General features: G+C 66.8%; 37 protein-coding genes, 1 tRNA gene and 1 pseudogene (1 of these 39 running past the window's edge). 31 read left to right on the forward strand and 8 right to left on the reverse strand.

Translation table 11 applies throughout. The features are described from left to right. Nucleotides 1-261 carry the start of a hypothetical protein gene (locus ACP7A5_RS04305; RefSeq protein ID WP_426040751.1) on the reverse strand. It extends 363 nt beyond the left edge of the window, so 261 of the gene's 624 nt are visible here — the first part of the coding sequence; it begins with the start codon at nucleotides 259-261; the stop codon falls past the left edge of the window. A 149-nt stretch (nucleotides 262-410) separates the two neighbouring features. Here ACP7A5_RS04305 and ACP7A5_RS04310 point away from each other — a divergent pair, with 149 nt between their 5' ends. The 5 genes from ACP7A5_RS04310 to ACP7A5_RS04330 all read left to right on the forward strand — a co-directional run bounded on the left by ACP7A5_RS04310 (nucleotide 411) and on the right by ACP7A5_RS04330 (nucleotide 5,369). After that, nucleotides 411-641, forward strand: a complete 231-nt coding sequence (locus ACP7A5_RS04310) for a helix-turn-helix transcriptional regulator (protein ID WP_426040752.1) — start codon at nucleotides 411-413, stop codon at nucleotides 639-641. 270 nt (nucleotides 642-911) lie between these two features. Further along, a complete protein-coding gene (locus tag ACP7A5_RS04315; protein ID WP_426040753.1) occupies nucleotides 912-1,232 on the forward strand; it encodes a hypothetical protein in 321 nt (106 codons plus the stop codon). Between the two features lie 376 nt (nucleotides 1,233-1,608). After that, nucleotides 1,609-2,166, forward strand: coding sequence for a hypothetical protein (locus tag ACP7A5_RS04320; RefSeq protein ID WP_426040754.1), 558 nt, complete (start codon nucleotides 1,609-1,611; stop codon nucleotides 2,164-2,166). A 102-nt stretch (nucleotides 2,167-2,268) separates the two neighbouring features. Next, the gene (locus ACP7A5_RS04325; RefSeq protein ID WP_426040755.1) at nucleotides 2,269-2,766 is read left to right on the forward strand and encodes a hypothetical protein; all 498 of its coding nucleotides are present in this window, start codon (nucleotides 2,269-2,271) and stop codon (nucleotides 2,764-2,766) included. 89 nt (nucleotides 2,767-2,855) lie between these two features. After that, nucleotides 2,856-5,369, forward strand: coding sequence for a glycosyl hydrolase 108 family protein (locus ACP7A5_RS04330; protein WP_426040756.1), 2,514 nt, complete (start codon nucleotides 2,856-2,858; stop codon nucleotides 5,367-5,369). 11 nt (nucleotides 5,370-5,380) lie between these two features. Here ACP7A5_RS04330 and ACP7A5_RS04335 read toward each other — a convergent pair whose 3' ends face one another. Continuing rightward, nucleotides 5,381-5,662: a hypothetical protein gene (locus ACP7A5_RS04335; protein WP_426040757.1), complete on the reverse strand. Its 282-nt coding sequence runs from the start codon at nucleotides 5,660-5,662 to the stop codon at nucleotides 5,381-5,383. A gap of 72 nt (nucleotides 5,663-5,734) precedes the next feature. On the opposite strand from ACP7A5_RS04335, the gene ACP7A5_RS04340 reads away from it, so the two are divergent. The 4 genes from ACP7A5_RS04340 (at nucleotide 5,735) to ACP7A5_RS04355 (ending at nucleotide 13,700) form a co-directional block, all read left to right on the forward strand. Further along, a complete protein-coding gene (locus ACP7A5_RS04340) occupies nucleotides 5,735-8,338 on the forward strand; it encodes a hypothetical protein (protein WP_426040758.1) in 2,604 nt (867 codons plus the stop codon). A 3-nt stretch (nucleotides 8,339-8,341) separates the two neighbouring features. After that, nucleotides 8,342-11,044 (forward strand): hypothetical protein, encoded by a 2,703-nt coding sequence (locus tag ACP7A5_RS04345; RefSeq protein WP_426040759.1) that lies wholly within the window; start codon nucleotides 8,342-8,344, stop codon nucleotides 11,042-11,044. A 233-nt stretch (nucleotides 11,045-11,277) separates the two neighbouring features. Then, the gene (locus ACP7A5_RS04350; RefSeq protein WP_426040760.1) at nucleotides 11,278-11,844 is read left to right on the forward strand and encodes a heme NO-binding domain-containing protein; all 567 of its coding nucleotides are present in this window, start codon (nucleotides 11,278-11,280) and stop codon (nucleotides 11,842-11,844) included. Beyond that, entirely contained in the window at nucleotides 11,841-13,700 is a 1,860-nt protein-coding gene (locus ACP7A5_RS04355; RefSeq protein ID WP_426040761.1) for a response regulator, read from the forward strand. The genes ACP7A5_RS04350 and ACP7A5_RS04355 overlap by 4 nt, the downstream gene beginning before the upstream one ends. A gap of 34 nt (nucleotides 13,701-13,734) precedes the next feature. Here ACP7A5_RS04355 and ACP7A5_RS04360 read toward each other — a convergent pair whose 3' ends face one another. Beyond that, the gene (locus tag ACP7A5_RS04360; protein WP_426040762.1) at nucleotides 13,735-13,998 is read right to left on the reverse strand and encodes a hypothetical protein; all 264 of its coding nucleotides are present in this window, start codon (nucleotides 13,996-13,998) and stop codon (nucleotides 13,735-13,737) included. A 228-nt stretch (nucleotides 13,999-14,226) separates the two neighbouring features. Between ACP7A5_RS04360 and ACP7A5_RS04365 the strand changes: the two genes are divergently transcribed. After that, complete coding sequence (locus tag ACP7A5_RS04365; protein ID WP_426040763.1) at nucleotides 14,227-14,658, forward strand: BLUF domain-containing protein; 432 nt, start codon at nucleotides 14,227-14,229, stop codon at nucleotides 14,656-14,658. A 271-nt stretch (nucleotides 14,659-14,929) separates the two neighbouring features. On the opposite strand, the gene ACP7A5_RS04370 is transcribed toward ACP7A5_RS04365, so the two are convergent. Both ACP7A5_RS04370 and ACP7A5_RS04375 read right to left on the reverse strand, forming a co-directional pair. Then, nucleotides 14,930-15,005 (reverse strand) — tRNA-Thr (locus tag ACP7A5_RS04370). Nucleotides 15,006-15,036: 31 nt separating this feature from the next. Continuing rightward, complete coding sequence (locus ACP7A5_RS04375; RefSeq protein WP_426040764.1) at nucleotides 15,037-15,474, reverse strand: HIT family protein; 438 nt, start codon at nucleotides 15,472-15,474, stop codon at nucleotides 15,037-15,039. Nucleotides 15,475-15,726: 252 nt separating this feature from the next. Between ACP7A5_RS04375 and serS the strand changes: the two genes are divergently transcribed. The 12 genes and pseudogenes from serS to ACP7A5_RS04435 all read left to right on the forward strand — a co-directional run bounded on the left by serS (nucleotide 15,727) and on the right by ACP7A5_RS04435 (nucleotide 26,886). Continuing rightward, the gene (serS, locus tag ACP7A5_RS04380) at nucleotides 15,727-17,232 is read left to right on the forward strand and encodes a serine--tRNA ligase (protein WP_426040765.1); all 1,506 of its coding nucleotides are present in this window, start codon (nucleotides 15,727-15,729) and stop codon (nucleotides 17,230-17,232) included. Nucleotides 17,233-17,358: 126 nt separating this feature from the next. Beyond that, nucleotides 17,359-17,427: pseudogene (locus ACP7A5_RS04385) on the forward strand (hypothetical protein); the annotation flags it as partial. A gap of 23 nt (nucleotides 17,428-17,450) precedes the next feature. Next, nucleotides 17,451-17,822, forward strand: coding sequence for a hypothetical protein (locus tag ACP7A5_RS04390; protein ID WP_426040766.1), 372 nt, complete (start codon nucleotides 17,451-17,453; stop codon nucleotides 17,820-17,822). A gap of 66 nt (nucleotides 17,823-17,888) precedes the next feature. After that, on the forward strand, nucleotides 17,889-18,677 hold the full coding sequence (surE, locus tag ACP7A5_RS04395) for a 5'/3'-nucleotidase SurE (protein ID WP_426040767.1): 789 nt from the start codon (nucleotides 17,889-17,891) through the stop codon (nucleotides 18,675-18,677). 136 nt (nucleotides 18,678-18,813) lie between these two features. Beyond that, nucleotides 18,814-19,458 carry a protein-L-isoaspartate(D-aspartate) O-methyltransferase gene (locus ACP7A5_RS04400; protein WP_303695449.1) on the forward strand — a complete coding sequence of 215 codons (645 nt, stop codon included), beginning with the start codon at nucleotides 18,814-18,816 and terminating at the stop codon, nucleotides 19,456-19,458. A gap of 264 nt (nucleotides 19,459-19,722) precedes the next feature. Beyond that, on the forward strand, nucleotides 19,723-20,802 hold the full coding sequence (locus ACP7A5_RS04405) for a peptidoglycan DD-metalloendopeptidase family protein (protein ID WP_426040768.1): 1,080 nt from the start codon (nucleotides 19,723-19,725) through the stop codon (nucleotides 20,800-20,802). Nucleotides 20,803-20,915: 113 nt separating this feature from the next. After that, on the forward strand, nucleotides 20,916-21,233 hold the full coding sequence (gene yajC, locus ACP7A5_RS04410; RefSeq protein ID WP_303695452.1) for a preprotein translocase subunit YajC: 318 nt from the start codon (nucleotides 20,916-20,918) through the stop codon (nucleotides 21,231-21,233). A gap of 31 nt (nucleotides 21,234-21,264) precedes the next feature. Next, complete coding sequence (gene secD, locus ACP7A5_RS04415) at nucleotides 21,265-22,869, forward strand: protein translocase subunit SecD (protein ID WP_426040769.1); 1,605 nt, start codon at nucleotides 21,265-21,267, stop codon at nucleotides 22,867-22,869. Continuing rightward, complete coding sequence (secF, locus tag ACP7A5_RS04420) at nucleotides 22,866-23,849, forward strand: protein translocase subunit SecF (protein ID WP_426040770.1); 984 nt, start codon at nucleotides 22,866-22,868, stop codon at nucleotides 23,847-23,849. Before secD ends, secF begins: the two co-directional genes overlap by 4 nt. 196 nt (nucleotides 23,850-24,045) lie before the next feature. Next, a complete protein-coding gene (locus ACP7A5_RS04425; RefSeq protein WP_426040771.1) occupies nucleotides 24,046-24,663 on the forward strand; it encodes a hypothetical protein in 618 nt (205 codons plus the stop codon). Next, the gene (locus ACP7A5_RS04430; protein WP_426040772.1) at nucleotides 24,656-25,288 is read left to right on the forward strand and encodes a squalene/phytoene synthase family protein; all 633 of its coding nucleotides are present in this window, start codon (nucleotides 24,656-24,658) and stop codon (nucleotides 25,286-25,288) included. The genes ACP7A5_RS04425 and ACP7A5_RS04430 overlap by 8 nt, the downstream gene beginning before the upstream one ends. Continuing rightward, nucleotides 25,288-26,886 (forward strand): phytoene desaturase family protein, encoded by a 1,599-nt coding sequence (locus ACP7A5_RS04435; protein WP_426040773.1) that lies wholly within the window; start codon nucleotides 25,288-25,290, stop codon nucleotides 26,884-26,886. The genes ACP7A5_RS04430 and ACP7A5_RS04435 overlap by 1 nt, the downstream gene beginning before the upstream one ends. On the opposite strand, the gene ACP7A5_RS04440 is transcribed toward ACP7A5_RS04435, so the two are convergent. Both ACP7A5_RS04440 and ACP7A5_RS04445 read right to left on the reverse strand, forming a co-directional pair. Next, a complete protein-coding gene (locus tag ACP7A5_RS04440; RefSeq protein ID WP_303695458.1) occupies nucleotides 26,858-27,235 on the reverse strand; it encodes a response regulator in 378 nt (125 codons plus the stop codon). The two genes, ACP7A5_RS04435 and ACP7A5_RS04440, sit on opposite strands and share 29 nt — an antisense overlap. Before the next feature lie 4 nt (nucleotides 27,236-27,239). After that, nucleotides 27,240-28,739 carry an HWE histidine kinase domain-containing protein gene (locus tag ACP7A5_RS04445; RefSeq protein WP_426040774.1) on the reverse strand — a complete coding sequence of 500 codons (1,500 nt, stop codon included), beginning with the start codon at nucleotides 28,737-28,739 and terminating at the stop codon, nucleotides 27,240-27,242. Between the two features lie 98 nt (nucleotides 28,740-28,837). Between ACP7A5_RS04445 and ACP7A5_RS04450 the strand changes: the two genes are divergently transcribed. Then, nucleotides 28,838-30,364, forward strand: coding sequence for a carboxylesterase/lipase family protein (locus tag ACP7A5_RS04450; RefSeq protein WP_426040775.1), 1,527 nt, complete (start codon nucleotides 28,838-28,840; stop codon nucleotides 30,362-30,364). Between the two features lie 132 nt (nucleotides 30,365-30,496). On the opposite strand, the gene ACP7A5_RS04455 is transcribed toward ACP7A5_RS04450, so the two are convergent. Beyond that, complete coding sequence (locus ACP7A5_RS04455) at nucleotides 30,497-31,843, reverse strand: GH1 family beta-glucosidase (RefSeq protein ID WP_426040776.1); 1,347 nt, start codon at nucleotides 31,841-31,843, stop codon at nucleotides 30,497-30,499. 269 nt (nucleotides 31,844-32,112) lie between these two features. Here ACP7A5_RS04455 and ACP7A5_RS04460 point away from each other — a divergent pair, with 269 nt between their 5' ends. From ACP7A5_RS04460 to ACP7A5_RS04495, 8 genes are all read left to right on the forward strand, one after another. Then, nucleotides 32,113-33,153, forward strand: coding sequence for a LacI family DNA-binding transcriptional regulator (locus ACP7A5_RS04460; protein WP_426040777.1), 1,041 nt, complete (start codon nucleotides 32,113-32,115; stop codon nucleotides 33,151-33,153). Beyond that, nucleotides 33,150-36,155, forward strand: a complete 3,006-nt coding sequence (locus tag ACP7A5_RS04465) for a TonB-dependent receptor (RefSeq protein WP_426040778.1) — start codon at nucleotides 33,150-33,152, stop codon at nucleotides 36,153-36,155. Before ACP7A5_RS04460 ends, ACP7A5_RS04465 begins: the two co-directional genes overlap by 4 nt. Before the next feature lie 92 nt (nucleotides 36,156-36,247). After that, entirely contained in the window at nucleotides 36,248-37,684 is a 1,437-nt protein-coding gene (locus ACP7A5_RS04470; RefSeq protein WP_426040779.1) for a glucoamylase family protein, read from the forward strand. Further along, nucleotides 37,681-38,937 carry an extracellular solute-binding protein gene (locus ACP7A5_RS04475; protein ID WP_426040780.1) on the forward strand — a complete coding sequence of 419 codons (1,257 nt, stop codon included), beginning with the start codon at nucleotides 37,681-37,683 and terminating at the stop codon, nucleotides 38,935-38,937. Before ACP7A5_RS04470 ends, ACP7A5_RS04475 begins: the two co-directional genes overlap by 4 nt. Next, on the forward strand, nucleotides 38,934-39,824 hold the full coding sequence (locus ACP7A5_RS04480; RefSeq protein WP_426040781.1) for a carbohydrate ABC transporter permease: 891 nt from the start codon (nucleotides 38,934-38,936) through the stop codon (nucleotides 39,822-39,824). The genes ACP7A5_RS04475 and ACP7A5_RS04480 overlap by 4 nt, the downstream gene beginning before the upstream one ends. After that, nucleotides 39,821-40,636, forward strand: coding sequence for a carbohydrate ABC transporter permease (locus ACP7A5_RS04485; RefSeq protein ID WP_426040782.1), 816 nt, complete (start codon nucleotides 39,821-39,823; stop codon nucleotides 40,634-40,636). The genes ACP7A5_RS04480 and ACP7A5_RS04485 overlap by 4 nt, the downstream gene beginning before the upstream one ends. A 251-nt stretch (nucleotides 40,637-40,887) precedes the next feature. Next, nucleotides 40,888-43,971, forward strand: coding sequence for a discoidin domain-containing protein (locus ACP7A5_RS04490; RefSeq protein ID WP_426040783.1), 3,084 nt, complete (start codon nucleotides 40,888-40,890; stop codon nucleotides 43,969-43,971). Nucleotides 43,972-44,024: 53 nt separating this feature from the next. Continuing rightward, nucleotides 44,025-44,459, forward strand: a complete 435-nt coding sequence (locus ACP7A5_RS04495; RefSeq protein WP_426040784.1) for a hypothetical protein — start codon at nucleotides 44,025-44,027, stop codon at nucleotides 44,457-44,459. The last annotated feature ends 310 nt before the right edge of the window (nucleotides 44,460-44,769 follow it).

Below are 44,769 nucleotides of genomic sequence, written 5' to 3' on the forward strand. Positions count from 1 at the left end.
GTCGATATAGACCTGAGCGTGAATGCCCAGCCCTGCCCAATCGGGAGTGTAGGTATGGGCGAGGTCTTCGCGCGCATCGATCAGCGCACCAACGAGGGACGGGTTCTCGGGGTAGTCCTCACCCGCATCTGCCGATAGGTCGTGCAGCCTGCGTTCAGCTTCGAGCTGCGCCTTGATGGCGTGATAGTTGCGGACCATCTCAGCCCAGCTTGCCGCGCGTGTGGCGGCTTCGTCGAATGTGGTAGCAGTGTGGACGTTCATGGGGTTCTTTCCCTGAGCTAGAGACGGTGGCGGGGGCCTCGTAAACACCCGCTGCCGTCTCGACCATCGCGAGGCATGATTGCCAAGCTGATATAAAATCTATACGTCTATAGACCTCCCGGTCAACAGATGTGGTTAAAATATATCAGATGGCAGATCTTACCCCAGAGGCGTGCAAGGCGGCGCGTGCCCTTCTCCGGTGGTCAATGTCGGACCTGGCCGAGGCGGCGGGCGTGTCGCTTCCGACCATCCAGCGAACTGAGAAGGACGGCCGGTCGTATCCCTCGACGCAGGTCAAGCTGATCGCCACCTTCCGGGCGCACGGTGTCGATGTGCTTGGCCCACCGGCTGACGGTGCGCGCCGCATCCCTCGCGCCTGACACCACCCCCGTCAGATCACTGACCTCTGCACCGCCGCGACCTGCGCCCTCACCCGGTGCGGGTCTCTTCGTACATGATAGGGAGCGATCCCATGTCGCGGCCGACCCCCACCCCAGGGGGAAAATCCGCGCGCCGCTTCTTGCCACATGTATCAGCCCCGTAACTTCCGAGCCCGGAAGGTCGGGTCGCCAAAATTTTTGACTTCTCGCAACGCCGGTTTGCCAAATCTCGGCGCGTGCGTTTAGGGTCGTATCGACAAGGGAGCGCCGATGCCGAAGAAACACCTGCTATTCTGGGCGCTCGCATGCACGCTGCTCGCAACGGCGGCAGACAGCCGCTCCAGGCTTTATCCCGACGGCCGTTTCACCGGGGGGTATGGCAACCTCGATTGGGAGAGTGGCTGCTCCAAACCCTCGTTTTACGGCGATCACGACGAGGCATTTGCCGACTACCAGACATACACCTCGTGCCTGCGCCGCGCTTCACGCAACGACGCGGAGTATGCTTCGGAACGGGTTTTGGAGGAGGCTGCCTCCGAGCTTCGATCTGTGAACTCTGAAGGCCAGAGGGCTGGGATCTTGAGCTACTGACGGCCAGCTTGGCGCGCTGATCCTCTGGAGCAGTGCGCGCCAGCTCGTCCAGCACCACGCCCTTGTCGAGTTCGGTCCCGGCGACATCGTGCAGGAGGTCGGGGACGATGTTCTTGCCCCGGGCGAGGTCGCGGCGCACGGTGCGTTCATCCACGCCAAGGGTTTCAGCCGCCTGTTTGGCGTAGGATTTCAAATGGACATTTTGTCCGTTTGATTTGCGATCCCCTCCAGCAGTCTGGGCCAAGGGAGCGTTGAGCGCAAGAACGAACAGAGAACGACCGACGGCCTGAGGGCGCTTACCTTCCGCTTACTATCGTGGGGCACCGTGAGGTGTGGCGGGTCGATACTGACTCGCCCGCTACTTGGGAAAGCGAAGATGACGGATAGCACGGACCATGGCGGACCATTCCCTCCGTACACCTTCCCGCTGTCTAAGGTGCAGCAGCGGAAAGCCGATCGCTTGGGAGCAATCGACTGCTACCACAGCTTCGGACACCCGACCTACAACACCCGCCGCGAGGGCAGACTTCCGGCAGGGTGGCGCTACCTCGACACTCAAGAGCTCGTTGCAGACAGCCCCGGCCGGGCTTGCGCCGCCTGCAATCAGTTCAGAACGTCCGATGGGATGGACCCATGCCTGGGCAAGCTGCCGGGCGTATGGAGCGCATGCTGCGGCCACGGCTTCCCTGAGGTCGCTTTCGTGGTGTTCAACGACGACACAGAGTTCCGGGGTGTCGCCGACCTGCCGAAGCCTGAAGCGCTTCTGAAGATTCTTCGTCGGCTGGAAAAACAGGCTGCCCGAGCCCCGCTCCCTGAACCCGCCGAGTTGATCAAGCGACGAGCGACTGAATCCCTGTTGGCTCAGGGCTGGTCGCCGTCTGACATCGCCGGGCGCGTAACGGATGCCGGGCGTCCATGGCTAGCGGACGCCTGAACCGTGCGTCGCGGCCTTCGACCCATCTTCTATGGTCAGGGTCGGAGGACGCCACATGCAACGCTCACCCCAACTTTACGACCACTCCGCAGGGCTCACCTGATGGCCGCCGCTGCTGGCCCCGCACTGGCGGCCGTCTCATCCATCGTGTCCGGCCGCGCCCAGGCACGAGGCCTCGCGAACGAGGCTGCGCAGGCGGACATTCAGGCGCGTGGCGTCGACCTGCAGGCAACACAGACCAGCGAGCGACGTCGTGAGGATCGTCGCGCCGCCATCGCCGCCCTCGAAGCGGGACGCGCCGCCAAAGGCCTGTCCGCCGACACACCGTCCGCCATCGCTGCTGAATCTGAACTGCGCAGGCAGGGCGTGCGTGACGAGGGCGTGGAGGCGTTGGGCTTCACCAACCAGGCAAGCGCTCTGCGCCTGTCAGCGAGGGCCAAGCGTCGCGGCGTCAGCAACGCAATGACCGCAGGTTATCTCGGCGCGGCCGGGTCGCTGATGAGCGCAGCGGGCGACATCGCGGCCGCCGGGGCCACGGGTGGCGCGAGCAAGATCGGTTCAGGCGGCAAGCCCGCTCAGAAGCACGGGTACAGCCTCTAATGGCTACTGGAGCAAACATTCAGCCGCGACGCGAAAACGGCGTCAGCGCGAACACACCATCTATCGACCTGCGAGACGGCTCTGCCGAGATGTGGCGCAGCGTCGGGCGACTGGCCGACCAGGTCACAGAGGTCGAAACCGCCAAGCTCACGCGCCGGGCCCGACAACGCGGTGCAGAAGACGGTGCAGCGGTCGCTGCTGGCACAATGGAAGCGCCCCGGTCTGGGCCGCTGGACTTGCTGTCGGGTAATCAGGTTTTCGAGGCCCGTCAGGCCGCGTTCGAGACGTCTTATCTGTCGGGCGTCGCTACCGATATCGACGGTCGCGAGGCCGAGATCCGCAACCGCTTCTCGCACGATGTCGATGGCTACTCGAACGAAATGGCGAACCTGCGTTCGAGCATCATCAAGAGCGCCGTGCCGGAGCATGCGGTCGCCGTCGAATCCTACATCAACCGTCGCTTGACCGTCGGCCGATCCTCGGTTGCGGATTCTGTCCAGGGCGTGGCACTGCGTGAGTCAGCGATCGAGATCGGCACCCGCCAGAACCTGCTTTCCACACGGCTGACCGCCATGCTTCGCGACGGTCAGGACCAGACTGAAGAATTCCAGTTCATGAAGGCGGAGCGGGACGCGCTGATCCAGCTTCGCCTTTCCAATCCCGCCATCCCGTATTCGCAGGCGGAAGCCGATGAGGACGATCGCGAGTTCGTGACGGCAGGCAAGGCCGCCGTCTATACCCGTGACGCCGTCGACACCCTTCGCACCGAAGGTCCAGACGCCGCCATCGCCACCCTGCAGGAGATCCTGACCGACCCGGACATCGGCGCGGGCGAACGGCAGACCGTGTTCGAGTCGGCCCGAGCGGCAATCAACCAGGAGATCGACCTAGCCAGCGACCGGGCCAATCTCTCAACCGCGTCTCGAACGCGGGCTGAGCAAGAGATTAACCGCCGGATCGACGACGACGCTGCGGCCTTCGAGATCGGCGCGCCCGGCACCGGGCTCACAGAAACCGAAGTCCAATCCGTTCTGGGCCCGTCGGGTGTGGCGGACTGGTATCGCAAACGCGCCGAGGCGATGGAGAGGAGCCGCGAGACGGGCGACCTCGCTGGTTTGGGTCCAGAGGAAGCCGCACGACGCATTGCCGACAGCCGGGAAGTTGCCGCAGCGGGGCAGGATTTCAACGGTCTCGTCGACTGGATCATTAATGACTCGGAAGGTTCCGCCCTCGTCCAGAACGACAACGGTGCTGGCCGCGCGCGCTTCGGAATCACCGAACGCTCCCACCCCGACGCTTGGCGGGACGGCGATGTCTCCCGACAGGAAGCCGAAGCGATTTACAAGCGAGACTACTGGGACGCCATCGGCGCGGACGCCCTCGCGCCCGCCCTGCGCATCGTGGCCTTTGACGCAGCCATCAACCACGGCGCGGGCAAAGCCCGACAGTGGATCAGGGAGTCGGGCGGCGACGCCGCTCGCTTCATTGAACTGCGTCGGGAGCATTATCAGTCGCTCGCCCGCCAAGATCCAGCCAAGTACGGCGACGACCTTCGCGGGTGGGAGAACCGCCTGGATGCGGTCGCCGGCCGTGTGCAGGCTATGGGCGCCGGTGACCTGTTGGCGGATCGCATCTCCAATGCACGCCAAGGATTCTCGTCGGACCCGCTGAACTTCGCTTCACAGCACCGCATCGCGGTTCTCCCCCCTCTGCCGGTTGATGCCGTCTTTGCCGGCGGGCAGAGCGGCACGACGTGGGCTGAAGGCCTTCGCGGGCGTCAGGCTCTGGGCGGCAATCTGGCCGATCAACATGGCGTTCCCCTTCGCTACCTGACGGACGGGGAAGTTACGGCCTACCGCGACCGTATCGAGCGCAACCCGGCCGACGCCGTCACGCTGGCCCGCGCCGCGACGCAAGCGATCGGTGCACGCGGCGCCCGCGACCTGCTAGCCGAGATCGGCCAGAACTCGACGGCCTCGACGGCCATACACGTGGCAGATCTTTCCTTGTCCGGAGACAACCGTTTCGCCGACCAAGCCGCACATGGTTTGACGCTGAGCGCTGGCGGCCAAACGCTCGCGAATGAGACGCGCGACGAGATCACGGCCGCGCTGCGCCCGCATCGCATCAGCCTCCGCAACTCGCCCTCGCTCATGACCGCCGTGACCAACGCTGCGCAGGCCGCCGCACTGGCGGACGACGCTGCAGGGCAGACGCGACCCGCCGAATACTATGCGCAGGCCGCGCTGGGCCGCACGACCTATCAGGGCCGCGACTATGGCGGCTCGGCTCCGGTGAACGGCGCGAACGTGGTCGTCCCGCGATGGCTGAACCCCGAGTATTTCGACGACGCTCTTGAAACCATGGGCGCGGATTGGGTCAGCCGGAACCGTGGCCCGGTCTATTCCAACGGCGAGCCGATCCCCGCTCGCGACATCGCACGCTTCCGCCCCGTCCTCATGCCAAACGGCAACTATCGCCTCGTCAACGAGCGCGGCGGCGTGGCCTACGGCCGCAACCGCAGCCCGTTCGAGGTGGATCTGGAGGCAGGCCGCCCCTTCATCGCTCGCCGTCTGGGCGCAACCGCCGTCAGGCCTGACTAATGCCCCAACAGTCAGGCCCCTTCGCCGCCGGCTCTATCGACCGCGCACCCGTCCGCACGGCCGGGGAGGCGCGTCCGATCGAGGCCCCGCGTCCGCTCATCGACCGCATCCTTTCCCGGCAGGAGAACGCGCCCCGAGAGCGCGAGGCCATGCGGCTGGAAGCCGTGCAGCAGTCCGCCATGTGGGAGCGCCACCGGGCCGCCGAACGCGCCATAGGCCGCGCCATCCCCGTCTCGCTGGGCCTCACCGGCCAGGGTCAGGGCGACGGCAAGGGGGCGCTGACGGATACCCAATACGAGTCGCGCCTTGACGAACTGCGCCGCGAGTTTCCCGACGCCATGTCGAGCATCGAGACGCGCCAGCAAATGCTGGCCCGCATCGCTACCCAAGCCGAAGCAGACAGCCCGCTGGACCGGAGCATGTGGGACCGCCTGCGCGAGAACCTGGCCGATGCCTATGCCAACTCGGGTGCCGGTCAGTTTGAGCGCGGCTCTGACCCGGACCTTGACGGCTTCCAACTCGCCGACCTGCTCCAAGTGAACATTCTCGCCGACGGGCGCACCGACCGCGCTCTCGACGCCCTGTTCGGCGATGACCGGTCCTACTGGCGCACGAGTGATCCGGCTGCTGCACCCGCGGCCCGGCGCGAACGTGCTCGCGCCGAAGCCTACGACGCGCGCGGCATGCTGGACCCGATCGAGAACGCGGGCGACGCAGCAGCCTTCTTCGCGGGGCAGGCCGCAGGCTCGGCCGTATCGGCCGAAAACTGGATCGCGCCGGGCCGCACTGTCGTGGGTCGCGCCGTGGCCGGCGGTCTGGTGGCTGCCGGCGCTGATGCCATCATTCAGGCCGACCGAGTTACCGACGATGTGCAGGACGAGTACCGCCCGGAACAGACCGCCCTCGCTGGCGTGCTAGGCTCCGGCTTCTCGCTCGCAGGTGATGCCGGCTCCGCCATCGCTCGCCGTGCCCAGAGCGGCCCGAACGCGGCCGTTCGCGCCCTTGCCGGGGAGATTGACGCATCGTCCCGCGCCTATATTGGACAGGAGCCGCCGGCCCCCGCCGCGCGTGCCGCCCAAGCTCGCGTGGAGATTGACGCCCTCGACCGGCAGGCGATCGGCCCGACCAACGGTCGAACCTACGAGTCGGACCTTGATGCCCTCCTGGACTTCGAACCGGCCCCCCAACCGACCGTCGAACGCGAGCTTGACGCTCTGTTCGAGTGGCGTGGGCAAAGCGACCAAAGTTCGGTAGCCTCGCCCGATGGATCGGCCGCCGCTCAACCCCCTGGATCTGCCGATGGATCGGCCATTGACCTGGGCGGAACGGGTGATGCTGGGCGCGTCTTTGACAACGCTGAAAGTCCGCCGCCTCGCGACCCCGCCGACTTTGACCATCTCGACCAGAACCACGCCAACCTCTGGCGTTTAGGCGAGTCGGGCGATGCAGCCGCTGCCAATGACCTCTCGCGGCGAATGTCGCGGTTCATGGACTGGTCCGACGTCGCACTGAGCAGGGCCGACCGCGCGGCCGTTGATGCAGGCGAGCCCGTTTCGTCTCGCGCCATGATCGTGGCGGCGCGGGACTACCGGGAGACGGGCGGCGGCGGTTCGTTCTACGACCCCGAGGCGTACCCGGACGCCATGGTTGCCGGACGGTCTGCGGAACGGGACGCCGCGCCGCCAGCGCCCTCAGAACCCCGCCGCTCGACCGACTACCAAGGCAGGCAGATTATTGCCGACACCTTCGATCCCAAGCAGGTCGACGCGGATCCGGCCACCTTCCAATACAAGGCCAGCGGCGACGAGGGCCTGACCGACCGCCTTGCAGGGGTCACGCAATGGGACCGCACGGCCGCCGGGCGGTCTATCCTGTTCGAGGATGCGGCCGGTCGCGTCGTCGTCGCTGACGGCCACCAACGCCGGGGTCTCGCCCGTCGCCTTATCGAAAGCGGGCAGGACACGACCGCCTCACTCGACGGCTTCCTGTTCCGCGCCGCCGACGGCTGGACGCCTTCTGACGTTCGTGTGGTCGCGGCTCTCAAGAACATTCGCGAGGGCTCCGGCTCAATCCTCGACGCGGCCAAGGTGTTTCGCGAAGCGCCCGACCGCATCAACGACCGCTCGCTGCCGGTCACCGGGGATTTCATTGCCAGCGCGCGCGGTCTTGCCCGCCTGTCGGACGATGCGTTCGGCGCGGTTGCCGCTGGCGTGATCCCCGAACGCTATGCCGCCGTCATCGGCGAACTGGCCCCCGACCGCCCCGACCTGCATGCCTCCATCGTCGACGTGATCCGCCAGGGCGACCCGCGCTCGCTCGATGAGGCCCGCGCCTTCGTGCAGGAGGCCAAGCTTGCGGACTTCGTTGAGCGCCAAGGCGACACGCTGGATATGTTCGGCGGCCTGCCCAAGGAGTCGACCATCATCGCACGCGGTCGCCTCCGCGCCGCTGTCATGAAACAGCTCCGCGGCGATGCCCGCCTGTTCAGCGCCTTGGTTCGCAATGCCGACGTGATCGAGGCGGGCGGCAATGCGCTGGCCCGCGATACCAACGCTTCGCGCGTGGCCGCTGACCTCGCCGCATCCAGCGCCATCGACAAACTTGCCCTACGTGCCGGAACCATCGGCGACACGTTCGGAGAAGCAGCGGGCGCCATCGCTCGCGGCGACCTGACCGTGGCGCAGGGCGTCCGCAACATCGTGGCGGATCTCCGCGAGGCGACCCGGCGCGGTGCTGACGTGGATGCAGACCGCGCCGTGATCCTCACGCCTTCGGCCCCATCCGAGCCTGCCAGAGCCGCGCTCAAGCCCTTCGATGAGCCGGGCGGCCGAGGGCAGGTCGCACAGGCTCAACCCAAGCCAGAGGACGCCGGACGCGAAAGCGCGACCCTCTGGGACGACCTGCCAGCCATCGGCGACGAAGACCGCGCCCTTGATGTGCTCAGCATCTGCGCTCCGGGAGGGCGCTAACCCATGGCGGATTTCCGTTCCTGCATCGACGACCACGCCGGCAAGGGGGATATTTCCCCCGATGTCGCGGCCCGTGCACGCAAGACCTACGACGAGGCCCGCGCGACGGCGGATGAGTCGTTCGGCCCGGCAGACGCCGACAGGATGGCCGCCGATGCGGTCATGCGCCAGCTTGAGATCGATGCCATCGAGGCGAAGCGCCGCCGCGCGCTGATGATCCGGGCTCGAACCGACCTGCTGCAAGGTGTCGACGCCTACAAGAAGGCGCGCGGCTATATCGACCCGTCCAAGATCGGCCCCCGTCGCACCACGCGCGGCGTGATCGACCGCCTGCTGGGGCGCGACCCTCCGGCCCCTCCGGGCGGCTATGCCGACGGCGGGGTAACCCCTGCCGGGTATGAGCGCGGCGCGTTCGGTCGCGCCCTGGAGCTGATCGTCGAGAACCGCCCTGGTCTGTCGGGCGCGCCGTTCCCCAGCATCGAGGGGCGTTATCGCGCCATTCGCGGCAAGGCCGACGCGCTGATGGCTTCGGCAATCGAGCGGTTCGAGACGCGGACGGGGTTCGACACGCCGCATCGTGCGGACCTGGCCAACATGGTTCGCGAGGCCTTCGGCGAGAACACGGGCGACAAGGCCGCCAAGGCACTGGCCACCGCATGGGCGGAGACCGCCGAACACCTGCGCCTGCAGTTCAACGCGGCCGGCGGATCGATCGGCAAGCTGGACGGATGGGGAATGCCGCAGGCTCACGACGCCTACCGCGTGCGTCAGGCCGGGCGCGACGTGTGGGTGGCCTATGTTGCGCCGCGACTGGACCGCTCCAAAATGATCGACGAGGCCACCGGCCAGCCGTTGAGCGAGGGCCGGATTGCGGCTGCTCTGGGTGACGTGTGGGAATCCATCGCCTCGCTAGGCGCGAATGCCCGTCAGCCCGGCGATCATGTCGGGCAGGGCGCGCTCGCCAAGCGCCGTTCCGATAGCCGGTTTCTCGTGTTCAAGAGCGCGGATGACTGGATGGCCTACCAGTCTGCGTTCGGCGATGGCGACTCGTTCTCGACCATGATGGGCCACATCGACGAGTTGTCCCGCGACATCAGTCAGATGCAGATACTTGGCCCGAACCCCGCAGGGCAGTGGAAATGGCTCAAGGAAGCGGCGCAGCGCGAGGCTCTGCTGGAAGAGACTGCGGGCATCAAGGGCTCGTCGGACGCGGTCAAGGGCTACGTCCGCACGGCCGACGCCATGCTGGAGCATTTCACCGGCAGCCTGTCGACGCCGATCAATAGCCGCATCGCTTCGTTCGGCGTGGCCAGCCGAGCGTTGCTGACGTCCACTGCACTGGGTTCTGCAATCCTGTCCGACATTCCGTCGGCCCCCATGTTCGGTGCGCTGGCTCGATCCTTCGCCGGCCTGTCCAGGACGGGCGACATGGTGAGGCTCGCCCAACTTTTGAACCCGGCGGACGGGTCCGGGCGGGCGATGGCTCGCCGCTCGGGCTTCGTAAATGAAAATGCGACCGACGGCATGGTCCGCGCCACCCAAGACAACCTGCGTCTGCTGTCCGTCGGGGAGCGGCTGGACGGGGGCATGAACGCCTTTGCCCGCCGCCTGCCTGTCGCCGTCCTGCGCGCGCAGGGGCTGTCCGCATGGGACGCGGCCCGGAAGCGCTCTTTCCATTTCGAGTTCATGGGGGCCCTGCACGATCGTCGCGGCAAGACGCTGGCAGATCTCCGCGCCGGTGACGGCGAGGACAAGGCGTTCGCGACCTGGCTGAACGCGCGCGGGTTCACGGAGGCTGATTGGTCAACGATCCGCAGCGCCCCGGTCTGGGAGCCCGCCGAGGGCGCGCAGTTCCTTCGCCCGACCGATATTCCCGACGAGACCCTGGCCTTACGCATGGGCGAAGCCATCGACATTGAGACCCGGCTTGCCGTGCCCCAGACAACCCTCTGGACGCGCGCGAAGCTGATCGGGGTCGATCGGCCCGGCACAGTGGTCGGGGAGGCCCGGCGCTCGTGGGCAATGTTCCGCAGTTTCACGCTCACGGCGACCCACATGCTGGGTGAGGAAATCATGCTGCGCGGGCAGGCTCGCGGGCTTCCGCCCTTCGTCGCTGGCGCGGGCGGCGCGGCCGGTGTCCTGTTCTTTCTGACGCTGGCAGGCGGCATCTCGATCCAGCTTCGCGAGATCGCCAAGGGCAACGATCCCAAGCCAATGGCGGATCCCCGGTTCTGGGCGGCGGCTGCCATGCAGGGCGGTGGCCTAGGTATTCTGGGAGATTTCTTCTACGCGGCTGAGGCGAGGAACGGGAAGTCGGCCAGCCAGGTCGCGGCGTTCGGCCCGGTCGGCTCGGCAGTCGGCGACCTTTACAACGCTACGGTCGGCAATGTGGTTGAGGTGGCGGAAGGCCTGCGAACGGGCGATGACCTCGGCGAGGCCGTGGAAGGTGCGCGCATCGGTCGTGACGTCGTTCAGCTTGCCCGGACCTACACGCCCGGCGGCAATATCTGGTGGGCTCGTGCCGCCTATAACCGCGCCGTGCTGGACAACCTGCAGCGGATGCTGGATCCGGAAGCCGAAGAGGACTTCGCGCGGCGTCGGAAGCGCATGGAGCGGGACCATGGGCAGACGGCCTGGTGGCCACAGGGGGAGAGTGTGCCGGAGCGGGGGCCAGCCCCACAAGCGGACCCAATGGCAGTCAGCTAAGGGCGGAAAGCGGACCTACGCCTGGTACGGGACCGGGGCGGCTCAGCGCCAGACGCCGTTTTCGGCTGAGCGCCAGAAGCACGACATTCAAGCGCACCCTTTTCGGGGCCGGAAGGTCTTCCCGGCCGTTCGAACGCGTCGCGGTTCTTTGTTCACCTCAGACTTTTGTTGGCCGTTTATGATTCTTTCTTTTTCCATAACTATCGTTCGTACGAGATCAGCGGGGGATTGTAATGAAGGGTGTGATTTTCAACCTTCTCGAGGGCGCAGTATCACGCGCCTTCGGGGACGACACTTGGGACGCGCTCATAGACGCCGCCGGGGTCAGCGGGACCTATACGTCCCTCGGCAGCTACCCCGATTCAGACATGGAAGCGCTGGTCCATGCAGCAGGACAGGCACTCGACCTGGACCGGGATCAGGTCCTGCGCTGGTTCGGACAGAACGCCATTCCCCTGATGGCGGACATCTATCCCGACTTCTTCTCGGCCGCGCCTGACGCTCGCACCTTCGTCGAAGGGATTAACAGCCAGATCCATACGGAGGTGCGCAAACTCTACCCCGGCGCGGCATGCCCGCACTTCAACATGCGCTCGAACAGCTCGGGCGAACTGGTCATGGACTATCTCTCCACGCGTAACATGTGTGCACTGGCCCAGGGGTTCGTTGAAGGCACAGCCGTTTGGTACGGCGAAGCCGTAACCTTCGAACATGTCACGTGCACGTCTCATGGCGCACCGCACTGCACCTTTGCCATCTCCTGGTCTTCCGAAACGCTGGACAAAGTCGAAGCTGCGTGATCACCGTCCCCGTCCCGTCCGACAACCCTCGCGACCAGATCTACCGACTGGAGCGCCGCCTGGCGCGTGAACGGGAAGCCCGTCTGATGGCCGAGCGCATCGCAGAGCAGGGCACGCGGGATTTGTTTATCCAGAAGCAACGCCTGAAGCTGGTCGAGACCATAGCCAGCGCCGCGAACCTGCTCGATGATCCGTCAGACGCCTTCCGTGTCGCTCTGGACGAGATTTGCAACTACACCGGCTGGGCTACCGGTCATGTCTGGATCTTCGCCGAAGATCAGTCCGAGACCGTCGAGCTGATCTCGTCCGGGGTCTGGTCTTCGGACGCAAGCATCGAAGCCAAGGCCTTCCGCCGGGTTACTGAATCGATGACTTTTGGCCCCGGCCTGAGCTTGCCAGGACGGGTGCTGCAGAAACGACAGGCCGTCTGGATCCCGGACATCACCCTGGACGACCACTTTCAACGCACGCGGGTCGCTCGGGAATGCGGACTCCGTGCCGCCTTTGCCTTCCCCGCCCTGATCGGCACCGAGGTCGGGGCTGTTCTGGAGTTCTTTCAAGGCTGGCCAAGGGAACCCGAGGAAGAGCTGATGCGGACGGTCGAGCAGATCGGTGCGCAGCTGGGTCGGGTGGTCGAGCGCAAGCGTAACAGCGACCGCGCGGCCGTCGACAAGGCCGCGCTGGAAGCCGAGCACAGAGCGGCCGAGCAAGCCAGCAGGGCAAAGTCGGCCTTTCTCGCCGTCACCAGCCACGAGGTCCGCACACCCCTGAATGCTGTCCTGGGCCTGACTCAAACGCTCAAGCGTGAACCCCTGACGTCGGGGCAGCACGAACTGGTCGACGGGGTGCTGGCCTCCGGCGAGATGCTGCTGAGGCTCCTGAACGCTGTTCTCGACATGTCCAAGATTGAAGCCAACGAGGTGACGGCTCACCTTTCGGACTTCGATCCGGGAACCATGGTCGAGGCTATCGTCAGGATCTGGACACCCTACGCGCACGAGCAGGGGATCAACCTTTCACTGGACACGACCGGGCTTGGCTGTCGTCTGCTCCGGTCCGACGAGGGTCGCATCGAGCAGACCGTCGTCAACCTGGTCGCCAACGCCATCAAATTCACGCCCCAAGGCGAAAGGGTTGTCATCCGTGCGGCCTCTGAAGAAGGCTCGCTTCGAATCGAGGTTATTGATGGCGGCCCCGGCGTGGCCGACTGTGACCGTGAGCGGATATTCCAACCCTTCGAACAGACTGAAACAGGCCGTCAGGCCGGGGGCACCGGGCTGGGTCTGTCCATCTGCACCGGCAATGTCCACTTGCTCGGCGGCGAGATCGGCACCGACCTTACCGAGACAGGCCGGAGCCGGTTCTGGTTTCAATGTCCTGTCGATAGGAGCACGCAGCACCGTCTGGAGGAGCCTGAGGAGCCAGGCGAGATTCAGGGCGGGCTTCGGGTGCTTGCGGCAGAGGACAACCCGGCGAATCGTCGGGTCTTGCAGCTGCTCCTGGCCCCGGCCAATGTCGAACTCACGTTCGCCGAGGATGGGCAGCAGGCGCTGAATGCCCTGGCCACCGCCCGCTTCGACTTGGTGCTGATGGACGCCAACATGCCGGTGATGGACGGAGTGGAAGCGGTGAGACGAATTCGCTCGGGCGATCTCGCGCCGGGCGCCGCCATCTTTATGCTGACAGCAAACGCATTTGCCGACGACGTCAGTCTATACATGGCGGCCGGTGCCGATGGCGTTCTGACCAAACCGATCCATCTGCCATCTCTGTTCGCGGTGCTCTCTGACTGCGGGAAAGGGGTGGTTCTGTCACGGGAACTTTGCGATGGTGACAGGCTGACCGCGACAAGTTGAAAGCCGCTCTATCCCGCCTGAAATCAGGCAACGGCTACCGCTTGAACGGCCGCCGCTTCGGCTCCGAATAGCCGGGGATCGGTCTGCTGAAGAGATGCCGTTGGATGCCGAAGGTGTTATAGATCGCTGCATAGGTGGTGAAGAATTTCTGGGCTGAGGCTTTGAATCTGTGCCGCTGCTGGTGTCGCTTCTGTCGTCTGATCGGCAGACGGGAGTTCTCCGCCAGATTGTTCTTCCAAAGCCAGTCGGGTCGATGCCGGCACCTCACATCCAGGCGATCCTTGCCGGGAGCGGACATTCCTGACCGCCGCTATGGGTCGGGTTCGGCCATTAGCCTGACGCCAGATTGCGGACATTCGACGGATGCGCCGTAAGCGGACGTCGTGCAGGTCCGTTCGGGGTGGAAGGGGGACTTCTTTCGTTACTTTCGCACCGACGACGGTTCGCTCTTTGCCTGACGACCGGGATCATTTGAAACGGTGCGGCGTTTCCACAGGGTGGGATTTCAACCTCGGGGAATAAGCTGTTGCTGGGAAAGAACCTGATCCGGTTGGTTTACAGGAGCGATTCCTGCATCTCCCATGATGACGCGTCAGGGCTGGATGCAATCTTCAATGTGTCGATCCGCAACAATATGCGTGACGGAATCTCCGGTGCGCTTGCTCTACCTGATGGAAAGTTCGTCCAGGTTTACGAGGGGGAGAGGGGCAAGGTGGACATGCTCATGAAACGAGTGCGGGCCGACAACCGTCATGAAAACCTTACCGTTCTGGGGGAACGGGAGGTTCAAGCTCGGCTTTTCAGGGGATGGTCCATGGCTCGGCCCGATCCTACGCCGCTGAGCCAGCAGTCCTTCCGGATCGTCACCGAGAACGGGACGGGGGCACAGGTGACATCCATCCTGTTGGACCTGATGAGCAAGACTGAACACCATTATCTCGCCAGCCAGGTCTTCTGACCTTCGCGATTGTTGCCTCGTGCGCCGCATTAAGGGTCACTCGGTGGAAGGCCCCAGACGTCGCCTATGGGTCGGACCACGACATTGGCATCTGGCCCGAAATCGGACATCCGCCCCGATGCGCAGCGATACCTGCCTGATCGAGATGCAGGCGGAGCGAGTCAGCTATCTGCTAAGGCGAGGCAACTTCTGAGGGGTCTTCGCATTTTGCCCCCGGCGTGCCCCAGAAAGCACACGGCCCAAACGCGTCGAGGCTAAGTCATTGAAAAGATGGTGCCGGCTGCAGGAATCGAACCCGCGACATCCAGTTTACAAAACTGGCGCTCTACCAACTGAGCTAAGCCGGCCTTGCTCCGCCTTTAGCGGGGGAGGCGGAGATTAGTCCAGCGCCTCCGCGATCTTCGCCGCCGTCGCCTTGAGGTCCTCGACATCGGCCATGCCGGCCTGGCCGTGGCCCTTCAGGTCGCGGTCGGACCAGCGGGGGATGACGTGGACGTGCAGGTGGAAGACGGTCTGGCCGCCGGCCTCGCCGTTGAACTGCATGATCGACAGGCCGTCGGGCCTGAGGGCCTTCTCGACCGCGCGGGCGGTGCGTTGGGTCGCGGCGGCGAGGGCGGTCAGCACGTCGGGCTCGACCTCCAGCAGGGTGCGGGCGGTGGATGTTTTCGAGATCACAAGGACGTGGCCCTCGGACTGGGGGAAGACGTCCATGAAGGCAAGGACGGCGTCGTCCTCCCAGACTTTCACCGCGGGGATCTCGCCGCGCAGGATCCTGGCGAAGATGTTGGACGGGTCGTAGGGGGCGTGCAGGGTCATGGGGCGACGAATATCCCTTCTCCCCTTGCGGGAGAAGGTGGCAGCCGCAGGCTGACGGATGAGGGGTCACGCCGGCGGCTGGGGTGAGCGGATTGAGCGCTGACGTTCAGCTTCAGCATTACCCCTCATCCGACCTCGCTTCGCTCGGCCACCTTCTCCCGCAGGGGGAGAAGGAAGCGCGTGGCGTTTGCCCCATCCCGCGGCGCCCGCTAGAGCATCCGCTTCCCCAAAGCCTGCCCAAAAGACCGCGCCATGCACGATATCCGAGCCATTCGAGACACCCCCGGCCACTTCGTCGCCGGCTGGTCGTCGCGCGGCGTGGAGGATGCGCAGGCGCTGGTCGACCAGATCCTGAACCTCGACACCGAACTGCGCGCCGCCCAGACGGCGGGGCAGGAGGCGCTGGCGAAGCGCAATGCGGCCTCCAAACTGATCGGCGCCGCCATGGGCCGCAAGGACATGGAGGAGGCTGACCGGCTGAAGGCCGAGGTGGAGACGCTCAAGGGCGATATCGCCGGCCACGGCGAGATCGAGGCGGCCAAGGGCAAGGCGCTGCGCGACCTGCTGGCGGCGCAGAAGAACCTCGCGGCCGACGATGTGCCGGACGGCGAGGACGAGGCGGGCAATGTCGAGACCGCGCGCTGGGGGACGCCGCGTGTGGGTGGTCCGGCCAAGGATCACGCCGACCTCGGCGAGGCCATGGGGCTGCTGGACTTCGAGGCCGCGGCGCGAATGTCGGGCGCGCGGTTCGCGGTGCTGAAGGGCGGGCTGGCGCGGCTGGAACGCGCCGTCGGCCAGTTCATGCTCGACGTGCAGACGACCGAGCACGGCTATCTGGAGGTCAATCCGCCGTATCTGGTGCGTGACGAGGCGATGTTCGGGACGGGGCAGTTGCCGAAGTTCGAAGAAGACTTGTTCTCGACCAAGACATCGGATCGGGATGCAATCCGAGCGGATGCGAGCGCGACAGCAAAGATTTCTCGCCAGAAGCTTGTCGCCGAGGCGTCGGAGATCGTGGGTGCCTTACAGGCGACGATCTCTGATGAAGCGGACCTCCGTCTGGCGATACAAGGTGCCATCGAGCAGCTAACCGAGATCGCTCATGACGAGGAATATCCTAAGTTTCTCGCGAGGCTCGAAGCGGGCCAGTTCGACGTTAAACGCTACCTGATCCCAACGGCCGAAGTCTCCCTGACCAACCTCGTGCGCGAGCAGATCACGCCGGAGGAGGAACTGCCGCTGCGGCTCACCGCCCTGACGCCCTGCTTCCGGGCCGAGGCCGGGTCCGCCGGGCGGGATACGCGCGGGCTGATCCGCCAGCACCAGTTCCACAAGGTCGAGCTGGTCTCCATCACCACGCCGGACCAGTCCGACGCCGAACACGAGCGGATGACGACCTGCGCCGAGGCGGTCCTGCGGAAGCTGGAGCTGCCGTATCGCCGGATGCTGCTGTGCAAGGGCGACATGGGCTTTTCGGCGCGGAAGACCTTCGACCTGGAGGTCTGGCTGCCGTCGCAGGGGACCTATCGCGAGATCAGCTCGGTCTCGAACTGCGGGGACTTCCAGGCGCGGCGGATGGACGCGCGGTTCAAGCGCAAGGAAGGCAAGCCCGAGTTCGTGCACACGCTGAACGGCTCGGGCCTCGCCGTTGGTCGAACGCTGGTGGCGATCATGGAGAACTATCAGGACGAGAACGGGCGGATCGCCGTGCCGGCGGCCCTGCTGCCCTATATGAGCGGGACGACGCACGTCGGGTGAGGTTCAGTCTCCTTCTCCCCTTGCGGGAGAAGGTGGCTGAGCGAAGCGAGGTCGGATGAGGGGTGACACCGGGGCGTCGAATGAGCGGTCGGTGGCGGTCACCGGTGAGACCGGGAGCCACCCCTCATCCGCCCCTCCGGGGCACCTTCTCCCGCAAGGGGAGAAGGACTTGCGATGGATAGTCGGCTAATGTTGGCCTCTGAAACAGGAGACGCGGAATGAAGACGATCCTCGCAGCCTTGGCCCTGTCTCTGGCCGTCCCGGCCATCGCCGAGATCCAGCCCGCGCCGACGCCCATCGCCTTCGAAGGCTGGATCAATTTCTCGGGCGAGGAATTCCAGCTGATCGAGAGCGAGAACCGCTACGTCGCGGGCACGCGCCGTCCCTGCGTCTCGGGGGGCCTGCCGCGCGACGAACAGCGGATGGCGGCGGCCACGATCGGTCGCCAGAAGGTGCGGGTCACCGGCACGGCCCTGGCCTGGTCCGACGACCTGCCGGGCGACCGCTATGATTACGAGGGATCCAACATCCGCAACGAGTGCGATGGCGCCTTCGTGATCCTGGGCGCGGACATCGCCGTCATCCAGTAGGGTGTCGCAGGGTGCACGGAGAGAGAGGATCGGCTATTGCCTCCCGACTCACCGAAGGCTTCTGATTTGCGCATCCTGCTGACCAACGACGACGGCATCGAGGCCGAGGGCCTGGCCTGTCTGGAACGGATTGCGCGGACGCTGTCGGACGATGTCTGGATCGTCGCGCCGCACGAGGAACAGTCGGGCAAGGGCCGGGGGATCACCCTGACCGAGCCGCTGCGGGTGAACCGGTTCGGGGACAAGCGGTTCTCGGTCACGGGCACGCCGACCGACTGCGTCGTCCTGGCCGTCAACGACCTGATGGACGCCAGGCCGGACCTGGTGCTGTCGGGGGTCAATCGCGGGCATAATGTGGGCGAGGACTGCTCCTATTCCGGCACGGTGGCAGGCGCGCTGCAGGGCATGGCGTTCGGCATCCGCTCGATCGCGTTGAGCCAGTCGCTGGAGCGGTTCCACGACGACGTCACCGCCCATTGGGAGACGGCAGAGGCCTATGCCCCGCCGATCATCAGCCGTCTGCTGGCCGAAACCTGGCAGGATGGGGTGGTGATGAACCTGAACTTCCCGGCGCGACCGCCGGAGGCGGTCAAGGCGGTCGAGGTGACCGTGCAGGGCTTCCGCCAGGCCGGAGAGATGCATGCGGTCAAACGTACGGACCTGCGCGGCCGCGACTATTACTGGATGAGCTTCCGCGGCTCGAAACAGGACCACGCGCCGGGCACCGATCTGCGGGCCATGGACGACGGCAAGATCTCGGTCACGCCGCTGCACATCGACCTGACCCACAAGCCCAGCGTTCACGACCTGCGGGGCCTGCTGGGCGGGGCGCCGCCGAAGGGGATCGTCTCGTGATCCTCCCCCGTCGGGGGAGGGGGACCGCGTCTTCGCGGTGGAGGGGGCTCGCCCCAGGCGCCGCGTGCGCGGTTGGCCCCCTCTGTCACGTCGCGAAGGCGCGCCGCGCCACCTCCCCCCACGGGGGAGGAACAGGATGAACCTGAAGGACGACAGGGCGGGGCGGCTGATCCTGTCGCTGCGGCAACAGGGGGTCACCGATCCCCGGGTGCTGGCGGCGATGGAATCGATCGACCGCGCCGTGTTCGTGCACCAGAAATTCCTCGATCAGGCGTGGGAGGATCAGGCCCTGCCGATCGACTGCGCCCAGACCATCTCCCAGCCCTATATCGTCGGCCTGATGACCCAGGCGCTGGAGGTCGAGCCGCGCCATCGGGTGCTCGAGATCGGCACCGGCAGCGGCTACCAGTGCGCGGTGCTGTCGCGGCTGGCGCGCTATGTCTATTCGGTCGAACGCTATCGCAGCCTGCTGGTCGAGGCCGAGGGCAAGCTGCGGACTCTGGGCATCGACAACGTCATCACCAGACACTCCGACGGCGGCCTCGGCTGGCCCGAACAGGCGCCGTTCGATCGGATCATGGTCACGGCCGCCTCGCCGAACGAGCCGACCGAACTGCTGAAACAGCTGAAGCCCGGCGGGGTGCTGGTCGCGCCGGTGGGGCGGACGTCGGTGCAGATGCTGCATCGCTATACCGGCCAGGAGGACGGGTCCTTCCGCCGCGAGAGCCTGTGCGAGGTCCGGTTCGTGCCCTTGGTCGAGGGGACGGCCAAGGAGGGGTGAAGTCTTCTCCCCGTGCGCGCTTGCGCATGGGGAGGTGGCTCGGAGCGAAGCGGAGAGACGGAGGGGGTCTTGCCGCGCGCACGAAGAACCCCTCCGTCTGCTCGCGAAGGGCTCGCCTCCACCTCCCCATTCGCCAAGTGGCGAACAGGGAGGAGACGTCTCGCGCCCGCCCGTTAACCTCTCCGCCCCACTTTCGCGCGCTTTGGCGGGTTGGCTTACGGGCTCCGGCGGGGCATGTCGGGCAGGGTGAACGGGGAGCGGCGGATGCGTCTTTTCAATCGGGTCGGGGCGAACTGGATGAGGGCGGCGGCGATCGCCTTTGCCGGAATGGCGGCCACGGCCTGCGCCAGCTATCCGGAGGCGCCGCGCTATTCGACCCGACCGATGGAAGGCTATGGCGCGCCCGGCGTGCGCCCGGCCGATCCCTACGGCGCCCAGCCCCAGCCGCCGGTCTATGAGGCGCCGCCGCCGATGACCGCGCCGACCGAGCGGATCGAGGGCGGGGCGCTACCGCCGCCTTCATCCTCGTCGTCAGACAACTATCCGCCCCCGGCCTACAATCCCCCGACCTATACGCCGCCCGCGACCACGCCGTCCTATGTGACGCCCAGGGCGCCCATGAGCGTCAACGCAGGCGCGGCCTATGTCATCCAGCCGGGGGACACGATCTCCGGCGTCGGGCGGCGCTTCCAGACCCCGGTGCAGAACCTGATTGACCTGAACGGCCTGGGGCCGCGTGGCGCGATCACCGTGGGTCAGTCGATCATCCTGCCCGACAGCGCGCTCGACACCGGTCCTGATCCCTATGCGACCGGTCCAGCGCCCGTCGGTGTGATGGTGCCCGAGAACGGGGTGATTCCCCCGCCGCCGCCGCCGCCGTCCGGAAATCCGGCCGCGCCGCCGCCGCCGCGACAACCGGATGCGACCGGCTCGACCGGCGTCGCGCCCGCCGGAGCCACAAGCCTGCAATGGCCTGTGCGGGGCGAGGTCCTGCGCCGGTTCGGGCCGGTCGGTCTGGGCGAGCGCAACAACGGCATCAATATCGGTGCGGCGGCGGGCGCACCGGTGAACGCTGCGGCCGGCGGGCGCGTGGCCTATGTCGGCGACGACATCATCGGACAGGGCCTGACCGTGCTGATCATTCACCGCGACGGCTGGCGGACCGTCTATGGGCACCTCGGTTCGGCGACAGTCGACGACGGCGCGGACGTGCGGGCGGGCCAGCAGATCGGCACGGTCGGGCTGACCGCCGGCGACGGGCGTCCCTCGATCCACTTCGAGACCCGCCGTATGCAGGGCGACGAGCCGGTGGCGATCGATCCGTTGACTGTTTTGCCACGGTAGAGACGCCGAACCATCACGCCGCGTTGCAATCGCAGGGGCTCGGCCCTAGGTTCCGCGCCTTGTTTTAAACGGGCGCCCGGAAGCGGCTGCCTCATCCCCCGGGGAACGACCAAATGACGCCCACTGGTGAAGGCGGCCTGATGGCCATGATCGTGCAGTTCCTGCCGTTCGTCGCGATCTTCGTGCTGTTCTACTTCCTGCTGATCCGTCCGCAGCAGAAGCGGGCGAAGGAGCATCAGGCCCTGATCGCGGCCGTCAAGCGCGGCGACACCATCGTCCTGTCGTCGGGCCTGATCGGCAAGGTGACCCGCGTCGAAGAGGCCGAGGTCAATGTCGAGATCGCCCCCAGCGTCAATGTGCGGGTGGTCAAGGGCATGATCGCCGAGGTGCGCAACCGCACCGCCATCGCCGCCAACGACTCCAAGGCGTGAGCCTCCGCTCGCTGAACCGGAACCCCCGTCCATGATTCAGCTGTCGCGCTGGAAGATCATACTGGTCGTGCTTGCGCTCGTCTTCGGCGTGCTGCTGGCCTTCCCCAACGCCCTGTCTCCGGCGCAACGCGAGTCGTTGCCGGGCTGGCTGCCGAAGAACGCCCTCAACCTGGGTCTCGACCTGCAGGGCGGATCCTATCTGCTGCTGGAAGTCGATGTGGCCGCGATGCGGGCGAAGCGCGTCGACAACCTGATCGAGGACGTCCGGGTCTCGCTGCGCGAGGCGGGCATCGCCACCAACCAGATCTCGCGTGAAGCGGGTGGCGCGATCATCACCCTGTCTGATCCGAACCGCCAGGACGCCGGCTATACGGCGCTGCAGGCCCTGGTCGGCCCGACGAACGCCAGCGGCGTGGCTGAGCGTCAGGTGCAGCGTGTCGGCTCCGACCGCATTCGCCTGGCCTTCACCGAGGCGACGCTGAACAGCATGGGCGCTACGGCGGTGGACCAGTCCATCGAGGTCGTGCGTCGTCGTATCGACAGCCTGGGCACCCGCGAACCCTCCATCACCCGCCAGGGCGCCGAACGTATCGTCGTCCAGGCGCCGGGCGAGAGCGATCCCGCCGCCCTGGAACGGGTCATCGGCCAGACGGCGCAGCTGACCTTCCAGATGGTCGACACCGAGAACTCGGTTCAGGACGCGGTCGCCGGTCGGGTTCCGCCGGATTCGCAACTGCTGCTCGGTCCGGACGGCGTCACGCCTTATCTGGTCAAGAAGCGCGTGCTGGTCTCGGGCGAGAACCTGACTCGCGCCGGCGTCGGCGCCGACCAGTCGGGTCGCCCCGCAATCGACTTCCGTTTCGACGGCCAGGGCGCGCGCCGCTTCGGCGAGACGACGGCTGCCAATATCGGCAAACCCTTCGCCATCATCCTGGACGGCAAGGTCATCTCGGCGCCGACGATCCAGGGCGCGATCACGGGCGGTACCGGTCAGATCACCGGCAACTTCTCGATCCAGGAAGCGTCTGAGCTGGTGAACCTGCTGAACGGCGGCGCCCTTCCGGCCCCGCTGACGGTCGAGGAACGCCGGACCGTGACCGCCGAACTGGGAGCCGACGCCGTCAAGGCCGGCGCGTTGTCGACGATGATCGGCTTCATCATCATCGTGTCCTTCATGCTGCTGGCCTATGGCTTCCTGTTCGGCGGCATCTCGGTGCTGGGGCTGATCCTGAACGGCATATTGATCGTGGCGGCCATGTCGCTGACGCAGGCGACGCTGACGCTGCCGGGCATCGCCGGCCTGATCCTGACCTTCGCGGTGGCCGTTGACGCCAACGTGCTGATCTTTGAGCGGATGCGCGACGAAGCGCGGGCCGGGCGGTCGGTGATCGCTTCGATGGATGCCGGCTTCAACAAGGCCATGGGCACGATCATCGACGCCAACCTGACGACCCTGGTGGCGGCGATGATCATGTTCATCTTCGGCGCAGGTCCGGTGCGCGGCTTTGCCTGGACCCTGACCATCGGCGTGTTCACCTCGGTGTTCTCGTCGGTGCTGGTGGCGCAGATCCTGCTCGCCTACTGGCTGAAGATCGCCAAACCCAAGTCCCTTCCGATCGCGGAGTCCGCCCGATGACCTGGTGGCCCCTTATCAGGACCCTGCCGCAGAAGACGAACCTCCACTTCGTCAAATACGCGCGCTATGCGGCCGTGCTGTCGGTCGTATTGTGCACGGCGGCGATCGTGTCCTGCTTCTATCCCGGCCTGAACATGGGCATCGACTTCCGGGGCGGCGCCTCGCTTGAAGTCGCCAAGCCCGCCGGTCAGTCGATCGACCTTGAGGCCGTGCGCAGCTCGGTGGGCGAGCTGGAGCTCGGTGACGTGGGCGTGCAGGGCATCGCCCGGCGCGACACCAACGTCCAGGACGGCTCGACCGCCGTCCTGCGCTTCCAGATCCCCGAAGGTCGCGACCAGACGGCCGTCGTGAACCAGGTCGAGGGCGCCATCACCGGCGCCGTCGGCGAGGTGACCTACTCGGGAGTCAGCGTCGTGGGCTCCAAGGTCTCGGGCGAACTGTTCACCTCCGGCCTTCTGGCCCTGGGCTCGGCCATCGTGCTGATGTTCGCCTACATCTGGTTCCGGTTCGAGCCCCAGTTCGGCTTCGGCGCCGTGGCCGGCCTGTTGCACGACGTCATCCTGACGTTCGGCCTGATCGTGCTGTTCAAGCTGGAGTTCAGCCTGAACATGGTCGCCGCCATCCTGACCGTCATCGGCTATTCGATGAACGACACGGTCGTGGTGTTCGACCGCCTTCGCGAGAACTTGCGCAAGTACAAGACCATGCCGCTGCGCGAGGTGATCGACCTGTCGCTGAACGAGACCTTGTCGCGAACCATCATCACCGGCATCACGGCCGTCATGGTGCTGGCGGCCCTGGCCTTCTTCGGCGGCGAGGCCCTGTTCGGCTTCTCCATCGCCCTGATGTTCGGCATCGTCGTCGGCACCTATTCCTCGATCTACGTCGGGGCGCCGATCATCCTGCTGTGGGGCGTGAAGCGCGGCGAGATCGCCGAGGACGCCAAGCCGATCAAGCTGGGCATGGCGTCGCGGCCGTAGACATCGTCTCCTCCCTGTTCGCCGCCTGGCGAATGGGGAGGTGGCAGCGAGTTTTTGCGAGCTGACGGAGGGGTTCTTCGTGTGGCAAGAGCCCCTCCGCCTCTTCGCTTCGCTACGAGCCACCTCCCCATCGCTTCGCGACAGGGAGGAGACAGGGTAGGGTGGGCGTCAAACACCGACTCGGGGGAGCGAACACATGGCCAATCTGCTTTCGAATTTCAGGAACACGCTTCTGCTCAGCTTCGTGCTGGCGGGGGTGATGATCTTCGCCTTCTTCCGCATCGCTGAGGTGGACGCGGTTCAGTTCTGGCAGGCGGTGGCCCGCTGGTTCCACGTTGGCTTCGGCATCCTGTGGATCGGGCTGCTGTACTATTTCAACTTCGTCCAGATCCGCGTCATGCCGACCATCCCGGCCGAGCTGAAGCCGGCGATCTCGAAATATATCGCGCCTGAGGCCCTGTTCTGGTTCCGCTGGTCGGCGTTGTGCACGGTGCTGGCAGGTCTGGCCGTCATGGGCCTCAAGGGCCACGTCTATTCGATGGAAGTGTTGAGCTTCGGCTTCGTCGGCGGCCTCGTTCAGGGCGATCAGGGCTTCGCCCTGATGGGCGTCGGCGTCTGGCTGGCCATCGTCATGTTCCTGAACGTCTGGGGCATCATCTGGCCGAACCAGAAGCGTGCGCTGGGCATCGTGGTGGTCGATGATGAGAAGAAGGCGAAGGCTGCCCGCGTGGCCATGCTGGCCAGCCGCACCAACCTGCTGCTCAGCCTGCCCATGCTGACCTCCATGGCGATGTACCAGACCCTGTTTGGCTGACGCTCCCGACAGTCTCGACGATCAGGTCCGCAAGGCCGATCCCGACCGCTGGCTGTCGAGTCGGTTCGTCGGCGATCCGCAGTCGCGCGCGGACCTGATCGCCCTCTACGCCTTCGAGGCGGAGCTGATGAGCATCCCCACGCGGGTGACCCAGCCCCTGCTGGCCGAGATGCGCTACGCCTGGTGGCGCGAGCAGATGGACGGGGTGTTCTCGGGCGCGGCCAGACGGGGGCATCCGGTGCTGGAGGCCCTGACCGATCTGGTGGCGCGCCACAGTCTGGACCGCGCGCCGTTCGACGCCCTGATCGAGGCTCACATCGACCGGGTGCACGGCGAGCCGCACGACCTGGACGCCTTCTATGTCGGGCCGATGCAGACGGCCGTGCGCCTGCTGGCCGGGCCGGGGCATGACCTCGTCGTGGCCGACGCGGCGCGGGTCCGGGGTCTGTTGCAGGTGGGCCGCAGGGACGAGGCGGCGGCGCTGAGACCGGCCGCGAACCGTGCGCTGAAGACCTTGCCGCCGGTCGCCTTTCCTGCGGTGGCCCACGCGGCCCTGGCCATGGATGTGGCCGAGCCGATCAAGCGCCTGAGGCTCGTCTGGGCCACGCTGAGAGGCCGTATCTGATGGCCGTGACCCAAACCGACGTCGTCATCCTGGGTGGAGGTCACAACGGTCTGGTCTGCGCCTTCTATCTGGCGCGGGGGGGGCTGAAGGTCACGGTGCTGGAGCGGCGCGGCGTCGTCGGCGGGGCGGCGGTGACGGAGGAATTCCATCCCGGATTCCGCAACTCGACCGCCAGCTACACCGTCAGCCTGTTGAACCCGAGGGTCGTCGCCGAGATGGATCTGGCCCGGCACGGGCTGAAGATCGTCGAACGGCGGATGTCGAACTTCCTGCCGCTGGACGGCGACTACTTCACGGCGGGCGAGGGGCGGACCCAGGGACAGGTGGCAAGGGTCTCGGCGCGGGATGCGGAACGGCTGCCGGAGTACGAGGCGCGACTGGAGTCGGTGGCGGCGGTGCTGCGGGCGCTGGTGCTGGAGACTCCGCCCAATCTGCCGACCGGAGGCTGGCTGGAGGCCCTGCCGGAGATGCTGAAGTCGGCGTTGCTGGCGAAACGGCTGGGCGGACTCGATCTGACGGGGCGGCGTGACGTGCTGGACCTGTTCGCCAAGTCGGCCGGCGACTGGCTGGACGGCTGGTTCGAGAGCGATCCGATCAAGGCCCTGTTCGGCTTCGACAGCATCGTCGGCAACTACGCCAGCCCGTACACGCCAGGCTCGGCCTATGTCCTGTTGCACCACGTTTTCGGTGAGGTGAACGGGCGCAAGGGGGTCTGGGGCCACGCCATCGGCGGCATGGGCGCGATCACCCAGGCCATGGCCGCAGCGTGCCGTGAAAAGGGCGTGGACATCCGGCTGGACGCCGAGGTGGCGGAGGTCCTGACCGGGAAGGGCAGGGCGGTCGGAGCCGTGACGACGGCGGGCGTTACGGTGCGGGGTCGGGCGGTCGTGTCGAACCTTCATCCGCGCCTGCTGTTTGACCGGTTGGTCGATCCGGCCGTTGTGCCGGCGGATTTCGCCGAGCGCATGAGCCGCTATGCGTCGGGGTCCGGCACCTTCAGGATGAACGTCGCCCTGTCGGAACTGCCGCGCTTTTCGGTGCTGCCGACGCCCGGCGACCACCACACGGCGGGCATCATCATCGCGCCGAGCCTGGGCTACATGGACCGCGCTCATGCCGAGGCGCGGCTGCACGGCTGGTCCAGGCAGCCCATCGTCGAGATGCTGATCCCCTCGACCCTGGACGATAGTCTCGCGCCGCCGGGACAGCATGTAGCCAGCCTGTTCTGCCAGCATGTCGATCCGGCGCTGGGCGACGAGCACCGCGAGACGGTGGCGGACCTGATGATCGACACGGTCGACGCCCATGCGCCCGGTTTCAAGGCGTCGGTGCTGGGGCGGCTGGCGCTGGGGCCGCGCGATCTGGAGCGGCGCTTCGGTCTGGTCGGGGGGGATATCTTCCACGGCAGGCTGACGCTGGACCAGCTGTTCAGCGCCCGGCCGGTGCTGGGTCATGCCGACCACCGGATGCCCGTGCCCGGCCTCTATCTGTGCGGATCAGGGGCGCATCCGGGGGGAGGCGTGACCGGCGCGCCGGGACACAACGCGGCGAAGGCCGTGCTGAAGGACCTCAGACGAGGGCGACGCCCAGGGCCTTGAACAGGGCCGCCTTGACCGCGTCCTCGGTGAAGGGTTTCTGGATCGTCGACTGGCCGCGCCAGTGGTCGGGGAGGCCGCCTTGTCCGTAGCCGGTGGAGAAGACGAACGGGATGCCCTTGGCCTTCAGCGCCTCGGCGACCGGGAAGACCTCGCGGCCGGCCACGTTCACATCCAGCAGGGCGGCGTCCAGCAGGGGATCGCTGGCCACGACATCCAGCGCCTCGTCCACCGTCGCGACGGCGCCGACCGGGATTGCGCCCATGTCTTCCAGGATGGTCTCGAGCAGCATGGCGACCAGGGACTCGTCCTCGACCACAAGGATACGGCGCCCCGTCAGACCTTCAGCCATGCTGTTACATATCCCTATCAAGCGGAATCGAGAATTCCGCTATAAAACCGTCGCTTGCGTAGCCGAGTTTTACGTCGCCCGCCAGATCGTGGCGGACGTTCCTTTCGATCAGCCGGCTGCCGAATCCCTTTCGCGTCGGGGAGGAGACAGGTGGGCCGCCGGCCTCGCGCCAGATAACGCTCAGGATACGGCTGGTCTGGTTGGCAACGGTCCAGTCGACGAACACGCGGCCGTCCGGGTCTGACAAGGCTCCGTACTTGGCGGCATTGGTGGCCAGTTCGTGGAAGATCATACCCAGCGACACCGCCGCTGCCGGACCGAGCGCCAGTGGCGGGCCGTTCAGGACGATTCGGGTCGTCCCATGGGCCGCGGTCTCATGCTCCAGCACGTCGCGGAGATCGGCGCCCTCCCAGTGGCTGCGGGTCAGGAGGTCGTGGGTGTGCGACAGGCTCAGCAACCGCGCCTGGAAGCTCTCGGCGAAGGTCCTGGGGTCCTCATGGGAGCGGGCCGTCTGGATGGCGATCGACTGGATCGTGGCGAGGGTGTTCTTCACCCGGTGATTCAATTCGTCGATCATCAGCCGCTGGCGCTGGGCGGCGACAACGGCGTCCGTGACGTCGTGTCCCTGAACAAAGATGCCGACGACCGTCCCGTGGTGGTTCCGGACGGGTTGATAGATGAAATCGACGTTGCGGGTCAGTTCGCGGTCTGCGCCTTCGGGCCGGAAGGTGACGGCGACGCCCTTTCCCTCATAGGGTTCGCCGGTCTCGAAGACGGAATCGAGCCGTTCGTAGAAGCCCTGGCCGGCCAGGTCGGGGAGGGCCTCCCGGATTGACTTGCCGGCGATGTGGTTGCGCCCGACGATGCGGGCATAGGCGTCGTTGTGCATCTGGAAGACGTGGTCGGGCCCGGACAGGATGGCGACGAAGCCGGGCGCCTGCATGAACATCTCGACGAGCCGGTTACGCTCGGTCTCGAGGCGGCGATTGTCCTCCAGAACGGCACGGGCTCGGTTCATGACCCCGCCGCCCAGAAGCATGTCCAGCGCGCTGACGGTCGGGCTGTCGTCCCGTGCGCGCCGCAGCCGCTCCAGCTCGGTGATGTCGGACGTGTGCTGGAGGATCAGCACGATCCGGCCTTCGACGTCGTGCAGCGGCGTGTGGCTGGCGCTCCAGTAGCGATCCTCATGGCTGACCACGCCGTCCGGGCCGGTGACCGGGATGGCGTAGTGGATCAGCGCCAGGTGATCCCGTTCGCCGGTCGTCAGCACCTTTTCGAAAGAGGCCCGCAGCTGGCGGACATTCTCCGCCCCGGCCGCAGTCGGCCCGCCGTCAAAGATATCGAAGATGGGGCGACCGATCAGCTGTTCCCGCGCCATGCCGACCGCGGACAGATAGGCGGCATTCATGCCGGCGTAGCGCAGGTCCGGCGTCAGCAGCATGTAGGGGTTTGTCGACGCCTCGAAGGCCGCCGCAAGGTCTGTCGCCTGTTCAAGTTCCCGCACGCGTAGCGTCTCCCCGCTCCGTGCAAGCGCCTGACGCGGAGAACGGTTCCCGGCGCCGTGAAGATTGTGTCGCGAGCCCGGGGGGCTAGGATCGCCGCATGTCTTTCACCAGTCTCGCCATGGCCATCCTCATGATCCTCGTGCCCGTTTCGCCGGCCCACCCGGATGCGCAGGTGGCGCAGGGGCGGTTGATCGGCCGACAGGCGGACGAGGTCGATTTCTTCAGGGGGATCCCGTTCGCGGCGCCGCCGGTCGGGGCCTTGCGGTGGATGCCGCCCCAGGCGCCGGCCTCATGGGAAGGCGACCGTGATGCCGGCTCGGTCGGAGCGATCTGCGTCCAGGCCCCGGCCAACGGCGATCCCGGCGTCGGACCGCCTCCATCGAGCGAGGACTGTCTGACCCTGAACGTGTGGACGCCGACGGAGCGGGCAGGGACCTTGCCCGTGATGGTCTGGATTCACGGCGGCGGGTACAACAACGGCTCGGGCACCGCGGCGCTCTACGACGGCGCCAACCTGGCGCGACGCTGCGTGGTGGTGGTGACGATCAACTACCGGCTGGGGAGGCTGGGCTTCTTCGATCATCCGGCGCTCGCGGCCGAGCGGCCGGCGGGCCAGCCCGCCGGGAACTATGGCGTCATGGACCAGATCGCGGCCCTGGAGTGGGTGCGCGACAACATCGCCGCCTTCGGGGGCGATCCGGCGCAGGTGACGATCTTCGGCGAGTCGGCGGGCGGGGCGGCGGTGACCCATCTGATGGTCGCGCCCGCCGCGCGCGGCCTGTTCAGCCGTGCGGCGGCGCAGTCAGGGCTGGGTCGGCAACGCTCGGCGTTGATGGCCGGGGATCGGCCGGGTCGGCCGTCGGCCCAATCGCTGGGCGTCGCCTTCGCGCGGTCGGCCGGGCTGGGCGCGGATGTGGCCGCGGAGGCCCTGCGCGCGCTCCCGGCCGAGCGTCTGCTGACGCCCATGCCAGCCTTCTTCAGTGACAACCTGATCGTCGACGGCGAGGTCGTGCCGGAGGACGTGGTCGAGGCCTTCGCCGCCGGACGCCAGGCGCCCGTGCCCCTGATCATCGGGACCAACAGCGCCGAGTTCTGGTGGATCCGTCCTGTGGACGCCGGCGCCTATGGCCGCACCGACGACGCGATGACCGACGCCGAGTACGATGCCCTTCTGGCGGCCTACGGCGGGCAGGACGGGTACGACGCCCATGTGGTCAGCGACCTGATCTTCAACGAGCCGGCGCGGCATCTGGCGCGGTTGCATGCGCAGGCCGGACACGCGGCTTACCTCTACCGTTTCGACGTGGTGCCGGACTCCAACCCGGAGCCCAGCGGCGGGGCGACCCATGCGTCGGAGCGGCCCTATGTCTTCGACAACCTCGATACCGTCGGGCGGACGATGGGAGGGCGCGATCACCGGGCGGCGACCGCCATGGCCGACTACTGGACCACATTCGCCAGGGCCGGCGACCCGAACGGCGGCGACCGGCCGGCCTGGCCGGAATTCGGCGCCGCGCCGGACCGGCTGCTGGAGTTCACCAACGATGGGCCGGCGGCCAAGGCGGTCCCGTTCGATGAACGCCTGGACCTGATCGAGCGGTTCTACGGGCGCGTCCGACCCTAGAGCCTGATCGGCTGAGGTGGAATCGCTTTGCGATTCCGCTGATGCCGTGGATCAGGCTCCAGATTTAAGCGAGAGCATGATTCACGCTTCATGTCGGACCCGCGCAGCGGGTCCACCAGAAACGATCATGCTCTAGAGACAGGCCCCGTTGGTCCGGATCACCTCGGCGTAGAGCAGGCCGCTGTCCTTGATCGTCCGCTCCTGGGTCAGGAAGTTGACGTGGGTGATGCCGAACCGCTTCGAATAGCCGAGTGACCATTCGAGATTGTCGAGCAGCGACCAGGCCATATAGCCCTCCAGCTTCACGCCCCTGCCGATGGCGTCGTGGACCGCCTTCAGGTGGGTCTTCAGATAATCGACCCGCATCGGATCCTGGATGCGACCGTCGATGGCGTGGGGCGGATCGTACCAGGCCGAGCCGTTCTCGGTGACCATCAGGGGCAGGCCGCCCGTCTGCTCATGCAGCCAGACCAGGGTGTCGGTGAAGGCCGGGGGATAGACCTCCCAACCGGTCTCGGTATGGGCGTGCTGGATCTGTTTCACCGGCCGGGCGCGGACGGGCCAGGCGTCGGGCGCGTTCTCGGGCACCGCGCGGGTGTACCAGTTGAGGCCCATCCAGTCGGTCGGTGTCGCGATCAGGTCGAAGTCTCCGGCCGGAAAGTCGCGCATCGCATCGCCATAGACGTCGTGCAGTTCGACCGGGTAGCCGCGGCCCATCAGGGGATCGAGGAACCAGCGGTTCATCTGGGCCTCGGCGCGTTTGCGCGCGGCCTCGTCCTCCGGCCTGTTGCTGGCCGGATATTTCGGTTCGATGTTGAGGACGATGCCGATCCGGCCTTCACCGACTTTGCGGAAGCGGCGAACGGCGGCGCCGTGGGCGCGCAGGACATTGTGGCCGGCGATCACGGCCTCGTAGTGGGACCTGTGGCCGGGGGCCAGGACGCCATGAAGATAGCCGCCGTCGACGATGACCCAGGGCTCGTTGATCGTGCCCCAGGTCTTCACCCGCCCCTTGAAACGCTCGAACAGGACTTGGCCATAATCGGCGAACCAGTCGGCGATGTCGGGGTTCAGCCAGCCGCCCCGGTCGTCCAGCGCCGCCGGCAGATCCCAGTGATAGAGTGTGACGAGCGGCTCGATCCCCGCCTCGATCAGGGCGTCGATCAGGTTATCGTAGAACTGCAGGCCCACCTCGTTCAGTCGCCCCGTGCCGTCCGGCATGACCCGGCTCCAACTGACCGAGAATCGGTAGGCCTTCAGACCCAGCCGCTTCATCAGTTCGACGTCCTCGCGCCAGCGATTGTAGTGGTCGCAGGCCACGTCGCCCGTGTCGCCGTCCTTCATATTGCCCGGAATGTGGCAGAACCGGTCCCAGATGGATTCCCCCGCGCCGTCCGCCATGGACGAGCCCTCGATCTGATAGGCGGCCGTGGCTGCGCCCCACAAAAAACCCGCGGGAAACTGATAGTTGGTACTCATTGGAAGGCTTTCGTTCGGAAGGCGAGCAGGTGGGGGAGGGAGAGGCCGGAACCGTTGCCGCAGGCCCGACGCGGATCAGAAAGTCTGGTGTGACCAAACTACGGCACTTGCGGGCCCCATTACCAGTGTGCGATGTAACCGATTACAGAATTTTGTCGACGGACCTTCGATTAACGGAGGCCGGTACGGCCGGGACGTTTCAGGACACGCTGGGTGCATAGCAACCGTACTCACAGCTCAGCCGGCCGTGCGCCGATGGGACGCGCGGCGTGAAGCCGGCGACGATCCGTGACGTGGCCGAGCGCGCCCGGGTTTCCGTGGCCTCGGTGTCCCGTGTCCTGACGGGCGCGGGGGCCGTCACCGAGCCGACCCGGCTGAAGGTTCTGGAGGCTGTCGAGGCCCTGGCCTATGTGCCCCATTCGGGCGCCCGCAGCCTGTCGACCAGCCGCACCGACACGGTCGGGGTCATCCTGCCGGACCTGTTCGGGGAGTTCTTCTCGGAGCTGATCCGGGGCATGGACGTGGCGGCGCGCGCCAACGGACTGCACCTGATCGTGTCGAGTTCGCACGACGACGCCTCGGATGCGGCCGCGGCCATCCGTTCGATGCGAGGCCGTGTCGACGGGCTGATCGTGCTGTCGCCCCATCTCGATTCTGCCAATCTGGCGCACAGCCTCGCGGGGCGTCTGCCGGTGCTCTTGATGAACGGCGGGGCGAATGACGCCAGCCGGCCGTCGATGGTCGTGGACAATGTCGGCGGCGCGGTCGCGGCGGTCGAGCACCTGCTGGCCCAGGGACGTGAGCGGATCGTCCACATCGGCGGGCCGTCCGGAAACCTGGAAGCGCGCGAGCGTCAGGCCGGATACGTCCAGGCCATGACCGCCGCAGGCCGCGACCCGGTGATCGTCGGCGGCGAGTTCACCCAGGCTTCGGGGCACGACGCGACCGCGCTGCTGCTGGCCGAGGGCGTGCGGCCCGATGCGATCTTCGCGGCCAACGACATGACGGCGATCGGCGCCCTTCTGGCGTTGCAGGACGCCGGCGTCCGCTGCCCCGAGGACGTCGCCGTGGTCGGTTTCGACGACGTGCCGATCGCAGCCCTGGTCCGGCCAGCCCTGACCACCCTGCGCATAGAAATCGCCGAGACGGGCCGCCGCGCCATGGATCGGCTGGTCGCCCTGATCGCCGCCTCTAACGACCCGCAGGAGACGCCCGACGCCGCCTGCGAAATCATTCTACCCACACTCGTCGTCCGCCAGTCGAGCGGCCGTCCCCAATCCAGCATCGCCTTCAACGGAGACACCCAATGACCCGCATGACCCTGCGCTCCCGCGCGCTGGGCGCCGTTTCGGCCCTGGCCGTGGCGACCCTGATGACGGCCGGCGCCGCTTCTGCGCAGACCACCAACGCCACGATCCGGGGCACGGTCTATGAGGGCGATGCGCCGGAGAACGGCGGCGAAGTCGTCGCCCGCGAGACGGCGACCGGCTTCTCCTACCGTGGCCGGATCAACGCGGACGGCAGCTATGCTCTGGTGGGCGTGCGGCCCGGTTCCTATTCGATCACGGCGACGACGGCGGACGGCCAGGTCGCCACGGATGTCGTGTCCGTCGGCGTGGCCCAGTCCGCCAGCCTGGATCTCAGCGTCGGAGCCGTCACAGTCGCAGTGAGCGATGACGCGACCGACGTCGGCGATATCGTCGTCACCGGCCGGCGGCTGGTCGAAGTCCGCACGCCGGAGAATTCCACCAACGTCACGCTGCAGCAGATCCAGACCCTGCCGCAGATCAACCGCAACTTCCTCAACTTCGCCGCCCTGGCGCCCGGCGTTCGGGTCTCGCAGAACGAGCAGGAAGTGACGATCAGCGCGGGCGGTCAGCGGGCCGAGGCCATCAACGCCTTCATCGACGGCGCCAGCCTGAAGTCCAACGTCATCTCCGGCGGCATCGCCGGCCAGGACGACAGCCGGGGCAACCCCTTCCCCCAGGCCGCAATCGGCGAGTTCCGGATCATCACCCAGAACTTCAAGGCCGAGTACGAACAGGCCTCGTCAGCGATCATCACGGCCATCACCCGCTCGGGCACCAATGAGTTCCATGGCGAGATTTTCGGCGCCTATCGCGATCAGGATTTCATCGAACAGGACGTGTTCTCGCGTCGTCGCAACCAGACCGAGGCCGATCTGGAAGTACAGCAGTACGGCGCGGCGCTGGGCGGACCGATCATCCAGGATCGCCTGCACTTCTTCGGCAGCTATGAGCACAAGCAGGAGAACCGCGCGGCCACCGTCAACCTGGGCCGCCAGACGCCCGCGTATCAGACCCAGTTCGCCCAATATATCGGCACCTTTGCGACGCCGTTCGAGGAAGATCTGTTCTTCGGCAAACTGAGCTTCCAGCCGGCCGAGGGTCACCTGTTCGACCTGAGCGTGACCTATCGCGACGAAGCCGACACCACCGGCGTCGGCGGGGCAAACTCGATCGAGCGCGCCTCGGGTCTGCAACAAACCACCAAGAGCGCCCAGCTCCGCTATCAGTGGCAGGGCGAGGGCTTCGTCAACGAAGCCTCGATCGACTATCGCGACTACAACTACAATCCGACCGCATCGAACTTCGACACGAGGGGCGCCAGCTTCCGCATCTTCGAAACCGGCTACGACCCCTTCGGCGGCGTCTCTATCCTGAATATCGGTGGTTCGGGCAGCCGCCAGAACATCACCGACCGGACGATGACGTTCCGGGATGACCTGACCTTCACCGACATCGATTTCCACGGCTCCCACACCCTGAAGATGGGCGTGAAATTCTCGGCCCAGAACTATGTCGTCGACAAGGAATTCGGGCGTAACCCGGAGTTCTTCTTCGATCTGAACGGCACGGCCAGCGGCAATGCGGCGGTTCCCTACCGGGTCCAGCTGGGCAACCGGTTCCCGACGGTCGATCTGGATAACAACGTCTACGGGCTCTACATCCAGGACGACTGGCGCCTGACTGACCAGCTGGAGATAAACCTCGGCATCCGCTGGGACTACGAGGACAACGCCAACAACGTCGACTACGTCACCCCCGCTAACGTACTGACGGGTCTGAACCAGTGGATCGCCTCGACCGACGGCGGCAAGCCGGCCGGCTACAAGCCCAGCTGGTTCAACGTCAACGACTACATCTCGACCGGCAGCAACCGCGACGCCTACGCCAAGGCCTTCCAGCCGCGCATCGGCTTCTCCTACGACGTCTTCGGCGACCGGGAGACGGTCATCTTCGGCGGCGCCGGACGCTATTATGACCGCGTCAACTTTAACTTCGTCTTCGACGAAGTGGCCAAGGGGGGCGACTTCACCCGCAACGCCTTCTTCTCGACCACGGGCCGGCCCGCAGGTGTCGCCAACGGCGGACCTACCGAACCCATCCTCTGGCAGGCCAGCTATTTCACCGCCGCCGGGCTTGATCCGGTGTTGAACAACATCCCGGCTCGGGGCGAAGCCTTCCTGCTGAAGAACGACTTCGAGCCGCCCCGAACCGACCAGTTCAACCTGGGTCTGCGCCAGCGTTTCGGCGACTGGCAGACCGAGTTCACCCTGGCCTACGGCAAGACCGAGAACGAATTCACCTGGCAGTATCTGAACCGCTGCCGTGAACCCAACGCGCCGAACAATGGCGACGGCTTCGGCGACAACGGCGGCTTCTGCTCGCCAGGCGGCACGAACCCGTACCGCACCTATCTGGTCAGCGATCACAGCAAGGAACGCGAGTTCACCGCGCTCTACGTCAAGCTCGACAAGAACTACACGCGTGAAAGCGGCTGGGGTCTGAACGTCGCCTACACCTGGGCCGACTCGCAGCAGAACGGCGGCGACGATAATTTCTGCTTCGACTGCTTCAGCGTGGCGACCTCGCCGATGCGGAACTCGCCGAACAACGAGCACCACCGCATCGTCGCCAACGGCATCGTCGATCTGCCGGCCGGGTTCCAGCTTTCGGGTATCCTCACCCTCGGTTCGGGCACGCCGTTCAACGTCTTCGACGGCACCGGTTCGCGCTTCTACTACCGTCCGTCGGGCGCCTATCCGGAGCAGGACAACTTCATCATCCCGGCCGCCTTCGCCTACCGGAATCTGGATCTGCGCCTGACCAAGTCCATCGACCTGTGGGATGCGGGCGAGCTCCAGTTGTACGTCGACGCCATCAACGTGTTCGACTTCTACAACTACTCCGGCTTCAACGGCGACAAGGGCTCCCCCAACTTCGGCAACCCGTCGTCAGTGCTGTTCCCGACCCGGACCCTCCAGTTCGGCGCCCGCTACAGCTTCTGATCCTTCTCTCCTGAGACTGGCCGTCCCTGGGTTACAGGGGCGGCCATATTTTTTGCGAGCGACGCGGGGGCGTTGGCGTAGAGTAACTGAGTATGGACCGTCGTCGATTTCTTCTGGCCTCTACGGCCGTCGCTTTCGCCCCTGCGGGCCTGTCGGCCTGTGGGAGCCTGGGCCTGCCCATGTCCGGCGGCGCGATACGGCTGGACCCCGAAGTCGATGAACTCCAGCGCCGGACCTTCGACTGGTTCGTCCATGTCACCGACCGCGAGCGCGGGCTGACGCCGGACCGCTGGCCGGCTGACTCCTTCTGTTCGGTCGCGGCGGTCGGGTTCGCCCTGACCTGCTGGCCGGTCGGGGTCGAGCGCGGCTGGATGAGCCGGGACGAGGCGCGGACGCGAACGCTGAACACCGTCCGTTTCTTCCACGATGCGCCCCAGGGGCCGGAGGCGACCGGCGTCGCGGGCCACAAGGGCTTTTTCTACCACTTCCTCGACCGCCGGACGGGTCACCGCTACGGCCGGGTCGAGCTGTCGACCGTGGACACCGCCCTGCTGGTCGCCGGCATGCTGTTCGCCGCCCGCTTTTTCGACGGGGACGACGCGGAGGAAGCCGAGATCCGGCGTCTGAGCCAGGCGATCTACGACCGGATCGAATGGGACTGGGTCGTCATCCGGCCGCGCCGGATCAGCATGGGCTGGCACCCGGAGACCGGCTTCATCCCCGCCGACTGGCATGTCTACAACGAGGGTATGCTGGTCCTGCTGCTGGCCATAGGCTCGACGACCCATCCGGTACCGCCCGCCGTCTGGGACGAGTGGTGCTCGGTCTATGACCAGAGCTGGTCGGACACCCGGGGCCCCGCGCACCTGCATTTCCCGCCGATGTTCGGGCACCAGTACAGCCACATGTTCGTCGACTATCGCGGCATCCGCGACGCCTGGATGCGGGCCAAGTCGGCCGAGATCGAAGGCTTCGACTATTTCGAGAACAGCGTGCGCGCGGTGGCGGCCCAGCGCGCCTACGCCGTCGCCAATCCGGGCGGCTGGGACGGCTATTCGGCCGAGGTCTGGGGCCTGACCGCCTGCGACGGACCGGGCGATTTCAAACAGGTGATCGACGCGCGCGAACGTGAGTTCTTCAGCTATTCGGCGCGTGGACCGGGCGATCGCGACGACGGCACGATCGCGCCGACGGCGGCGTTGGCCAGCTATCCCTTCGCCCCCGCCGAGGTCACCGCGACCCTCAAGGCGATGAAGTCCCGCTACGGCGCCGGCATCTACACGCAGTGGGGCTTCCTCGACTCGTTCAACCCGACCCTGACGGAGCGGGAAGGGCGGTTGCAGCATGGCCGCATCGTGCCCGGCGTGGGCTGGGTCGACAGCGACTACCTCGGCATCGACCAGGGACCGATCGTCATCATGATCGAGAACGGCCGCTCCGACCTGGTCTGGCGCCATATGCGCGGCGAACCGAACGTCACGCGCGGTCTGAAGCGGGCCGGGTTCAGCGGCGGATGGCTGGACGCATGATCGATCGCCGCGCCGCCCTGGGGCTGATGGCGGGCGCGTCTCTGGCGAGTTGCGGGCGGACCGACAGGATCACCCGGCTGAGCTTCTGGGCCATGGGCAACGAGGCGACCCACGCGCCTCAGATCCTGCCGGCGTTCGAGGCCGCCAATCCGGGCATCAAGGTCGTGGTCCAGCCTCTGCCCTGGACCGCCGCGCACCAGAAGCTGCTGACCGCCTATGCCGGTGCGTCGCTGCCGGACGTCAGCCAGATCGGCAATACCTGGGTGGCGGAACTGGCCGCGATCGGCGCCCTGTCGCCGACGCCCGCCTTCGCCGACGACCTGCTGCAGGATCAGTTTCCGGCGGTGCTGGAGACCAACCGGATCGGCGGCCGGGCGATGGCCACGCCCTGGTATGTCGACACCCGCCTGATCTATCTGCGCACCGACCTTCTGGCCCGCGCGGGCTTCGACGCCATGCCGGTGACCTGGGCCGAGTGGAAGCGGGCCATGCATGCGGTCAAGCGCGTGGCAGGCGACGGCAATTTCGCAATCCTGTTGCCGGTCAATGAGTTCGAGCAGCTTCTGACATTCGGTCTACAGGGCGATCAACCATTGCTCCGCGACTGGGACACGCGCGGCAACTTCTCCAGCGAGTCCTTCCAGGCGGCGCTGGCCTTCTACAAGAGCCTGTTCGACGAAGGCCTCGCGCCCCTGGCCTCGGCGGCGCAGATCTCGAACGTCTGGACCGAGTTTGCACGCGGCTATTTCAGCTTCTACTTCTCCGGCCCCTGGACCATCGGCGACATGAAGAGCCGGCTACCCGCCGAGATCCAGCCGCACTGGACCACGGCCGGCGTGCCCGGTCCCACCGGCCCCGGAGCCTCGGCGCCCGGCGGGTCATCGCTGGCCGTGTTCCGCTCTTCGCCGCATCAGGACGCGGCCTGGAAACTGGTGCGCTATCTGTCCGATCCGGCGGTCCAGGCGCGCTTCAACGTCATCACCGGCGACCTGCCGGCGCGTCCCTCGGCCTGGGCCGCGCCGAAAGTGGCGTCCGACCCCTATGTGACCGCCTTCAACGGCCAGCTGGCGCGCGCCAGGGCCGTGCCCAAGGTCCCTGAGTGGGAGCGGATCGTCACAGAAATGCAGATCGTCGCCGAACGGATGGTGCGCGGCGAATTCACGGTCCAGCAGGCCGGCGCCGAGATCGACCGCCGCGCCGACCGTCTGCTGGAAAAGCGCCGCTGGATGATCGAACAGGGCCGAGCGGCATGATCTCTCGCCGGGAACGCGCCGCCTGGGGCTTTGTGGCTCCGTCGCTGATCGCCATCGCGGTCTTCTTCGTCGTGCCGGTCGTGTCGTCGCTGCTGCTCAGCCTGACCGACTTCGATATCTATGCGCTGGCCGATCTCGGCAACATGAGGTTCGTGGGCCTGCAGAACTACGAGCGGCTGCTGACCAATCCGCTGTTCTGGCAGGCGATGAAGAACACCGTCTGGTTCAGCGTGCTGGGTGTGCCGCTGGCCATCGGCGCCTCGCTGGCGGCGGCGGTGATCCTGAACGCGCGGACGATCAAATGGCGGCCCGTCTGGCGGGTCATGTTCTTCGCGCCCTATGTGACGACGCTCGTCGCCACGGCGGTGCTGTGGAACTATCTGCTGCACACCCGTTACGGCGTCATCAACTGGGCCCTGACCAGTGTGGGCCTGCCCTCCGTCGACTGGCTGGGCAACCCCGACACCTCGATCCCGGCCATCCTGATCTTCGTGGTGTGGAAGATCTTCGGCTATAATATGCTGATCTTCCTGGCGGTGCTGCAGACCGTGCCCGACGACCTCTACGAGGCCGCGCGCATTGACGGGGCGGGACCGTGGAGCCGGTTCCGGCATGTGACCCTTCCGGCCATCGCGCCCACGCTGCTGCTGGTCTCGATCATCTCGGTGGCCGGCTTCTTCCAGCTGTTCGCCGAACCCTATGTCATGACGCAGGGCGGACCGGCCCAGTCGACCGTGACGGTGCTCTACTTCATGTACGAAGAGGGCTTCAAATGGTGGAATCTGGGATCCGCCTCGGCCGTCGCCTTCATCCTGTTCCTGTGCATCTTCGCGGTGACCCTGGTGCAGCTGGCCGTATCGCGGCGGCTGGGCGGAGATCACACATGATGCCCCGCGTGATCCTGTTGAACATCGGCGTGGCCCTGATCGGGCTGATCGTCCTGTTTCCCCTGCTGTGGATGCTGTCGGTCAGCTTCATGTCGACCGGCGAGGCCGCCGTCTTCCCGCCGCCGCTGCTGCCCAGCCGCTGGACGCTGGAGCATTACCGCGACCTGTTCGTGAACCAGGGCATGGGCCGCTACATGTGGAACAGTTTCGCGCTCGCCACCCTGGCGACGATGCTGGCCCTGGCCTTCACCGTGCCCGCCGGCTACGCCTTCGCCAAGCTGACCTTCAAGGGCCGGGACCGGCTGTTCCAGCTGCTGATCGGCGCCCTGGTCATTCCGGCCCAGATCGGCACCCTGCCGCTGTTCCTGATGCTGAAGTCGATGGGGCTGGTGAACACCTACGCCGGGGCGCTGGTGCCGTGGCTGGCCTCGATCTTCGGCCTGTTCCTGGTGCGCCAGTACGCCCTGTCGATCCCCGACGAGATGCTGGAGGCCGCGCGCATAGACGGCGCCAGCGAGGGCCAGATCTTCCGCCGCATCGTCCTGCCGACCCTGACGCCGATCCTTGTGACGCTGGGCCTGTTCGTCTTTCTCGGCAGCTGGAACGACTTCCTGTGGCCGCTGATCATCCTGACCGACCAGTCGAACTATACCTTGCCGGTCGCGCTGGCGGCCCTGTCGCGCGAGCATGTGCAGGATATCGAACTGATGATGGCGAGCGCCGTCATCACCGTGGCGCCGGTGCTGATCCTGTTCCTGGCGCTGCAACGGTTCTACATCCGCGGCATGCTGGCCGGGAGTGTGAAGGGTTGAGTATGTTCTTATTCCTCCCCCGTTGGGGGAGGGGAACCACGACGTGGTGGAGGGGGCCGGCCCCAGACACCGGGTTCGCGGCAACCCCCCTCCGTCACGGCCCAAAGCGGCGCCGCGCTACCTCCCCCGTTGGGGGAGGAATAGGCCTCATCGCCGCTGTCCTGATCGCTGCGCCCGTCCAGGCCCAGTCGACGCGGACGCTGGATGCGTTCGAGGACCTGTCGCCCTGGAGCGCCGACGCCTCGACCGACGTGACCTCGACCCTGTCGTCCATCGCGGGCCATCGCGGCGACGCACTGCGGCTGGACTATGATTTCAATGGCCGGTCGGGCTACGCCTTCGCCGCGCGCGACCTGTCGTTCGAGGCGCCCGGGAACTACGAGATCACGTTCCGGGTTAGGGGCGAGGGGCCGACCAACACCTTCGAGGTCAAGTTCACGGACGCGAGCGGCGAGAACGTCCACTGGCGCCAGACCACCCGCTACGCCTTCCCGGACGGCTGGACCCTGTTCACGATCAAGAAGCGGCAGGTCGCCTGGGCCTGGGGGCCCAACCCCGACCGGACGTTCCGCGGCGCCGAGCGGGTCGAGTTCGTCGTCACGGCCGGAGAGGGCGGCAGGGGCTTTATCGAGATCGACGACCTGACCCTGCGCACCCTGCCGCCGGAGCCGTCCGTCCCGCCGCGCCCTTTGGCCGGGGCGACGAGCGAAGACGGCCTGTCGGTCGCAGCCCTGGCCGTGGACGAGGACCCTGCCACCGAATGGCGCACGGCCGGGGCGGGCGAACAGTCCCTGACGCTCGATCTCGGCTACGAGCGTGAGTTCGGCGGCCTCACCCTGCGCTGGGCCGACGGCAAGGCGGCGTCGGCCTATCGCCTCATGGCCTCCGGCGACCGCCGCCAGTGGCATGAGATCGCCAGGGTCCAGGACGGCGACGGCGGGACGGACTGGATCCGCACGCCGGAAGCCTCGGCCCGCTGGCTGCGGCTGGACCTGACGACCCCGCAGACCGGGCCGGGCTCGGGTCAGATGGGCGCGGGCTTCGGCATGGCCGCAGCGGCGGCGACCGCCTATGCGCTGGCCGATCTGCGCATCGAACCGCTGGCGTTCGGCGCCGACGAGACCGCCTTCATGACCGCGATTGCAGGCCAGAGCCGTCGCGGTCTCTATCCGCGCGGCTTCCGCGGCGAGCAGCCCTACTGGACGCTCGTCGGCGTCGACGGCGGCGGCGAGAGCGGGCTGATCTCCGAGGATGGCGCCATCGAGCTGAAGCGCGGCGGGCCGTCGATCGAACCCTTTGTGCTGGACAACGGCCGGCTGGTGACCTGGGCGGATGCGCGCATCGATCAGGCCCTGGTCGAGGACGACCTGCCGATCCCGACCGTGACCTGGACCCGGGATGACTGGACCCTGAAGGTCACGGCCATGGCCGAGGGGTCGCCCGACGCGGCGGCGCTCTATGGGCGCTATGATCTGACGAACACCTCGGCCCAGGAGCGGACCCTGACGCTGGCGCTCGCTGCGCGGCCGATGCAGGTCAACGGGCCGGTTCAGTTCCTGGCCGTGCCCGGCGGCGCGGCGCCCATCCTCCAGATGCAGTGGACCGGCGCGGAGCTGGTGCTGGACGATGCGTTGCGGATCCATCCGCTGGTCGCGCCCGACGAGGTTCGGCTGGCGACCTTCGCCTCGGGGGCTGATCCGCAGAGCCTGCTGGCGCGTGGGCCCGACGGGCCCCGCGATGCAGCGGTGGAGTCCGACCGGACCGGTCTGATGGCGGGGGCCATGCTCTATTCGGTGAGGCTGCTTCCGGGCGAGACGCGGACATTCGGCTGGGTCTCGGCGCTGGACGGTCCGCGTCCAGCCCTGCCGGCGACCGCCTCGGTCGAGGCGGCGTTCGATACGGTGCAGCACCGCGTCGCCGACGGCTGGCGCGAGAAGCTGGACCGGTTCGACCTGGTCATGCCGCCCGAGGGTCAGCGGATTGAGGACACGATGAAGACCTCGCTGGCCCACATGCTGATGTCGCGTCAGGGTCCGGCCCTGCAGCCCGGCACGCGCAGCTACAACCGCTCATGGATCCGCGACGGGGCCATGATGGCCGAGGGGCTGAACCGGCTGGGACATGCCTCGCTGTCGCAGGACTATCTTCGCTGGTACGCCCCCTATGTCTTCGACAACGGCAAGGTCCCGTGCTGCGTCGACAGCCGGGGCGCCGATCCGGTGCCCGAGAACGACAGCCACGGCGAGTTCGTCTTCCTCGCCGCCGAGACGTATCGCTACACCGGCGACCTGACCCAGTTGCGCGCCGTCTGGCCGCAGGTGCAGGCCGCGATCGGCTATATGGATACGCTGCGGGCGTCGACGCGTACCGAGGCGAACCGGACGTCCGCGACGCGCCACTTCTACGGCCTGTTGCCGCCGTCCATCAGCCACGAGGGCTATTCGGACCGGGCGGCCTGGTCGTACTGGGACGACTTCTGGGGTCTGCTCGGCTACCGCGACGCCATCGAGATCGCGGAGGCCCTCGGCGAGACCGCGGCGGCCGAACGGTTCGCGGCCGCGCGGGCGGAGTTCTCGGCGGACGTCACCGCCTCCATCACCGGCACGGCCATCCATCACCGCATCGACTGGATCGCCGGCGCGGCCGACCGGGGCGATTTCGACGCCACCTCCACGACCATCGGCCTGTCACCGGGCGGTCTGCGGGCCGAGCTGCCGCAGGGCCTGCTGATCCGGACCTTCGAGAAATACTGGGAGAACTTCACGGCGCGCCAGGCTAACCGCGCGGCGTGGCGGGACTACACTCCGTATGAGTTGAGGAATGTCGGGGCCTTCGTGCGACTGGGCCAGCGCGACCGGGCGATGGCGGCGCTGGACTTCTTCTTCGCCGACCGCCGGCCACAGGCCTGGAACGGCTGGGCCGAGGTGGTCGGCCGCGACCTGCGCGAGCCGCGCTTTATCGGCGACATGCCGCACGCCTGGATCAGTTCGGACTATATCCGTTCGGCGCTGGACCTGTTCGTCTACGATCGGGACGAGGATTACGCCCTGGTGCTCGCCGCCGGCCTGCCGATGAGCTGGATCGACAGTGCGACGGGCGTGGGCGTCCGGGACGTCCGCACGCCCTATGGGCCGCTGACCTACGCCCTGCTTCGTCGGGCCGGATTGACCACCCTGACGCTGTCGCCCGGGGTGACGCCGCCGGGCGGTTTCGTCCTGCAATGGCCCGAGGGGCAGGACCTGCCCGCCCGCATCCGCATCGACGGGCGCAGCGGCGAATGGAAGGGCCGCGAACTGGTGATCCCGGCGGGTGCGCGGCGGGTCGAGTTGCGCTGACGCTTTTCGCCCATCCACTTTTCCGGGGCGCGGGGAGGGGATAGATCGTCCAGATGACACAGACCCTCCGCCGCCTCCTCGACCTGCCCGGCGTCGCCGACCTCGAAGCGAGGGTGTTGATGAAGCCCGGCTATGCGGATCCTTCGCGCCGCGACGAGTTTCCAGAGGTCGACGAGGTGCTGGTCGCCGTGTTCGGCCTGACGGGGGAACAGGCCGAGGACGCGGCGCGTCCCGACGACTGGGACGGGATCGAACGCCTGTCTCCGACCGACCAGGCGGATCTGTTCGAGGCCGAGGGCTGGGACGTTCGTGACGCCAGGCGCAAGCCGCTGCGGATGCTGGCGGTCTTGGCCGAGCCGCTGGCCCTGGCGATGCGCGGCGTGGCGGGAAGCCTGCCGGAAGCGGCGTTCGTCCCTGAGCCCGCCGAAGAGAAGAGCGACTGGGGCGCCGGCATGGCGGCCGAGGCGGCCCGCTTCAGGAAGCGCTGACGGTTTCCTTCTCCCCTTGCGGGAGAAGGTGGCAGCCGAAGGCTGACGGATGAGGGGTCACGCGGGCGGCTGAAATGAGGGCGGGCAGCACTCACCGGTTGGACCAGCGTCACCCCTTGTGTCTTTGCTTTCATTGTAGAGTGCGGATGCGGGCGGCTGTTCGCGCGGCCGCCCGCCGCGGCCTTGAACCCGTGTGCCCCTTGGCCCTTTGAGGCCGTGGGTGAGCCTGGGTCAGGCTGTGATCTTCCAAACCCGAACAGTTGCACGGGACCTGGATCCCGCACTGGCAAGGAAGGGTCGCAAGATGACA

It is taken from the genome of Brevundimonas sp. TWP2-3-4b1 (assembly GCF_049897665.1).
Classification (GTDB): domain Bacteria; phylum Pseudomonadota; class Alphaproteobacteria; order Caulobacterales; family Caulobacteraceae; genus Brevundimonas; species Brevundimonas subvibrioides_B.

Bases quoted from the DNA above. Each gene is read 5' to 3' on its own strand.
- ACP7A5_RS04400 (WP_303695449.1), top strand. From the start codon at position 18,814: ATGAACCTGAAGGACGACAGGGCGGGGCGGCTGATCCTGTCGCTGCGG.
- ACP7A5_RS04470 (WP_426040779.1), top strand. From the start codon at position 36,248: ATGGACCGTCGTCGATTTCTTCTGGCCTCTACGGCCGTCGCTTTCGCC.
- ACP7A5_RS04480 (WP_426040781.1), top strand. From the start codon at position 38,934: ATGATCTCTCGCCGGGAACGCGCCGCCTGGGGCTTTGTGGCTCCGTCG.
- ACP7A5_RS04340 (WP_426040758.1), top strand. From the start codon at position 5,735: ATGCTGGCCCGCATCGCTACCCAAGCCGAAGCAGACAGCCCGCTGGAC.
- ACP7A5_RS04390 (WP_426040766.1), top strand. From the start codon at position 17,451: ATGAAGACGATCCTCGCAGCCTTGGCCCTGTCTCTGGCCGTCCCGGCC.
- secF (WP_426040770.1), top strand. From the start codon at position 22,866: ATGACCTGGTGGCCCCTTATCAGGACCCTGCCGCAGAAGACGAACCTC.
- yajC (WP_303695452.1), top strand. From the start codon at position 20,916: ATGACGCCCACTGGTGAAGGCGGCCTGATGGCCATGATCGTGCAGTTC.
- ACP7A5_RS04350 (WP_426040760.1), top strand. From the start codon at position 11,278: ATGAAGGGTGTGATTTTCAACCTTCTCGAGGGCGCAGTATCACGCGCC.
- ACP7A5_RS04375 (WP_426040764.1), bottom strand. From the start codon at position 15,474: ATGACCCTGCACGCCCCCTACGACCCGTCCAACATCTTCGCCAGGATC.
- ACP7A5_RS04435 (WP_426040773.1), top strand. From the start codon at position 25,288: ATGGCCGTGACCCAAACCGACGTCGTCATCCTGGGTGGAGGTCACAAC.
- secD (WP_426040769.1), top strand. From the start codon at position 21,265: ATGATTCAGCTGTCGCGCTGGAAGATCATACTGGTCGTGCTTGCGCTC.
- ACP7A5_RS04440 (WP_303695458.1), bottom strand. From the start codon at position 27,235: ATGGCTGAAGGTCTGACGGGGCGCCGTATCCTTGTGGTCGAGGACGAG.
- serS (WP_426040765.1), top strand. From the start codon at position 15,727: ATGCACGATATCCGAGCCATTCGAGACACCCCCGGCCACTTCGTCGCC.
- ACP7A5_RS04320 (WP_426040754.1), top strand. From the start codon at position 1,609: ATGACGGATAGCACGGACCATGGCGGACCATTCCCTCCGTACACCTTC.
- ACP7A5_RS04465 (WP_426040778.1), top strand. From the start codon at position 33,150: ATGACCCGCATGACCCTGCGCTCCCGCGCGCTGGGCGCCGTTTCGGCC.
- ACP7A5_RS04330 (WP_426040756.1), top strand. From the start codon at position 2,856: ATGTGGCGCAGCGTCGGGCGACTGGCCGACCAGGTCACAGAGGTCGAA.
- ACP7A5_RS04425 (WP_426040771.1), top strand. From the start codon at position 24,046: ATGGCCAATCTGCTTTCGAATTTCAGGAACACGCTTCTGCTCAGCTTC.
- ACP7A5_RS04310 (WP_426040752.1), top strand. From the start codon at position 411: ATGGCAGATCTTACCCCAGAGGCGTGCAAGGCGGCGCGTGCCCTTCTC.
- ACP7A5_RS04405 (WP_426040768.1), top strand. From the start codon at position 19,723: ATGCGTCTTTTCAATCGGGTCGGGGCGAACTGGATGAGGGCGGCGGCG.
- ACP7A5_RS04360 (WP_426040762.1), bottom strand. From the start codon at position 13,998: ATGTCCGCTCCCGGCAAGGATCGCCTGGATGTGAGGTGCCGGCATCGA.
- ACP7A5_RS04485 (WP_426040782.1), top strand. From the start codon at position 39,821: ATGATGCCCCGCGTGATCCTGTTGAACATCGGCGTGGCCCTGATCGGG.
- ACP7A5_RS04325 (WP_426040755.1), top strand. From the start codon at position 2,269: ATGGCCGCCGCTGCTGGCCCCGCACTGGCGGCCGTCTCATCCATCGTG.
- ACP7A5_RS04450 (WP_426040775.1), top strand. From the start codon at position 28,838: ATGTCTTTCACCAGTCTCGCCATGGCCATCCTCATGATCCTCGTGCCC.
- ACP7A5_RS04475 (WP_426040780.1), top strand. From the start codon at position 37,681: ATGATCGATCGCCGCGCCGCCCTGGGGCTGATGGCGGGCGCGTCTCTG.
- ACP7A5_RS04345 (WP_426040759.1), top strand. From the start codon at position 8,342: ATGGCGGATTTCCGTTCCTGCATCGACGACCACGCCGGCAAGGGGGAT.
- ACP7A5_RS04315 (WP_426040753.1), top strand. From the start codon at position 912: ATGCCGAAGAAACACCTGCTATTCTGGGCGCTCGCATGCACGCTGCTC.
- ACP7A5_RS04455 (WP_426040776.1), bottom strand. From the start codon at position 31,843: ATGAGTACCAACTATCAGTTTCCCGCGGGTTTTTTGTGGGGCGCAGCC.
- ACP7A5_RS04495 (WP_426040784.1), top strand. From the start codon at position 44,025: ATGACACAGACCCTCCGCCGCCTCCTCGACCTGCCCGGCGTCGCCGAC.